The sequence below is a fragment of the Chryseobacterium salipaludis genome (genome assembly GCF_022968825.1).
Lineage (GTDB): Bacteria > Bacteroidota > Bacteroidia > Flavobacteriales > Weeksellaceae > Kaistella > Kaistella salipaludis.
This window is the reverse complement of sequence record NZ_JALHKS010000001.1, coordinates 57,672-115,342: the sequence shown is the minus strand read 5'-3', so window position 1 is coordinate 115,342 and position 57,671 is coordinate 57,672. Positions and strand designations below refer to the sequence as shown.

Below are 57,671 nucleotides of genomic sequence, written 5' to 3'. Positions count from 1 at the left end.
GTTTTTGGCCACAGTCCAAACGTTCTTTCTTCTTCCGAAATAACCTTTAGCCTGTTTCATTACTTTTTTTCTGCGAGCTCTGGAAGCTACGGCATTTACTGATCTTGGCATAATTTAAATTGTTTTTTTGAAAAGGGCGTCCGCCGTTGAGCGAAACTTATGAGCACCGTTTCAGGGTTAAATTGTTGAATTACAAGAATTCTTATAAACCGGTTAGATTTATAAAAACTACTTGATGGCTAATTGGCGCAGAACGCTTTTCTCATCCACAGTAGCAACGTAGGAAGTTTGCGTCAGATTTCTCTTTTGCTTGGTTTCTTTCTTCGTCAGAATGTGGCTTTTGTAAGCATTCTTTCTTTTAATCTTTCCGGTTCCGGTCAGTTTAAAACGCTTCTTAGCACCTGATTTCGTTTTTAATTTTGGCATTTTTGCTGCTTTTAGATCTGTTATCAAATTCCTCCAACCGCGCCGCAATTCCTTAGGGGAAATACGCGGCATGATTTTCAGAGGGCAAAAGTACGATATTTCACTGAATTAAAAAAGTATTTGTACCGGTGTTGGCAGGACGTTTTGGGCGTGTCGCGCGCTCGTTCAGCGCCACCCGGCTTGCGCCGGCCGCCGCTTCACTCGCTTCCGCCGGGCTCTGCACTCATACTCCTCGCTTGCGCGCTCCACGGCGTTCCGCGCGCTCGCTGTGGGGTAACCGTTACGATCCCTCACGCAAAAAACTCCCCGTCAAATTACAAAACAGTTCAAAAGCTGAAAGGAGAATGACATGAAAAAAAGAGAACTTACAACTAAGTCCTCTTTATATATTTCAGAAAATTCTCAAATTCTCATATTTTCAAATTCTCAAATTATTTCGCCGGTTTCTTCGGACTCATCATCATAATCATCCGTTTCCCTTCCAGCTTCGGCAGCTGATCTACCTTGCCCACGTGTTCCAGCTCCTGCGCCAGTTTCAGTAGTAGAATTTCGCCCTGGTCTTTAAACACAATGGAACGCCCTTTAAAGAAAACATAGGTTTTTAGTTTGGAACCTTCTTCCAGGAACTTCTCAGCGTGCTTCTTTTTAAATTCGTAATCATGCTCATCCGTCTGAGGTCCGAAACGAATTTCCTTCACCACCACTTTAACCTGCTTGGCTTTCAGTTCCTTTTGCTTTTTCTTTTGCTCGTAGAGGAATTTTTTATAATCCAGAATACGCGTGATATAGGGCTCTGCCTTATCAGAAATTACCACAAGGTCCAGATCCTGGCTTCTTGCAATTTCCAGCGCTTTCTCCAGCGGATATACTCCGGGTTCCACATTGTCGCCTACCAGCCGTACTTCTTTTGCACGAATTTTTTGGTTAATCTGGTGTAGATCTTCCTGTTGTACGCGTCGCTGCGGACCTCTGCCTCTGTAATGAAATTTTTGTGCTATGGTTTTATATTTTAAAGGTTATTATCAATTAAATGGCTGCTTCTTCCTGAAACAACCGTACAAAGTCGGCAACAGGCATCGCGCCCAGGTCGCCTTCTCCGCGTCGTCGTACGGAAACCGTACCCTGCGCTTCTTCATTTTCACCGACGATCAGCATAAACGGAAACTTCTGTAATTCAGCATCCCGGATCTTTTTTCCGGTTTTCTCATTTCGGTCATCGATTCGGCCGCAAATATCGTGATTTTCCAACAATTGTGAAACTTTTTTTGCATAGTCCACATATTTTTCACTGATCGGCAAAATAATAAACTGCTCCGGTGCCAGCCATAATGGGAAGTCACCCGCCGTATTTTCCAACAGAATCGCGATGAATCTTTCCATGGAACCAAACGGTGCGCGGTGGATCATCACCGGGCGGTGCTTCTCATTATCATTTCCGGTGTACCAAAGATCAAAACGCTCCGGCAAATTGTAGTCCACCTGAATGGTGCCCAGCTGCCAGCTGCGTCCCAAAGCGTCCTTCACCATGAAATCAAGTTTCGGACCATAAAAGGCGGCTTCGCCATATTCCACAATGGTTTTCAAACCTTTTTTCTCCGCTGCCTGAATAATGGCGTTTTCTGCTTTTTGCCAGTTTTCATCAGTACCGATGTATTTTTCCTTATTCTCCGGATCACGAAGGGACACCTGTGTTACGAAGTCTTCAAATCCTAAAGACTTGAATACATATAAAGTTAAATCAATTACATTTTCAAACTCTTCCAGCAACTGATCCGGTGTACAGAAAATATGGGCATCATCCTGTGTAAATCCGCGAACTCGGGTCAGACCGTGCAATTCACCAGACTGTTCATAGCGATAAACCGTGCCAAATTCAGCAAAACGCTTGGGTAGGTCGCGATAAGACCATTGGCCTACTTTATAAATTTCGCAATGGTGCGGGCAGTTCATCGGTTTCAGCATGAACTCTTCGCCGTCGTTTGGTGTTTTGATGGGCTGAAAACTGTCGGCACCGTATTTATCCCAATGACCGGAGGTTACATATAGCTCCTTGGCACCGATGTGCGGACTCATAACAAACTCGTAGCCTGATTTCTTTTGCGCTTCCGAGAGGAAATTTTCCAGCTTTTTGCGTAGCGCGGTACCTTTAGGCAGCCACAGCGGAAGACCGGCACCCACTTTTTCGGAGAAGGCAAAAATGCCGAGTTCTTTGCCGAGCTTTCTGTGGTCGCGACGTTTCGCTTCCTCCAGTTTCTCCAGGTATTCGGTCAGATCTTTCTGTTTTGGGAAGGAGATTCCATACACTCGGGTGAGCTGTTTGTTTTTCTCATCACCGCGCCAGTAAGCGCCCGCTGCGTTCAGCACCTTTACGGCCTTCACAATACCGGTCGCCGGAATGTGCCCGCCGCGGCAAAGATCACTGAAGTTATCGTGGGTGCAGAAAGTGATTTCGCCATCATTCAGATTAGAGATCAATTCTGTTTTATAAGGATTATCGGCATATTCTTGTAAAGCGTCTGCTTTGGAAACATGCGTAAGTTCAAAAGTGCTGTTTTTCTTGGCGTGCTCCAGCATTCTCTTTTCTATTTTCTCAAAATCTTTTTCAGACAGAGATTCATCGCCGAAATCTACGTCATAGTAGAAACCCTGTTCGATGGCGGGCCCGATGGTTAATTTTGCGTTAGGATAGAAATCCATGATCGCCTGTGCCAACAGGTGAGCAGAAGAATGCCAGAATGCTTTTTTGCCTAAATCATCATTCCAGGTCAGCAGCTGCAGGGTAGCGTCTTCCGTTATCGGCGTGGTCACTTCTGTCTGCGTACCGTTCACGACCGCTGATATTGTGTTACGCGCCAAACCTTCGCTGATGGAACGCGCTACGTCCAATGGCGTAACCGCGTTTTCAAATTCCCTGATGCTTCCGTCCGGAAGAGTGATTTTAATCATGGTAAACTTTTGAGTATATCTGCAAAAATACGAAATTTCTTACATTTTTAGCAGCACCTCTCACACGTGAATCAAACTGGAGTTTTAAGTAACTGCAATAAAAAAATCCCCGAAGGGATTTTGTATGTTTACCGTTGTGGGTTGTTCTTTTCCGTATTATCTGTTTTGCCATCCGGATTAAGTTCAGACGTTTTTTTGATTTCTTTTTTTAATTTTTCTTCGGAAGGCTGGGCGGAACTGGAGGCCGGAATGTTCGGCAGGTCCTGATGTTCTTTTCGTGGCTGCGCACTTTGGCCGGTGGTGTTTTGCTTTTCAGTCATGACTTTGTTTTTATAATTTCGAAGGATCGACCAAACCGGTCTTATCTTCAATTTCATAATTCAAAGCCTTTGCCAAAACAAAAATGTGATCCAGGTTTTCCAGGAGCTGCTTTCGTCCTTCGGAACGCAGCCTTTGCTGGTTGACCGTTTTATACGCATTGTCCTTCGCGGCTTTGGTAATTTTCTGAAAATCTTTTTGTTTAAAACGGTTATAAAAGGCATCGTCCAGAGACTGTATTTCCACACTGGGAATGATGCGGATCTGCGCCTCCGGAATTTCACGTAGAATCAACTTGCGGTTCGCTGAATCCACCTCGATTTTCATTTTATTTAAATCGTAGGAAACCTGCGCATTGGTCTTGGTGAAAGTGATGATCTGTTTGGAGGTCGAGGGCAGGAGCGAACTGCCGAGCAACTGCGACGTTACCGTGGTTTTCTGCATACTCGAAAAATCCTGCTCCATCACCACCAGTTTGTTCATCTTGCGGATTTGATTGGTAATGATATAGTAATCATTCTGCACCTGCTCATCTTCTTTCACGGTGAGCCCGCGCCACACGAAGTATATCACCAGCATGACCAAAATGCCGGCAACGAATCCGAGAATTGTTTTTTTGTGTGCCAATTTTTATTTAAGAATATCCGTCAGCGAACTGCGGTCTTTTTTAAGAATATCAAGCAAGTCACGTTCCAGATAGCCAGTCGCCGGATGTTCCACAATGCGGCCTACTTCTTTTCCGTAACGGCTCACAATAATCGTGGGTACCCGCTGGATGTTATATTTGCTTTCCTCGCCGCCCGGTGCCTCATATTTTCGGTTCACGGCAATCATTTGCAGTTTCGCCTCGGGATAGTTGAGCGCTTCCAGGATTTTCATCAGACGGGGCACTTCGCGATGGCTGTCGCCACACCAGGTTCCGAGTACCAGGGTAATATTATAGGCGTTTAATTTTTCTTTCTTTAAGTCTGTAATTGTTTTCTGATCCAGCTGGTAGCTGTCGTGTTCAGAATTATACCATTGGCTGTACGGTTCCTTCAGCAGCTGATCTTTGCTTTGGGTACCGAGCAGCATTTTGCCACCGGCGGTTTCAACTTCGCGGTTGATGACGGTTTTCTGGCCTTGGCAAGATTGTGCTGTGAAAAGAGCAATGGCGAAAGCAAAGAGTGTTTTCTTATATTGTATCATCTGTGTACATAAATTTGATAAAGCTTCAGACAAATATATAAATATAGAATCCAAAGCGACGATCTACAACATTAAAATTTAATTTAAGACAGAAAAAAAAGCACTGGCCTGAACCAATGCTTTAATAAAAATTATTTTGAAATTTCCCGGCCGATGACCAGTTTCTGAATTTCAGAAGTTCCTTCACCGATGGTGCAAAGTTTTGAATCACGATAAAATTTCTCTACCGGGAAGTCTTTCGTGTAGCCATATCCGCCAAAGATCTGTACGGCATCATTAGAGATTCGTACGCAGGCCTCGGAAGCATATAATTTTGCCATAGCTCCTTCTTTGGTCATTACTTTCTTCGCGTTCTTCAGGGTAGAAGCACGCTGGATCAAAAGTTCCGCTGCATCAATTTCCGTGGCCATGTCTGCCAGCATAAAATTAACAGCTTGGAATTTGTTGATCGCCTGACCGAACTGCTTGCGCTCCAGTGAATATTTAAGCGCAGCTTTGTAGGCACCCTTAGCAATTCCTAAACTGAGCGCGGCAATAGAAATACGGCCGCCATCCAGAATTTTCATTGCCTGTTTAAAGCCGCTTCCTACTTCACCCAACCGGTTAGCGTCCGGAACGCGAACCTGATCAAAAATAAGTTCCGCCGTTTCAGACGCGCGCATCCCAAGTTTATTTTCTTTTTTACCGGAAGTAAAGCCTTCCATTCCTTTTTCAAGTACAAAAGCGGTCGAGTTATTTTTGGCTCCTTTTTCACCCGTGCGCGTCATCACCACGGCAATATCACCGGAAATGGCGTGGGTTATAAAATTTTTGGCACCGCTGATGATCCAGTCGTCACCGTCTTTTACGGCAGTGGTACTCATGCCGCCGGAGTCGGAACCGGTATTATGCTCGGTAAGGCCCCAGGCGCCGATTATTTTCCCCGAAGCGAGTTGCGGCAACCAGCGGTGACGCTGCTCTTCATTGCCAAATTCATAAATATGATTGGTACACAAAGAATTATGTGCCGCTACGGAAAGTCCGATCGACGGATCCACTTGCGAAATTTCGTCCAGGATTTTAACGTATTCATGATATCCTAACCCTGAACCGCCATATTCTTCCGGAATAACGATGCCCATAAAACCCATTTCGCCTAGTTGGTGAAACAGTTCTACAGGAAAAGTCTGGCTTTCATCCCATTCCATAATATGCGGTCTGATATTCTTTTCAGCAAAATCGCGTGCCGTGGCGGCGATCATTTCCAGGTTCTCGGTAGTTTCGATATTCATATATAATATTTGATTTCAAAGATACTTAATTTGAGCAGAAATGGAAAAATGGATTGCATTAAAAGAAGAAAAATGTAACATCAAATAATCTTGAAATTAAAATTCAGATGCAACATGCTCACGAAGGAAATTGTACATTTGATTTATATTTATATGCTGATGAAAAAACTTTTATTTACTGTTGTGTTCGTGCCGTTTATGCTTTTCGGACAGGCACCGCAAGGATATTATAATGGTACCGAAAATCTTTCGGGGTATCGCCTGAAAACCAAATTGCATGAAATAATTTCTGCCAATACAGTTACCTGGCATTATGGTGATCTGCCGGGTTTTTATACGGAAACAGATGTGGACCATTTCTATGATTACGGGCCGGAGAATGACTCGGTTTTATTGGATATTTATTCTAATAACCCCGCGGGTACCACTGCTTATCATTACACCGCCGGCAATCTGATTAGCTCTGCGTCTGCTGAAGGGCAGGGCTATAATCGCGAACACATGATGCCACAAAGCACCTTCAACAGCAATTACCCGATGTATTCGGACCTGTTTTTTGTGATCCCGGCAGATGCGCGGATTAATCAACTGCGAAGTAATTATCCTTATGGCTTGGGTGGCAGTAAAAACTTTTATTTGTTTACCAACAGTTCACGTATTTCCAATAATGCGACACCGGGCTCGGCCTATACAGGCCGCGTGTATGAACCACATCCGGAATTTCGCGGAGATATTTCGCGCGCTATGCTGTATTTTGCTGTCCGTTACCAGCCGAAGCTGGGTACCTTCAAATTTTATAACGGAAGTTCGCCGGCCAATGACACCAATCCGCTCGACGGCACGGATGAAAAAGCATATGAAGACTGGTTTCTTAATCTGATGCTGCAGTGGCATCAGCAGGATCCGGTGTCGCCTTTTGAAATAGAGCGAAATAATAAGGTTTACGCTTTGCAAAACAACCGCAATCCGTTCATCGATCACCCGGAATGGGTTTCTGCAATCTGGACTCAGACCACGTCTGCCGCACCTGAAGTTCCGACCATGTTGCAGGCGGAAGAAACGGGTGCGCATTTTGTGAAACTCACCTGGTCGTCAAGCGGTTCAGCGCCGCTTGGTTATTCTATTTATAATAACGGAACATTTATCGGAAAGACATCGGACAATTATTATTATGCTGACCGGCTAAAACCGTCAACCTCCTATACTTTCACAGTGAAAGCATATAATGAGCAATACGCAGAATCCGCTACGTCCACACCGGTGACCGTTGCTACCGAAGCCACAGATGTATTTGCAAAAGATTTACAAATTACGAAATATATTGAAGGAACGGGAGAGAACAAAGCCCTCGAGATCACGAACCGCACCGGGCATCCCGTGAATCTGGAATCTTATCGACTGAGCATTCAGATGTATAATGATCCTAATTATTATTTTCCGGCGCCCTATGAACTCGAAGGTACCATTCAGCATAACGAATCTATTATCATTCTGAATCCGAAAGCAACGCTGTCTTGTAATAACAGCACGGATCCGAAATTCAGATCGGCGGCGCCACAGTTGTCTTTTAGCGGGCATCAGTATCTGGAATTGCGTTATCAGAACCAGACGGTCGATGCGGTGGGCATCAAAAACGTGAGCAATTTTGAAACGCTGGCTGATATATCCTTATACCGCAAGCCGCAGCTCCTGCAACCCTCGACAAGTTTTGACCTTGCAGAATGGCAGGCATATCCGGTAGATTTCTGTGACGGTCTAGGGACGCTTTCCACTTCCGGCGCGCTCGTTCAGAACTCTAGATTACAGGTTTATCCTAATCCGGCAAATGAGGTTATCACCTTATTAAACTATGACAAAACAAAAGAAACGTATCTATACGATCTTTCCGGAAAATTGTTGAAAGTCGCTTCAAAAACTACAGATTGCATTAAAGTGAAGGAGTTACCTGCCGGTGTTTATATCATTAAAAACGGCAGTGCTCAGCGTAAATTTATTAAGAAATAATATTATTTTAAATAAAGTCTCATCTTTTGTTCAGCTTCCGGTTTTGCATTAACCATCTTTAAAATCTTTTTATCATTAGGATACGAGAGCCGGAAGTAGATGATTTTATCAGCATAATATTTAAAATAGGGATGCTGCTTGAGCCAGTTTTCCGGCGCTTCGGTTAGCGTGTACTTTTCAACTTTATCGGTGTGAAGCGGTGCAATGTCAAGTAATTTCTGCATCAGTGCCTTATCGATATTATAGGTTTCCATCATCTGGCTTTTGGTCACGAAGCCGCCCAGTTTTTTACGGAAACCAAGTAAACTTGCTGCCGCACGTTCATTGAAGCCGAAGTCAATCAACTGCTGGAAAGTGATCTGGTTGAGATCTATTTTGCTGTAATCTTCCGGGTTCATCTGAGTAGCGGCGGCTTTGGGAACCGAAGTTTCAGTGCTGATAATAAGATAGGGTTTAAGCTGCTGAAATTTTTCTTCGGAAATTACAAAACACCGGCCGACGTCTTCAACAGATTTAAAACGGCCTTTTAGGTTTCGGTCTCTGTAATTGATGATAACCTGTGCCTGCTTTTCGGTGAAGCCCAGATTGATCCAGTCCTGAACTGTTGTTGCATTCGGATCAAAAGGCTGGAGTGCAGCAGCAGATTTTGGAACCACTTTTACCGCTGTTTTTTCAGGATTTCCCTCAGGTAAGAGCAAGTAGGGAGCCATTTGGCGGTATTGCGCATCACTGATGATAAAGCACTGTTTAAATTTCTCTTTGCTAACGAAACTTCCGCCGAGAAGCCTTTTATATTTCAGAATACTTTCTGCCTGTCTTTCGGAAAATCCCATTTGTACAAAATCATCTGCGCTGTAATTGTCAGGATTAAATTTTCCTTTTATGGAAAGCTGTTTGGAAAAACTTTTTTTCGAATACGTTCTGTTTTGGTAAGATGGATAGGAATTTCGGTAGGTATTTTCACTTTCGGATCCTGATTCAGGTAACAAAAGATACGGCTCCAGTTCACTGAATTTTTCTGCCGAGATTGCATAGCATTTTGCCAGCTGTGCCTTTGACGTGAACGCGCCACCCACCACATTTTTATACTTTAAAATCGTGGCGGTCTGCCTCTCGGTGAAACCGAGTTCCTGCCAGTTCTCTGCGGAGAGTGCATTAGGATCAAAAGACTTGGTGATTTTAACCGCGCCCGGGTTTTCAGAGGTTACGAATTCTGCTGTCGTTGCGGGCGGTTCTATTGTTTTATTGTCATTGGCCCGGAAATAGTACAAGCCGGAAATCATGAATACGCCCGAGGTGGTCAGACCTAATAAATAATGCTTTGCCGTGGAAAAAGGAATTTTAGATCTCATAACGGTAAAATTTGCCTAAAGCTACCGTTATTTCTACATATTCCAAGGGGTTAAAACACTGTAAAACAAAGGGTTAAAATACCCTAAAATGACGTGATTATACTTGTTCCGGACTGTCGACCAGTGAATCCTTTAGTTTCTGCAGTTCCAGTTTCACAAATTCCAGCCGGTCAATCATGGAAACGGTTTCGGAAATCCGGTTGTTGGTAGCCAACGCAACCCGCGCACCGTCGAGTGTATAGCCTTTTTCTTTTACGAGGTGATAAATAATACGCAGGTTTTTGATGTCTTCTGGCGTGAAATAGCGGTTTCCTTTTTTGTTTTTCTTCGGTTTTAAAATCGGAAATTCCTGCTCCCAATAGCGCAAAAGGGAAGCATTTACGTCGAAAGCGCGGGCTACTTCGCCAATGGAGTAATATAACTTATCAGGTAAATTCAGTTTCATTGTTACAAATTTACATTAATACGCAATTTCAATCTTCAGCTTTTTATTTTTAAGTTTCTGGTTCTTTAAATTATGCAGAAGAGATGAAACTTTTTGTCGTCTGACAGCGACATAGGAAGTAGTGTCTTTCACTTCAATCAGGCCGATGTCATCCTTTTCGAGTTGACCCTTTTTTATAAAGAAGCCCACGATATCAACTTTATTTACTTTATCTTTTTTACCTGCACTGAGGTAAATGGTTTCAAAATTTGTTTTGCCCGGCAGTGGTTTGCGGCTTATTTCGTGTTCGGGAATTTTCGAACTGATAAAAGGAAAATTTTCATCTTCACCAATGATCAGATACACCGTCCCTTCGGCTTTCATCCGCGCCGTGCGTCCGTTGCGGTGTATGAACGCATCTTCCTTTGGCGGTAACTGATAATGTACGATGGCGGCCACTTCAGGAATATCGAGGCCACGGGCGGCCAGATCCGTAGTCAATAGAATATTTGAAGATCCGTTACGGAATTTAATTAAAGCCCGTTCGCGTTCGTCCTGTTCCATACCGCCGTGAAAAGTTTCGCGCGCAATTCCTTTGCTTTTCAGCAGCGCAGAAATACGATCGGTAGCTTCGCGGTGGTTGCAAAAAACGAGGCACTTTTCATTTCCGATTTCGCAGAGCAATTCAAACAAGGTATCGAGCTTTTCTTCGGAGATTGTGGAAACTCGTTTAAATGTCAGTTTAGGTGCGGATGTATCCGATTTCAGAAAGTCCAGTACAGTCTGATTATCTGTATTTATAAAATTCGGAAAATGCACAAGCCGGGTGGCAGACGTTAAAATGGTTTGAAAGGGTTGTTTTAAAGAACTGACGATAACGCGCATATCGTCTTCAAACCCGAGTTCCAGTGCTTTATCAAATTCATCCAGAACCAAAGTCTGAACCATGGCTGGGTTAAAGCTTTTTTCACGGATATGATAAGCAAGTCTTCCCGGCGTTGCAATAACAACTGCCGGATTTTGCGCAAGTTCGTTGATTTCTGATTTTTTATCGTGGCCGCCATAGCAAACAGACACTTTATACTCGGTGGTCATCTTTTTAAAAACCTGCTCAATCTGTAAAGCCAGTTCCCTCGCCGGTACAATGATTAGCGTTTGAACTTTATTTTCATTTTCCAGTTTCTCAAATACCGGCAAAAGAAAAGCGAGCGTTTTTCCGGAGCCCGTGGGAGAGAGCACCATTACATCGTTCCGGTTGCCAGCTGCTTTCACGGTGCTTTTCTGCATTTGATTCAACTCCTGAATCCCAAGTCTTTTTAAAATAACGTCTGTTTGCATGCGGCCAAAGTTACGAAAGTTAGAGATTGCCCATTCAGTGATATTGTGAAGTTTTATTTTATTCAAACTTATTTTTAAAACCGCTCTATTAAGATAATAATGCGTCAATAAAATGTTTCGCAGCTGGTAAAATTTCGTATCTTTGCACCGCTTTTTGTGAGCGAGTCTGGCGAAGTTAACACACTAACAATTAACTGCTTCTGTATATTTCGGTTTTCACATTCAGCCAGACAACGGGAAATACAGGATACAAATTTTTTTATTATGTCAGAAACGACAAACAAAGAAGAGCTTCTTCTGAACCAAAACGTAGCACCGGAACAATTCGACTGGGATTCTTTCGAATCAGGATTGGATGCAGAATCACGCCAGGAAAAAAATGACCTGGAAGAAATTTACAATGGTTCACTGAAGGACCTTCAGGACAATGATGTACTGGTTGGTAAAGTGGTAAGACTTACTGACAAAGAAGCCATCGTTGACATTAACTTTAAATCAGAAGGAGTAATCTCTCTGAATGAATTCCGTTACAACCAGGGACTTGCTGTGGGCGACGAAGTGGAAGTAATGGTGGACCGCAGAGAGGACAAATCCGGCCAGCTGCAACTTTCTCACAAGAAAGCGCGTACGCTGAAAGCCTGGGATAAAGTAAACGAACTGCATGAAACCGGAGAAATCGTAAACGGTTTTGTGAAGTCCCGTACCAAAGGCGGTATGATCGTAGACATCCACGGAATCGAGGCGTTCCTGCCAGGTTCTCAGATCGATGTGAAGCCTATTAAAGATTACGATCAGTATGTAGGTAAAACAATGGAGTTCAAAGTGGTTAAAATTAACCCTGAGTTCAAAAACGTTGTGGTATCTCACAAAGCCCTTATCGAAGCCGATATCGAAGGACAGAAAAAAGAAATCATCGCTCAGCTGGAAAAAGGCCAGGTGCTTGAAGGAACCGTGAAGAATATTACTTCTTACGGTGTATTTGTTGACCTTGGTGGTGTTGACGGACTTATCCACATTACAGACCTTTCCTGGAGCCGCGTAAATCATCCGTCTGAAATTCTTTCTGATGGTGAAACGGTGAAAGTGGTAATCCTTGATTTCGATGATGAGAAAACAAGAATCCAGTTAGGTATGAAGCAGTTGGAAGCACACCCTTGGGATGCACTTTCTGCTGATATGAAAGTCGGTGACCGTGTGAAAGGAAAAGTAGTTGTTCTGGCTGATTATGGTGCATTCGTAGAAGTAGCGCCAGGCGTTGAAGGACTGATCCACGTTTCCGAAATGAGCTGGTCTACACACCTGAGAAGTGCTGGTGATTTCGTGAAAGTGGGAGATGAGGTGGAAGCTGAAATCCTGACGCTGGATCGCGAAGACCGCAAAATCTCTCTGGGAATGAAACAATTGAGCCAGGATCCTTGGTCAAATATCGAGCAGAAATACCCGGTAGGTTCAGAGCACATCGGAACAGTGAGAAACTTCACAAACTTCGGTGTATTCGTAGAACTGGAAGAAGGAATCGATGGTCTGATCTATATTTCTGACCTTTCCTGGACTAAGAAAATCAAGCATCCATCTGAATTCTGTGCTGTTGGCGACAAGCTGAAAGTAGTAGTACTGGAACTGGATACAGCTGCAAGAAGACTTTCTTTAGGTCACAAGCAACTGCAGGAAAATCCTTGGGATAAATTTGAAACCAAATATGCAGAGGGAACAGTACACGAAGGTACTGCAACCGATGTATTCGACAAAGGTGCTCAAGTACAGTTTGAAGATGTAGAAGTGGAAGCATTCTGCCCATCCAGATTATTGGAAAAACAAGATGGTTCCAAAATCAAGAAAGGAGAGAAAGCTGAATTTAAAGTAATTGAATTCAACAAAGAATTCAAGAGAGTAGTAGTTTCTCACACCGGAATCTTCAAAGAAGACGAAAGAAAGAACGTAAGAGACAACGCTTCCAAATCAGTTTCCACTTCCGGAAATGAAGAAAAAGCAACCCTGGGAGACCTGGATGTTCTTGCGGAACTGAAAAAGAAAATGGAAGGTAAATAAACCTGAAGTTTTTCTGAATATTGAACGCCTTGCAAATGCAGGGCGTTTTTTTATGTGATTATCTTATATTATTTCCGGAAAATTTATAAATTCGGCGAAGCTTAATCAATTTATATGAAAAACAGAAAATTACCTCTTGCCTTCGCTGCTGCCTTCTTTTTATGGTCTGCTGCGGCGAATGCTCAGGATTACCAGCAACTGATTGCACAAAAACTCAGTGCTGCCGGCAGTATTGCGAAAAGCGATCTGCAGGATTTTACCATTAAAAACGAAGACAGATCTGCATCCATGAATGCCGATGTGATTAAATTCCAACAGCTGTATAATGGAATTCCCGTCTATAACGCCGTTGGAACTGCTTTAGTTAAAAATAACAGCATTCTCCATCTCACGGAAGACTTTACTAAAAGTTACACCCAGGCCAGCAGCAAAAATGCGGCGGCTGATCCTGCTGCTGTATTTTCCGGTGTTGCCGGTAATATGCAATTGAGCTCAAAAACTGCTTATCGTCTGACACCTGTCAACAGCCCTTCCAGAAATGAAGCGCATGCGGTGCAGTATCAACTGATGTACATGCCAACTGATAAAGGAAATCTACAGTTGTGCTATGAATTTATGTTTGAGGAAGCCGGCACCTCTAATTACTGGCAAATCCTGGCCGATGCATCAACCGGTGAAATTCTTCGGCAGGAAAACTTAACTGTATCCTGTTCTTTCCCGACAGATGCATTTATACACGATCACAGTCAGCACGCCGGACAAAGTCCTGCCACAGAAATTTTGCAGAGCAGTGCAATCCTGAAAGCAGCAGCTCCGGACAATGCGCAATACCGGGTTTTTCCATTGCCAATCGAAAGCCCTTCACACGGTGCGCGGCAATTGGTGAGTAATCCCTGGCTGGCAGATGCTTCCCCGGACGGCTGGCACCGAGTTAGCGGTGGGACGTATGCCGGTGTGTATACCACTACTCAGGGTAATAATGTTTTTGCCTATGAAGATACCGGCAGCAATAATGCACCCGGTCTTTTTGCAGAAGGAGGAGCTGAGCGCGTTTTTGATTTTCCTTTTGTCGTAAATGCAACCAACGATAATCAGAAGGCGGCCATCACCAATCTTTTTTATATCAACAACCGCATTCACGATATTTTCTATCGTCTGGGCTTCACTGAAACGGCACGCAACTTCCAGGCATTTAATTTTGGCAAAGGAGGTGCTCAAAACGATTATGTCCAGGCGGAAGCACAGGACGGCAGTCGTCGGAATAATGCAAGCTTTGCCACACCTTCCGATGGTGGCCGGCCACGCATGCAGATGTATCTGTGGGATCCTGCGGTCATCGAACGCGTGTTTTATAATACACCGCCGGAAGCTGTCGGCCGTGTCGTACCAAGTGTCGTTTCAACTACATTCGGACCAACACTTACAGCCACGGGCGTAACAGCCGATGTTAAACTTTCGCCGGTTGAAAATGCCTGTACATCATTGCCTGCCGGCTCGCTCACCGGATACATTGGTTTGGTAAAAAGAGGTGAATGTGACTTTACGACCAAGGTCAAAAACACACAGGTAGCCGGAGCGGTGGCTACCATTATTTACAGCTTGCCCGATTCCGCGCCTACAGGCGGAATGGCCGGCACGGACAATACCATTACCATTCCTTCAGTACTTATCGACAATGGGGAAGGAGTGTATATGAAGAATCTGATCGAAAGTGGTAAAAATGTAAACATCACTTTAAAATACGATGCGGATGCCCAGGCCATCCGCGATGCCAGTTTTGATAACGGAATTATTGTGCATGAGTACGGACACGGTATTTCTAACCGTCTCACGGGGAGCGGGTATGACTGCCTTTCTTCCGCATCTTCCAAAGAACAAATGGGCGAAGGTTGGTCCGATTTCTTCGCGCTCATGTTAACCAACCGTCCGGGCGATGATGCCTCTGTTGCACGTGGTATTGGTACGTATTCAACTTCAGAAGCGATTACCGGCAACGGAATTCGGCCTGCCAGATATTCGCCGGACCGAGGTATTAATAACTTCACTTATGGTAACACGAATGGCATGCAGTTCACTAACCAATTCGGGCAGCTGGTGCCGGATGTGCATTCCATCGGTTTCGTGTGGGCTACCATGCTTTGGGACCTGCACTGGAAATATGCGGAAAAATATGGCTACTCTTCCGACGTAACAGCCAATACGACCAATGGAAGTACACGCGTGCTGCAGCTGGTAACTGACGGACTCAAACTGCAAGCGTGCAGTCCAACCTTTATCGATGGACGAAACGCAATCCTGCAGGCAGAAATGGCCACGACCAATGGTGTAGATAAGTGTATGATCTGGGATGTTTTTGCTAAAAGAGGTTTGGGAGTGAATGCTTCCGCCGGTAGTAAGACGAACATCAACGATCAGGTAGAGGACTTTGATGTGCCGGCAGAATGTAAACTGGCAACTTCTGAAACGGGCACGGACAAAGTAGTATCATTGTACCCGAACCCTGCCAGGGATTATTTTCAGCTGCAAACAGCTAAAACCATCCAGGGCAAAATTAATGTCAGCATCTACGACATGAGTGGTAAGCTGGTTTCCACTCAGCGTGTAGAAGCCCGCGAGAATATCAGCGTTCAAAATCTTTCGAACGGTGTGTATATCGTGAAAGCAGAAGGCTTAGGCTTTGAATATTCCAGCAAGCTGATGATCAAGAAATAAATCCTTTAATGTACAATCAAAGCCGCTTCTTTAGGGAAGCGGTTTTTTGTTGCCTCACAAAAAAACATAAAAAACCTGCTGTCAAAAATAACAGCAGGTTAACTTTTCGTAAGACTGGCTTATTTGTAAGAAGCGTCTTTAATTCTTGCTTTCTTACCACGCAGTTTCTTGAAGTAGTTGATTCTCGCTCTGCGAACTTTACCTCTGCGGTCTACTTCAATTTTTTGCAACGCCGGAAGGTTCATCGGGAATACACGCTCCACACCCACATCGCCACTCATTTTACGGATGGTGAAAGTTTTGGTAGCACCGGTTCCACGAAGCTGGATTACCACACCCTTGAAGAACTGGGTTCTGGTTTTCTGGCCTTCTTTAATTTCTGTGTACACGGTGATGGTGTCACCGGCTTTGAATTCAGGGAATTCTTTTTTTGCGATGTACTTATCCTGTACATACTTCAATAAATCCATTTTTTTAAATAAAAAAAAGTGTTGTCAAGCTAAGCAACGTTCACGTCCTTCGTCAGAGGTTGATTAACAGGCTGCAAAAATAAGCTAAAATTTGCAATCCGGCAATAAATAAATAGCTTAATATGCGCTTAATCAGGCGGAATTATAAGTTCGGCAGCTCAGCTTATTTATAAAATAATCCTGCGAAATGCTTTACTCAATCACTCAAATACTCAATTACTTTATTTTCCCTTATTTACTTCTTAATTCCTCACGCAACCGCTTAATCATTTTCTTCCGGGCGTGTCGCTCGCTTGCTCACTCCGGCTGCGCCTCCGTTCCCGCGCTCCCGCCGGGCTGTCCACTGTATCTTTTGGCGCGCCGCTGGCGCAGCTCGCCAAAAGGATGCCGTTTCCATCCCTCACGCAGCAGGCCCCAGCACCAAGAATAGTCGCAGATAGATAATGTCACTACCGCTGTTAGAGCTCAAAGCGCTAACATCAAGCCGCCAGATTCACAAAAAATTCGTAATTTCAAGCCACAAAAACCACTCTGAGAAATGATAGATAAAAGAGTTTCCAATGCAACCGAAGCCATCAAAGGCATCACCGACGGCATGACCCTGATTGTCGGCGGTTTCGGGTTGTGCGGTATTCCCGAAAACAGTATTGCCGCTTTGGTTGACAGCAATGTCACCGACCTGACCTGTATTTCCAACAATGCCGGTGTCGATGATTTTGGTCTGGGCCTGCTGTTACAGAAGAAACAAATTAAGAAAATGATTGCCTCCTACGTCGGCGAAAATGCCGAGTTCGAGCGGCAGATGCTTTCCGGTGAGCTGGAGGTAGAACTTACACCGCAGGGAACCCTGGCAGAGAAATGCCGCGCGGCTCAACACGGAATCCCCGCGTTCTACACACCGGCAGGCTATGGGACCGAAGTTGCGGAAGGAAAAGAAAGCCGGGAGTTCAAAGGTAAAATGCATATTCTGGAACACGCTTTTCAGGCAGATTTCTCAATCGTGAAAGCCTGGAAGGGTGATCACGCCGGAAATCTTGTCTTTCGCGGAACTGCGCGCAACTTCAATGCGCCGATGGCAGGTGCCGGAAAAATCACCATTGCCGAAGTAGAGGAGCTGGTGGAACCAGCTGAACTGGACCCGAACGAAATTCATATACCGGGCATTATGGTACAGCGTATTTTCCAGGGAGAAAAATTTGAAAAAAGAATAGAGCAGCGCACCGTTCGTCCGCGCCCTGCTGAAAATAACCAGTAACCCATTCCGGTGGCTGCGGCAGCAGCCTTTAAAAATATACTTTTAGCTATGCTTACAAAACAACAAATCGCCCAGCGTATTTCGAAGGAAGTGAAAGATGGGTATTACGTTAACCTCGGAATCGGGATTCCAACACTCGTGGCCAATTTCGTTCCTGATGATATTTCAGTAGAATTTCAAAGTGAAAACGGTGTGCTCGGTATGGGCCCTTTTCCTTATGAAGGAGACGAAGATCCGGACCTGATTAATGCCGGAAAGCAAACCATTACGACTTTACCTGGCGCTTCCTTTTTTGATTCTGCTTTTAGTTTCGGGATGATTAGGAGCCAAAAGGTGGATCTCACCATTCTTGGCGCCATGGAGGTTTCTGAAAACGGTGACATCGCCAACTGGAAAATTCCGGGCAAAATGGTGAAAGGAATGGGCGGTGCCATGGATCTGGTCGCTTCGGCTGAGAATATTATCGTTGCAATGATGCATGTGAATAAAGCCGGAGAAAGTAAAATCCTGAAGCGTTGTACATTGCCGCTAACCGGTGTAGGCTGTGTGAAAAAAGTGGTTACAGAACTGGCCGTGCTGGAGGTGACGCCGAAAGGCTTTCGCTTGCTGGAGCGCGCTCCCGGTGTTACGGTGGAGGAGATCATCAAAGCCACAGAAGCGGAACTTATTATCTATGGAGATATTCCGGAAATGAAATTTTAACAAAGTAAAGTACGTGATGTCTTCTTACAAAATATCGAAAGAACCCTTCATTGTTCCGACGACAGACGGTAAACTTATTCAGGAAATCTGGGGAAATTCCAATGATAACGCTTCCGTTTCCATCGCGCATATGGTGGCACCACCACAATGGTCGGAACCGTTTCAAACACCGGAATTCGAGGAATACACCTACATCCTCCGTGGTCGGAAGCAGTTTGAAATCGAAGGGGAAACAATTTTATTGAAAGCCGGTGAAAGCATCCGGTTGCAACCGGGCGTTCGCGTGCGCTACAGCAATCCGTATGACGAGGAGTGTGAATATATTTCCGTGTGCCGCCCGGCCTTTTCACCGGAGCTGGTGAACAGGGAAGAAGCGTAAATCAGCCTACCATTCCCACGGCCGGAAAAGATATTTTCCATCGGTAAAATCTGCAACAATATGCTGCAGACCATTGCTTAAAATAATTTCTTCCGCTTGCAGTACCGAATTGTACCGGGCTGTTTGTTCAAAAACGGTGGGAGTTAATTTAATATGGGGCGCTTTGCATTCCACCAGGATTTTAGGCTGCGTTTTTTCGGTGACCAGCAGGTCGATTCGCTTGGTTGTGCCGTTGAGCTCAATCTTCTTTTCCAACAAAAGTGCGGAGAGATTTCTCTTTTTTGTAAAATGAAAATAATGCAGCCAGTGCTGCCGTACCCACTCCTCGGGCGTCAGCTGAAGCCAGGCGCGCCGCGCCGTGTCATGAATAAAAAACTTACCTTTGTCTGCCCTGATTTCCCAGTGATAGGTTTCATTAAAATTCAGTTGTGGCAGGTCCATTTGTATGAAAGAATTAAGTTCAGTCCTCAAAAATATTAAAAATAAAGAGCTTCAGCCGTTTTATTTTTTTCATGGCGAAGAACCCTATTTTATCGATGTAGCGGTAAAGGCTTTTGAAAATGAAGTACTGACTGAAGATGAAAAAGCGTTTAACCAGACGGTGGTGTACGGCAAGGATACGTCCTACGGCGACATTCTTTCGCTGGCGCGGCAATACCCGATGATGGGAGATCTGCAGGTAATTATTGTGAAGGAAGCGCAGGATCTGAACGGCACATCGGATGATTTTAAAGCATTAAAAATGTACGCTGAAAATCCGGTTCCTTCCACTTTGCTGGTCATCGCACATAAACACAAGAAAATCGACGCGCGCAAAGCCACCTTCCTTTCGGTATTGTCCAAAAAAAATGCGGTGTTCACCAGCACAAAGATGCGCGATTACGAGGTGGCTGTCTGGATTAGCAAAAGGATCACCTCCTTACAGCTTTCTGCGACACCGGCCATTGCACCGCTGCTGGCTCAGTATCTCGGCACAGATTTGTCTCGTATTGATAATGAACTGCAAAAATTAAAGCTCATCCTGAAGCCCGGCGAACAGCTGGACGAAAAGGTGGTGGAAACCCATATTGGCATCAGCAAGGATTTTAATGTTTTTGAACTTATTAATGCCTTAAGTACCAGGAATGCGGCCGCTGCTTTTAAAATTGCGCATTATATCGGAAAGTCCCCGAAGAATAATCCCTTCGTGATGATGATGACCAATATTTATAATTTCTTTTCGAACCTGATCATTTTTCATACGATGCCCGGCAGCTCAAAGGATGAATTAGCAGCAGCAATGAGCGTAAATCCTTATTTTGTAAAGGATTATGCTGCCGCCGCCCGGTTATTTAACCTTAAGCATTGTACCCGCGTAATTTCTGTTTTGAGAGAAATGGATTTAAAGTCCAAAGGCTTAGGTGCAGTCAATATGACCGAACCGGAACTGCTGAAAGAACTGGTATATAAAATTATAAATGTTCATCAGTATAAAGTAAAAACCTGATTTAATTTTGTTTTATAGAAGTACTAACTACTGGAATTCTACTGCGGCAGCATCAGCAGTATTGACAAAATTAATGGCTTTCATAGCCTTAAAGCCAAAATAAATCACGATTTTTGACAACTTAATTGCAATAACAGAATAAACGTAATGGAAGAAAATATTTTAGACTGTGTGATTGTGGGTTCGGGACCCTCTGGTTTTACTGCTGCGATCTATGCAGCGCGTGCAGACCTGAAACCGGAACTGTACACAGGGCTGGAGCCGGGCGGACAATTGACTACGACCACCGAAGTAGATAACTTTCCGGGGTATGCCGAGGGAGTGACTGGTCCGCAAATGATGATGGATATGCAGAAGCAGGCCGAGCGTTTTGATACAAAGATTCATTATGAACTCATCACCAAAGCGGAATTTGCAACGGAGCCGGGCGCCATTCACAAACTGTGGGCCGGCGAAAAAGAAATTCAGGCGCGTACTGTCATTATCTCCACAGGTGCCACTGCGAAATATCTCGGCCTAGAAGATGAGAAAAAATATATGGGCGGCGGGGTTTCTGCCTGTGCAACCTGCGACGGATTTTTCTATAAAGGGAAAGATGTAATCGTTGTTGGCGGTGGCGATACGGCTGCCGAAGAAGCCACTTATCTTGCAAAACTTTGCCGCAAAGTGACCATGCTGGTGCGCAAAGATCATTTCCGCGCCTCGAAAGCGATGATTCACCGTGTTAACAGCACACCGAATATCGAAGTCAAATATCACCATGAGCTAATCGGCATCGAGGGAGAAAATTTCCTGGTGGAAAGAGGCATAGTTATTAATAACCAGACGCAGGAAGTTTCCAAAATCGACGTGGAAGGAATTTTCATTGCAATTGGACATAAGCCAAATACGGAAGTATTTGCCGGTCAGATTAACCTGGATGAAAACGGCTACATCAATACCTTGCCGGACAGCAGCAAGACCAACCTGCCAGGTGTCTTTGCAGCAGGGGATGTTCAGGACAGCCATTACCGACAGGCGATCACCGCAGCAGGCAGTGGTTGTATGGCGGCAATGGATGCTGAGAAATACTTGGGCGAATTGCAGGGATAAAACTTATTTTATATACGATAAACTCCTGTTTTGCAGGAGTTTTTTTATTTTTAAGAAATGAAAACAGCATTTTTAATATTTCTCGGCGGCGGGATTGGCAGTGTGTTTCGGTATTATATTTCGTCGCTCACGCACAAATTGTTGCCGGTGGGTAATTTTCCGCTAGGTACTTTTGTCGTGAATATCGTAGGTTGTTTTCTGATCGGTGCACTGACTACTGTTTATCTGCGTACCGACAATTCATTAAAGTTTCTTTTCATCACCGGCTTTTGCGGAGGGTTTACGACCTTTTCAACATTCTCTGCCGAGAATGTCACTTTATATCAGGAAGGGAATTATATCACCTTATTTATTTATATAATCTTAAGCATTCTGGCGGGAATTGCAGCGGTGAGCGCAGGTTTGTACGGTGTGCGTGCATAATTTTAGCTTTGAGAATGAACAGCTTAGTATAAATCGGCGAAATTCATTTGCAGCGTAGAAAAAACCTTTCTATATTTGCACCACTGAAAACAAGAAATTGTTTTTAGGAGAGATGGCAGAGTGGTCGATTGCGGTAGTCTTGAAAACTATTGACTGTAACAGGTCCGGGGGTTCGAATCCCTCTCTCTCCGCTGATAAAGCCACAACGAAAATGTTGTGGTTTTTTTGTGGTTTGTAGTCATTCACACAATGTATCTAAATTTGAAAAGCCCTGAAAATTATAAGCCATAAGTAAATGGTGTGTTTTTTTTGATTCGTAATCATTGACAGATTGAATTCACGTGCATTCAAAAAGTCCTGAAAACTTTGGTCCTGCATCATGTCGGAAGTCCGGCAGGCAATGCATCCTCTTTCTCCGCTCAAGTACTGTAAATCGGCTTTTCCTTAAGTTTTCATTTTAAGATATTAATCAATAAGGTGCTAACTGTATTATTGCTTAATTTTTTCTTTTGTTATAGCACGATCGACATTTCTTTAAAAGTAGTTTGTCCTACTGGTATTAGCTGAATGAATTTCGCTTAAGCGGTATTTGAGAAGAATCAAACGTATGTGTTTTTATTCAAGCTGTAATAATTTATGCACATAAAAATACGCTGGCTCACTCTTTATAAACTAGTTAAATTTCAAAATAAAAATCAAATAAATTTTTTTTCTTTTTATCTGGTGTCTTTACGTGTTTTTACAAATAAAAGAAAGGGTGGTAATAATCATTTTAGCATTAAATTATAATTAAAGTTACTAATAGGATAACCAAATCACTTTATGGATGTTAATAAATTGTTAAATGCAGCGCGATTTCGTATTTAATATTGTGCTCGGCATATCATTTGTTGCAATATTTCTCAGTTACTTATTCTTATGCTAGCAAAGAGAATTAGTACTTAATTAAATACCAACCAAAAACAATTTATTACTATGAACCACAACAGATCGAACGATTCTCGTTCAGGAAATTCAAGATCTCAATCGCATCACAATGACTACGACAGAAGCGGAAGTCATCAAAATGAATATAGCAACGAGTACGGCAACCAGAGCCGCGGCTATAATGATAACTATGATAACGATTATGATAATTACGGTTCCCGTGGAGAGTACGGTTCGCAAAGCGGACAGGGGTCTTACGGGAATTCTTCGTCACATATGAACCGTGATTACCACAACGGAGGCTCTTCAAACAGCGGCCGTGGCAGTTATGACGATAACTATGATAATTACGGAAACCGTGGCCGCGGAAGCTACGGCAGCGGTTCCATGCATGGTGGCTCCAGCAACCAAAACAGCTACGGTTCCGAAAACTACGGAAGCTATGATGATAACTACGGTGACCACTCCGGCAGTTCCCGAATGGGTAGATCAGCCAGCCGTTCCGGTTATTTTTCCGGAAGAGGTTCCGGTGATCTGAGAAGTCAGGGCGGCCGGTATAATGATGAAAGTAATTACGGCAACCAGGAGCACCCCGGACAGTACGGAGGTTCTGACGAGTACAATAGAAGAGGCAATTACGGAAGTTCCAACAATTATGGCAGCTCCCGCGGATATGGAAGTTCTGATGATTACGGAAACAGTGGTCGTTACGGGAACTCCGGCCGCTATGAAAATTCCGGCCGATATGGAAGTTCTGGAAATTATGGATCAGAGCATGATTCCGATAACTACGGTTCCATGAATTCAGGAGGCCGCTCTTCCGGTAGAGGAGGGTACGGCGGACATTCCGACTCGTACTCATCCGGCCGCGGAAGTTCCTATGATGATTACTCGTCCGGCAGCGACCGCTATTCTTCCGGCCGTTCCTCTCAGGGAAATTACGGTACGCATGACAGCAGCTATGGCTCAGAAGCATATGGTTCCCAAAGAACCAATAACGACCGTACCCACGGCTCCGGCCAGGGATATGGTGGCTCCATGGGCGATCACAGGAGTTCATCACGCATGGGGAATTCATCTTCGCACAACAGTGGAAGATCATCCCGGACAGGTTTCGGTGGCAGAAGCAGGAATGACTAATGTCCGTTAACCATTACAATGAAAGGAGGCGGAAGTCTCCTTTTTAGTCTAATTTTTAAATTATAAAATCATGCAGGAAACCACAAAAGATAAAGCCGGAAACACGGCTGCTGAGCACAGCTCAAAAAGAGGTGCAAAAAACGCCAAACAGGACAGCAAATCCGGTAATTCCAATAATCCCCAACAGGAGAACAACGCTCAGGAGAACACGAATACAGATTCACAAAAAAATGACCAAATCCGTTCTAAAAAACCCCTGAAGAAATTCTTCATCGATGCGTTGAAAGATATGTATTACGCTGAAAATGCGATTTCCGAAGCGCTGCCCAAAATGCGGGAAGCAGCCACCACCGAAGAATTGCAGGACGCTTTCGAAGAACATGAATGGGTCACTAAGAAGCAAATTTCCAGATTGGAGAAAGTATTTAAATGCATAGGTGAACAGGCGGAGAAAAAAGAATGCAAAGCTATTAAAGGCCTCCTTGAAGAAGGTCAGGAAATCATGAAATCAACACCGGAAGGGTCGATGACCCGGGACGCAGCACTCATTATCGCAGCACAGAAGGTCGAACATTATGAAATTGCAACGTATGGCAGCCTGGTGCAGCTGGCCCTGACACTGGATGAGCAAAAAGCAGCCGGACTTCTGGAAGACAGTTTGCACGAAGAGGAAGATACCGACCATCATTTAACAGATATTGCGGAATCTTACATCAATTTCGAGGCAGAAGAAGAAAGCAACTAATTTTCTTTTTCTCATATGAAATTTAATCTTATCTGGAAGACTGCTGTTTAAAGGCAGTCTTTTATTGTGAATTACAGCAACTTTTTAATCAGACAATTCGAATTATCCGTAAATATTTAACATTAAAGCCCGATGGTGCGAAATTATTATCGCTTTTACGGCATTATGCAATACGTGGTACACTGTTTGATACAGCATTTCAAGTTGCAAACTGCCTGTGGATCGTACTTTTGCCGGCGTCTGTAATATTCTATACACTGTTATTTTCGATTAAAGGGCGATGTAAGTAGTCAGGATTTTTAATAAATAAATCCCGATACCATATACATGGAAAAAAGTCACATTAGCAAAAAAAAATAAATATGAAAACATCAACATTAAAAAAGCAGAACAATCATGAGTATGACATGATTGTGTTTTGCCATCTCCGTTGGGACTTTGTGTATCAGCGGCCGCAGCATCTGATCAGCCGCATGTCCGAGGAATATCGCGTACTGGTCGTGGAAGAGCCTGTGGGAGCCGGTGAGAACGGTAAAGGAAATTTTGAGGTTACGGAAATCAATCCGCAGCTGCATATTCTTCGTCCGCAGATCAACCATTTGGATGAACTCGGGCCTTACCTTAAAAAACATTTAAAAACCAGAAGTTATTTCATGGGCTGGTTCTATTCTGCTGCCTTTGTGACGGTGCTGGATTCGCTTGATTTCGAAACCGTTGTGTATGACTGCATGGATGAACTTTCCTTGTTCAAAGGCGCTTCGCCAACGCTCATCGCGCAGGAGGAAAGACTGCTTTCCGCCGCTGATGTCGTGTACACAGGCGGTAAATCTTTATATGAATCCAAAAAACAAAAACATCATAACGTATTTTGTTTCCCAAGTTCAGTGGATGTGAAACACTTTGCCAGCCCGAAAACTACCGCCCGACCTGCAGATATTGCGGATTTACCGGGAAAAATTGTTGGTTACTATGGCGTTATCGATGAAAGAATCGATCTGGACTTACTTGCAGAAACGGCGAAACTTGCGCCTGATACTTCCTTTGTCATGATCGGTCCTATCTGTAAAATTGAAGAAGCCGACCTGCCGCGTGCAAAAAACATTCATTATTTAGGAATGAAATCCTACGAAGAACTGCCGGTGTACCTTCAGCACTTTGACATCGCCATGATGCCTTTCGCCCTGAACGATGCAACAAAATATATAAGTCCGACCAAGACTTTGGAATACATGGCGGCCGGTAAACCAATTATTTCTACTAAAATTAAAGATGTGGTACGTGATTACAGATCTTGTATTTCCCTGGTCGATAATGCAGAAGCCTTTGCTGCAGCCGTGCAGGCACCACAACAAAACTTTGAAAAGCAATACGAAGATATTTTAGAAAAAACTTCGTGGGATACCACTGCGGAAAAAATGCGTTTAATTATTAAAAAGATGATTGCATGAAGAAAGCAGATATCCTGATTATTGGTGCCGGTATTTCCGGTGCGACGCTGGCGGAGCGATATGCTTCTATCGGTAAAAAAGTAGTAATCTTAGAAAAGCGTGATCACATTGCGGGCAACTGCTATGATTATTATGATGAAAATGGGATTCTTACCTCGAAATACGGCGCACACCTGTTCCATACCAATGATAAAGAAGTGTGGGAATACGTAAATCGTTTCGGTGAATGGTATCCTTGGGAACACCGTGTTATTGCGCGTGTTGATGATAAAACAGTTCCGATTCCGGTAAATATTACCACCGTAAATACACTCTTTGATGAAAATATACAGAACGAAGAGGAAATGCAGCAGTGGCTCGCGGAAAACCGTATTCCTTTCGATCCGGCGACCAATGGCGAGGAAGCCGTTCTCAACAGAGTAGGACCGGTGCTGTATGAAAAGATGTTTAAACATTATACCAAAAAACAATGGGACAAATACCCGGCGGAACTGCATGCTTCTGTATTGGAAAGGATTCCCGTGCGACAGAATTATGACGACCGTTATTTCTCGGATGAATTCCAGGCGCTGCCAAAAGGCGGGTACACCAAAATCTTTGAAAAGATGCTGGATCATCCCAATATCACAGTGATGCTGAACACCGACTATTTCGATGTTAAAGATCAGTTCGAAGGGTACGAAAAACTTTTTTATACAGGGCCGATCGACCGCTTTTTTGAGTTTGAACAAAAACTGAATGAGAAACTGGAATACCGCTCAATTAATTTTGTGACCGAGCAGGTAGATCAGGAATATTATCAGGAAAATTCAGTGGTAAATTATCCGGGCAATGAAGTTGATTTCACCAGAATTGTGGAGTATAAACATTTCGGTAATCAAAAGTCGGACAAAACCAGCATCGTGAAGGAATTTACCGTGGACCACGGCGATCCGTATTATCCGGTTCCGAACGAGAAGAATCAGAAAATTTACGAACAGTACAAAGCGGAAGCGGATAAACTGGAAGACGTGTATTTTGTGGGCCGTTTGGCAAACTACAAATATTTTAATATGGACCAGGCATTTGCGAATGCGCTGCAATTATTTAAAGAACTGGAAGTTGCAAAATTACAACCATCATGAGAAAACAACCTTTCTTCCGGAGTTATTTCATGGGAGGATTTGAATGTGCAGATCACATAAACCGGCACGGGAACCGCGTTAATCTTTTAAACGAAACGCAACATGATATCCGTGCAGAAAAGGACTACCGCCTGATGGCGGATCTGGGGATTTTCACCGTTCGCGAAGGCATCTGCTGGAGCGCGGTGGAAACCGCTCCCGGCGTTTTTGATTTTTCAGAAGTTTTAAACAGAATGCGCGCTGCTGAGAAAACAGGCATGCAGGTTATGTGGGACCTGATTCATTTCGGATATCCGGACGGTTTGTTTCCGACACATCCGCAATTTGAAACAAGGTTTATGCAGCTCTGCCGCGCCTTTGCTGAATATTATAAAGAACACAGTCGTCAGCCGTTGTACGTGGTGCCGTGTAATGAAATCAGCTTTCTCTCCTGGCTTTCAGGGGACGATCGCGGAACGGTGCCTTTTACACATCATAACGGCTGGGACATTAAATATCATTTATGCAAAGCGGTGATCCGCGGCATTGAAGTACTAAAAGAAACAGATCCGGAGTGTACCATTGTGATGGTAGAACCGCTGATTCACATTCATCCAACGGAAACCTGCCTGCCCGATGATCTTCAGCGCAGAAATCAGTATCAGTTTGAAGCTATGGATATCATCGGCGGACGCATGTGTCCGGAATTAGGAGGGAAGGAAGCATATCTGGAAGTTCTTGGTTTTAATTATTACTGGAACTGCCAGTGGCGTGGCGAGGCCGACAGTTTATGCTGGCCCGATGTGGAAAATTGCCGTACACCTTTTCACGAAATTTTGTACCAGGCCTACCAACGCTATGAGAAGCCGGTCTTTCTTTCCGAAACCGGACATTTCGGAGAAGGACGTGTGCAATGGCTCGAAGAAATTACCGAGCAATGCCTGATTGCGCAGGATCGCGGTGTAGACTTCCACGGTATCTGCATCTATCCGGTGACCGACCGGCCGGATTGGGATGACCTGAGTGTCTACAGCCGTTGCGGACTGTATGACCTTGATGAAAATAAAAACAGGATTCCCGAAGTTTCTTATTTGGAATCACTGCGGCAACAGCAGTTAAAAGTAGAAGAAACGCTCGTCATCTGACGGAAACACCACACTAAAAAAATATAAATTATGGAAAACTGTAACAAAAAAAAGATAGGCATTACCTTTAGCTGTTTTGATTTGCTGCATGCCGGACACATCCGGATGCTGGCAGAAGCAAAGGCACAATGCGATTACCTGATCGTTGGCCTGCAAACAGATCCGACCATTGACCGGCCGGAAAAAAATAAACCGACCCAAACGGTGGTAGAACGCTACATTCAGCTGGAAGCTTGCAAGTATGTGGATGAAATTGTACCTTATACTACTGAGCAGGATCTGGAAGATATCTTAAAATTATATCAGATTGATGTGCGCATCATTGGCGATGAATACAAAGATGATAATTTCACCGGCCGCGAATTCTGTGAGGAAAAAAATATTGCCCTGCATTATAACGAGCGCAACCATCGCTTCTCCAGTTCCGGACTGCGGCGCACCGTGTACGAGATGGAACACGAAAAACTGAAAAATGCTACAGAAGAAAAAGGAATGATGCGAAAGCTCGCTAAAAATTAAATAACGTGTCTTGCCATTGGGCAGGACATTTTTTTTGATTAAAATATTGATTACCTGATTCTAATATGAAAAGTTTCTTCGTGAAAACAGTTTGTCGTTAACCTTTCTGGGTTTATTTCTCATAACCATTTTCGAACAGATTTATTTCGGATTGCAGGAGTATAATAAAGACTTAGACGAGTGGGGTGGGCAGGCGGTAATCTGGAAAGAATATCTTTCTTCAGGTCATTTCTATGAGGCTACCTTTGAAAACTGGGAGAGCGAATTCCTGCAGATGGCTTTATTGGTCTGGCTGACTATTTTCCTGCGGCAAAAAGGCTCCTCTGAATCCAAGAAAATTGATGAAGACATTGATGTGGACCGTGAACCTTCGCCGGGGAAGAGTGATGCGCCTTGGGCCGTGCGGCGTGGCGGGATGTGGCCGAAAATGTATAACCAATCACCGACTATAACTTTATTTATACTGTTTATCCTTTCCTTTATTCTGCACGTTTACGGAAGTTTAAAAGACACCAATACTGAAAACAAACTCCGCGGACAGCCACTGGAAACGTGGCAGGAATATCTGACGGACTCGCGGCTCTGGTTTGAATCTTTGCAGAACTGGCAGAGTGAATTTCTGTCGGTGTTTGCAATTATAGTGTTTATCCATATTCCTCAGGCAAAAAGGTTCCTCGCAGTCCAAGCCGGTAGATGCACCGGATTCCCAAACCGGCGATTAGCAAAATGGCACGATAAACGCTTATAGCTTATCTTTAAAAATAATAAATGAACGAGGAAATACTGGGCCTGATTGCCGGTGCGCTCACGTCGGTAGCCATGCTGCCGCAGCTGATTAAAGTCTTAAAAGAAAAAGATGTGCAGGATATTTCACTACTGATGATTCTGGTATTGATTACCGGATTGTCATTATGGGTCTGGTATGGTTTCCTGCAGGATGAATTGCCCATTATCTTATCAAATGCCTTTGCAGTGCTCGTCAATCTAGCACTTTTGGTATCTTATTTCAGATTTAAAGAAAAATAACCGGCTGCAGTTCCGGTTATTTTGTTTTTATACGTCTACTTTAGGGCTGGCCGGTCAAACACCTTTGCATCATTTTTAATCCAGCTGATACTTTATTTAAACTCAAGAAATCCTTTTAATTTATCATTAAACTAAGAGCCTAATATTATTTTATCTTGAGAAGTCCAAGCTAATCCGACCTAAACAAAAAGGTTCTTACTTTACTTTAGCTTTTTTAATGTCATCTATTTCACGCTTCAGGCTCAGGAACATATCTTTCACTGTCATCATATCCAGTGTTTCGGTTTCAAACTCAGAAGTATTGATTCCGCAGGCAAATTCCCAGATTTCCAAGATATCAGATAACCGGATTTCATATGGCGGATACAACGGATTATCTGAACTTACGCGCAAATGCCGGGAAGCTTTCTGCTGCAATCTTTTATAGACAATGCCTTCATTTTGGGTAATGAATACGTATGTTTTTCCTTGTTTTAATTCGGTGAGTTCTTCCACATACTTACCCACAATAAAAGTCCCTTCGGAAAATGGCGGCATAGAATCTCCGCTGGCCGGAAAAGCACGAAACTTTCCGTTTCTCAGAAAGGGGAGCGACAGGGTTTGTAATCCCTCAATGTATCCGGGGTCGCTGTATCCCTGCAGATATCCCATCTTGGCCTTGGCCGGAATAATTTCAATTTTATTTTCTCCTTTTTCATCCACTGCGATGGGGAGCACCACCCGGTTGTCCGGCAGCTGCATCATTTTTTCGTGTGAATATTTTCTTAAATCCACGCTGACCAGTAAATCAATACTGACACGATAGTGTTTGGAAATGCGCAACAGGATTTCAATCGGCGGTTCGCTGGAGCCGTCTTCATACTTGGCATAGCGCCCGCGGGTGATGAGCAGTTCATCGGCAATCTTCTGCTGAGAGGCCTTCTGCAGGGCCCTCAGGTAGCGCATATTTTCGGAGAGAACAGACATTGGTATAAATTATAGCAACAAACATACGAAAAATTGATACAAATCCTATTAGCTTTGTCCACATGGAACGTGCAATTGTACATATGGATTTGGACACCTTTTTTGTTTCCTGTGAACGCAGGGAACATTCGGAGCTGGCCGGCATTCCGGTAATCATTGGTGGCGGCGATCGTGGGGTGGTGGCTTCCTGTTCTTATGAAGCACGCCGGTTTGGGGTGCGCTCCGCAATGCCGGTCAAGATGGCGCTGAGGCTTTGTCCCGAAGCCCGGGTAGTGCGCGGAGATTACGAGCGGTATTCCAAATATTCACAGGAAGTGACCGAAGTGATCCGCGAGAAAGTGCCCGTACTGGAAAAAGCCAGTATTGATGAATTTTATCTGGATCTTTCCGGGATGGATCGCTTCTTCGGTTGTTACCAATGGACACAGGAAATTGCAGAGGCAGTTACGCACCATACCGGCCTGCCCATCAGTTTCGCTTTGTCCACCAATAAAACCGTGTCCAAAATCGGAACCGGTGAAGCCAAGCCAAAAGGCCGGCTGGAGATTCCTTCGCTGGAAGTGCAGCCTTTCCTGAACCCTTTGTCTGTGCGAAAAATTCCGATGGTGGGCGATGTTACTTTTCAGTTGCTGTCGCGGGTAGGCATCCGTACGATTGAAACACTGTCGGCTATGCCGGTGCTGATCCTGCAGCAGATGCTGGGAAAAAACGGCGAAGAACTCTGGAGAAAAGCCAACGGTATCGATTTATCGCCGGTGGTGCCTTACTCGGAACGGAAGTCTATTTCCACCGAGCACACTTTTACCAATGATACGATTGATGTTTTTGAGGTGAAAAGAATTCTTTCCGGCATGGCAGAAACATTGGCGTATCAGCTGCGGCGGGAAAAATGGCTGACTTCCACGGTAGCTGTGAAAATACGTTATGCCAATTTCGATACTGAAACCAAACAGGCAAAAACAGCCTACACCTCACTGGACCACACTTTATCCAAAACTGCGCTGGACCTTTTCGACAAGATTTATAAAAGAAGAATGCGCCTGCGGTTGGTAGGTCTTCGCTTTACCAATCTGGTGCACGGAACCTATCAGATGAATCTGTTTGAAGATACCGAAGAGCTCATTAACCTCTATCAGGCAATGGACCGCATCAAAAACCGATTTGGCAAACACGTGGTCGGCCGTGCCGGTGGTTACGAATTTCTGTCTGGCGATAAGCGAACCAAAAAAGCCTGGAGTAAAATTGATGAAATTATTAAATGAAAAAAATATTTTGATATGAAAAATGTACCCAATCTAAGCACCATGTACCGCCCCTGGCAAAATCAAATCAAATCACAACTGGCTCTGGAGCCGCTGGGTGAGCATGGCAATAATTCGTTTGCTGTACACCTTGAGGTCCCGGCAACAGATTTCCAGCTCGTCGGCGGTCAGCATTCCCAGGGTCATGCCTACCAGCGTATTCCGCAGCGCGGTGTCTTTCTGAAGGCTGTTTTCCACGAAGCGGTGTTTTTTCTCGGTGGAAAGTGCGAGGAATTCCTGCTCGTGGCGGGTTGCATACGCCAGGAAAAAAGTCAGGTACAGGTCATGCTGAAGTTTAAGCACCGGGCGTAACACCTGGTCCTGAAAGTTTTCAGTTTCGGAAGCGGCTTCCGGAAGCGGAAGTACCGACCTCAGGTCTTTTCTGTTCATTTTTATTTTTAATAAAGATAAGGTGACGTACATCGAAGTGTGCACAAATATAAGAGATGAGGAAAATATAACCGGATTTTTTATTATAATTAAAAGAAACAAAACTCCGTACAGCTAAAAGTTCAAAAACGTACTCAGAATGAAACCATTACTATTTCTTACATTTGATTTATGAAAATTCTACATACCGCTGACTGGCATTTGGGAAAACGCCTTGACCGTTTTCACCGTCTGGAGGAGCAGATACAGGTTATGGCGGAAATTACAGAAATCGCCGACCGTGAGCAGGTAGATATGGTGCTGATTGCGGGCGACCTGTTTGATAACTTTAATCCCGGCACGGAAGCCACGGATTTATTTTATAAAACCCTGAAGCAACTCTCAGCCAACGGAAAGCGCCCGGTTATTGCCATTGCCGGAAATCATGATTCACCTTCATTTATTAATGCGCCCAATCCGCTGGCGCGGGAGTGTGGCATTATCCTCATCGGTTCGCCGGCGGCTGTGGTGCAGCCTTTTGAGCTGGAACATTTCAGAATCAGCCGGACGGATGAAGGTTTTCTGGAACTGGAATTACATCACATAGAATTTCCTATACGGCTGCTTCATACCGCTTATGCGAATGAAACACGGCTGAAAGAATTTCTGGGAGAAGATAAAGAAACAGAACTGAACCGCGTGTTGGCCGAACGCTGGAAACACCTGGCGGAAACCTATTGTAACACAGATGGCATCAATCTGCTGATGACGCATTTATATATGAATAAAAAAGGGGAAACCCTGCTGGAAGAACCCGATGGGGAAAAACCAATCCGCATAGGTAATGCCGATATGATTTACAGCGAAAGCATTCCCGGACAAATACAATATACGGCGCTGGGCCATTTGCACGGACATAAAAACATCGGTTCGGCAGAACGGCCGGTCGTGTACGCTTCCTCTCCCTTATGTTACAGTTTCAGTGAGGCCGGACAGACAAAATATGTTTGCCTGATTACCGCAAAGCCAGCACAGCAGGCAGCCTACGAAAGAGTCGCTTTAACCACAGGGAAATCACTGCATCGCAAAACCTTTACTTCCACAGAAAAAGCGCTGGAGTGGCTCGGTCAAAATCCTGAATGTCTGGTGGAACTTACTTTGGAAAGCGACAATTTCCTGCCGGCGGCAGACCGTAAGCGGCTGTATGAAACCCATTCCGGGATTGTGCACCTGATCCCCAAAGTTCGGCACAGTGCCACCGCAGAAACTTCTGCAGTAAATATAGACCTGAATCAGGAGCTGCTGCCTCTTTTCAAAGACTTTTTCAAACACAAAAACGGCGGCCAGGAACCCAATGAGGAACTGGTGCAGCTGTTCAACGAAATTATAAATCCCTGACGAGCACATGATTCCGCTTCAGTTAACCATAGAAGGGCTGTATTCCTATCAGCACAGGCAAACCATTGATTTTACCCAACTTACCGCCGCCGGACTGTTCGGCATTTTTGGCGGCGTAGGTTCCGGGAAATCCTCCATTCTGGAAGCTATTTCGTATGTATTATACGGCGAGACCGAGCGTATGAACGGCCGCGAAAACCGCACTTATAATATGATGAATCTTAAATCATCGCGGTCTTACATCGAACTGGATTTTCTGAATTTTGAAGATAATAAGTTCCGGGCTACGCGCGAATTCCGGCGGAACTCCAAAAATTTCGAAGACGTGCGTACGCCGTCAGTGATGTTATACCAATGGAAAAATGACGGCTGGGAACCATTGGAGAGCAGCAGGGTTGATGACATTATCGGTTTGTCTTATGCCAACTTCAAGCGTACGACGATTATTCCGCAGGGTCAGTTTAAAGAGTTTCTGGAACTGGGCGGAAAAGACCGCACCACGATGATGATGGAAATCTTCGATCTGCAGCGGTTCGATTTACAGCAGAAAACAGCCTCATTGCAGTCTGCCAACCGAACTGTGCTCGATCAGCTTGCCGGTGAACTGAAAGGCTTTGAAGAAGTAAATGCAGAGCAAATTGCTACTTTAAAAACAGAATTAGAGACATTTCAGCAGGTTCTTGCTGAAGCTGAAAAAAAACATCAGACGGCGCAACAGGAATTTCAGCAGTATCAGAATATAAAAGCTGACTTTGAAACTTTAATCCAGAAAAGAAATCGCTGGAATACTTTACAGCAAAAGCAACCGTATTTTAAACAACTTGAAGAAGCAACCGAAGTTTATGATGGTTTACAGCGAACTTTTTCATCCTTACTTCAGCAGCGCGATAAAACGTCGGTTGCCTGCAAATCCAAAGAAAAAGAACGCGCCGACAAGGAAACGAAAGCAACTCATTTAACAGCACAGCTTCACCAGGTACAGGAACATATCAAGACTTTGAAACCTGAATATGACCAGCTGGAACTGATGAAGATGAAAAGCGCTGATTTAGCTTTGCTGCTTCAGATAAAAGAAAAAACAGCCGCCACTGCTACACTGAAAGAAAGGACAGCGAAGGGTCAAAAACACATCAAAGATTTAGAGGCTGAGAAAGACAGGAAAAAGACGGAATTGGATTCAGTCCGGGCAGCAATCGCCCAGCTGCAGGAAGAACAGCTGGATCCTACCGTGCTGCTGGCTGCACAGAATTGGTTTTCCACTCAGAAAAACCTGGAAGAAACCCACCAGCAAATCCAAAAAAGCCAGGCAGAAGGCGAGCGGGAATTGCAGGTAATCATAGAAGAATTTAAAAAATTGAACTTTAATTCCGAGGAAGCTGAAGTTTACTTTCAGGAAGAACATGCACGGATTGATCAGCTGAAAAAACGGCTTATCGACAGGAAAAACGAACTACTGGTACAGCAGAAACTGGCACACTTTGCTGATGTCTTGCACGACGGTGCAGCGTGTCCGCTGTGTGGCTCTCAGGACCATCCCGAAATATTAGAGGCGAAACATGTTGATGCTGATTTGCTCGCTCTGCATACAGAGCTTTCGGGTCTTGATCAACAAGTGATTAATCTGCAGGAGTTGCGCAGACAGACAGACCGCCTGCTTGAAAAGCAGAAACTGATTCAGCAGCAGCTCAACGCTGAAAAAAGCAAAGCTGCAACGACTGAAAAGCAGATACAGCAGCATCTCGAAAATTTTAACTGGCCTCAGTTCCGCGCGGATGATATGAAGGGTTTTGAACAGAAGCGAAAAGAGGTGCTCGCACTAAATGAAATCATTAAAGAAAAAACCAACCAACTCGGGGAAACCCAGAAGGAGTTCGATGCGCTTTGCAGTAAAATGGAGCGGTATGCAAAATCCCTGGCTGATTTTCGTGTGGAAGAACATGCAGCAATTACTGCCGGCGAAATGCTGAAAAAGCAGTTGCAGCAGTTGGACTGGAACGCTTTCGAAAAAGTAGCGGTGGAAGAAATTACTGCGCAGCGCACGGCTTGTGACGAACATCTCAAATCGGTTTCGGAGAAATATGAAAAGCTGATGGCGCAAGAACAATCACTGGTTCCACTGGCGGCTACCGCAGCGGCAGAACTGGCAGATGCGAAGCGGCGTGTGCAGGAATTGCGTGATGAATCAAAGGAAACACATCTGGCGATTGAGGCAGCTTTGGTGCTGGAAAAATGTTCCTTGCCGGAAATTGAGCAGGTGCTCAAACAGGAAATGGACGTGACCGAAAACCGCAAGCAGATTCAGCAGTTCCGGATTGAAACAGAAGCCCTGCAGCATACCGTCCGTGACCTGGAAATAAAACTGAATGGAGTCGAATTTCATCCCGAAAAATTGCAACAGCTGGAAATGGATTTAAAGGATTGCCAGACAGAACTGGAGCATGCGCGGACGCGCTGTGTGCGTCATACTGCTGAAATTGACCTGCTGGAAAAGCAGTACAACCAAAAGATTGAGCTGCTCAAAGAGTTTGAAAAGATACAGCAGCGCGATGCAAATCTTCGCACGCTTAGCAATTTATTCAAGGGTTCTGGCTTTGTGCAGTATGCCGCCAGCATTTATCTGCGGCAGTTATGCGATATGGCAAATGTTCGTTTTCACCGGATGACGCGTAACCAGCTCAGCCTGGAACTGAATGACACGAATGATTTCGTGGTGGTGGATTATTTAAATGAAGGCAAAAGACGCAGTGTGAAAACCTTATCCGGCGGACAGGCATTTCAGGTATCGTTGAGCCTGGCGCTGGCACTCGCTGAAAGTGTATCGGCACAGGCAAAAGCAAAACAGAATTTCTTTTTTATCGATGAAGGTTTCGGAACCCAAGACGCTGAATCGGTGCACATTGTTTTTGAAACCCTTTCCAATCTTCAAAAGGAAAACCGGATTGTCGGCATTATTTCTCACGTGGAAGAACTGAAAGAAAAGATGCCAGTCGCCCTACACATTACAAAAGATACCGAAACGGGCAGCAGAATACAGCCGATGTAATTACTTAAAAGCAAATTGCTGCAGTTGCAGAAAGTCGGTCTGCTTATATATTCTGTTAATTTCGCCGTGTTCTAAAATCGCGATGTAGTCGCAGGTACGAAAAAGAGTTTCAATAATATGGGAGCTGATGATGATAGTTTTTTGTTGAGTTTTTAATTGTTCAATGATGGAATATAATAAATGCACAGCTTCATAATCCAATCCGTTGAACGGTTCATCCAAAATCATGAGCGGTTTATCCAGCAGCAAAGTGCCCATTAATGCCAGTTTTTTCTTCATCCCGGTCGAATATTGGTGGGCATATTTTTTCAATGGCAGCTGAAAGGTTTCCTGCAATTCTGAAATCTGGTTCTGGTCATTATTAAAATATCCGAGATATTCCTCACCGGTAATAAACGGATAGAAGTAACTCTCTGTTTCAAGATAGGCTATATCTTTTCGTTTTAATTTAAGGTCGTTAAAAGTGATACTCCCGTTAAAAAGATGATTGCCATACAGCGTTTCAAACAACGTAGTTTTACCGGCGCCGTTTCTGCCCAGCAGTCCTATAACTTGTCCAGCTTTAATCTGCAGATTTATTTTATTTAAAACTGCATTATCTTTAAAATGTACGGACAGTGATTCAATTTCCAACATAACCGGCAATATTTACTTTTGCTTTCTTACTATTATTTTTAATTACAAACAGAGCAGGAATAATTGTAATGCTTAGGAAAAGATGTTCGATGGCAACAGCGATAGAATGTTGATTTGTCTTTTTTGAGTGATGATATAATTTATATTTCCTGCTGATGGTTAATAGCAAATACATATTCATTACCAATATATAAAACAACAATGTTTCAAAACTTGCGGTGTGATTAATAATGAAAACTATATAGGCCGGCACGAGCAAGAGATTGTAAAGGAAAACATTGTGTTTGAGCTTTTCAATGAAGGTATATTTTTTAAAATATAACTGCAGCATTTCTTTCGGTTCATTTGGCTCAAAGATATACGAAACATACTCCAGTACGAAAAGTCCTGTAAAAATAAAAATTGCTTTGTGAAAGCCTGAGGCTATTACAATTCCATAAACAATAAAGAATAAAATAGTAGTGCGCCGCAGGAAACTTTTCCACTCAAACAATGGGTCCGGAATAATAGTCCAGCTGATTGGTAGAGAGAAAGTTTGCCTGGCTTTAATAAAAGGAAAAATTAATATTGGAATTAAGCATAATAACGTTTGAGAATGTAATTGATAATGTATATTAATCACTAGTGGCAATAAATACAGAATGGATGTTTCAAAAATAATAACCATCCACCAAATTGTCGGTAATACTTTTTTTAGAAACTTAATGTCTTTTCGGCTAAAATGAAAAGCGGTAACCAAAAAAAGCGACAGCATCGCCATCCATTCCTGTTGGGGCAGTTCGATGAAAATGAATAGAGCCAGCACAAATACAACCGGTACGCTGGCTCTTGGATTAAAATTCAATACCCGAAAAACCTGATTAACGCGAAAGATAAAATGATGCAGTAACTTGCTCATAAGAAATTTATTAATTGAACGGAATTGCTGTCAACAAAAATTACTTCACTTTTACGGCTTCGTACATACTTTCATTACCCAGGCGATCCACGGATTTCACGGCCACTGCGTTCAGCTTTTTACCGTTTTTGCTGGTTACGGTGTTTTCAATCAGTTGTTCCTGTGGCAAAATTTCAGTTTCCCAGCTGTCGCCGTATCGCTTGTAAAGCAGCCAGTTAAAAACTTTGGTTGGTTCTTTGGAACTCCAGCTGATTTTCACTGTACTGCCGTTGTTTTCTGCGTACAGCAAAGGCTTAGGTGCAGCGGTGGTTTTAATCCAGGTGGTCGCCGGCACCAGGGCTGGCGTGCGATAGGCGTTTTTAACCGCATTATACATCGCTGGACTGTTAGTAAAACCGGCAACACTGTAATGAATAACACCGCTGTTGTTTTTCAGCAGTGCGCGTGTGGTATTAATTTGTTTGATTATTTCCGCCGGACGGTCGGACACGCCATTTAAACCGACGGTATTCAGTCCGGGCCAAAGGTGACGGTTGACTTTATTTTCGCCGGCCCACCACTGCAGCAGGGCAGGGAAACTTTGCGGACCTTCGCTTTTCCAGTAAAGTTGTGGTGAAAAGTAATCGAGCCAGCCTTCATTCAGCCAAAGTCTAGCATCAGCATACAGTTCATCAAACTGAGAAGAGCCTTTGATGCCCGTAGGATAGCCCGGTTTCCAGATTCCAAACGGACTGATTCCAAAGCGCACTTCTTTGTTTACCTGCTTTATTTCATCGTGGATTCGCTTGATGAATTTATTTACGTTCGCACGGCGCCAGTCCGCCCTTGAAAGGTTTCCTCCTGTCTTTTTGTAAGCGTTCCAGGTTCGGTCGTCGGGAAAATCTTTTCCGCCATTGTACTCACGATACGGATAAAAATAATCATCAATATGAATAGCGTCCACATCATATCTTTTTACAATATCGCGGATGACTTCCGCGGCGTGGTTTTGTGTAACTTCATCCGAGGGGTCCATCCAGTACATTCCATTGCGCAGGCGGGAAATCTGCTGTGGCATCTTTTTAACGATGCTGGCATTGGTCACCGGGCCGCCGGTCGTGTGGTGCGCACGGTACGGATTCAGCCACGCATGCAATTCCATGCCGCGTTTGTGCGCTTCCGTAATCCAGAAGGCCAGCGGGTCATAAAACGGCGCCGGTGCTTTGCCGAGCGTTCCGGTGAGATAATAAGACCAGGGTTCGAGTGAACTGTTGTACATGGCATCTCCGGCTGGACGGGCCTGGAAAATAACTGCATTAAAATTCGCTTCTTTCAGCATATCCAAAATCCGGATGGCTTCGTCTTTCTGCTGTTGTGTGCTCAGGTTATTCTTAGAAGGCCAGTTAATATTGGCCACCGTTGCGATCCACGCAGCGCGGAATTCACGGTCCACTTCAGGAAGCGTTACTTTAAAGACTTCTTCTTTGGGATCCGCAGGTGCCGGCTTGTTAGGCTGGGTGGTAACGGGTTTTGCCGCAGGTTTTTTTACTGGCTTTTTGGTGGCACAGGAATTAAACACCAACGCCAGCAGGAATAGAGCGATTTTAAAAAAGCGAATGTTCATAAAGGCAAAAATAAGTTAATTTGCATAAAGTCACATCGACTCCGCTCAATGACCAGTGCTTTGGTTTGCGACTTCTCTTTGATCAACCCTCACTATGTAAAGGAGCGTTCGGTTGGATGAACAGTAAACCAGACGACGGAGTTGCTTTTTAGAGGCAAGGCTCTCTCCTAATCTACCAGAAAAAACATGTGGCTGAAGTGCAGCAACCGGTGGCTAAGCGGAGCCGAAGCCACAAAAAAAAGCCCCTTTCGGAGCTTTTAAATTTATGCAATAGAAAGTTACCCTTTCGCTACACGTTCAGCGCGTTTTCTTTCTTCTTCAGAAAGTACTTTCTTACGCATACGGATGAAGTTCGGTGTCACCTCAATCGCTTCATCACCCTGAATGTATTCCATGCATTCTTCCAGTGAGAACAATACCTTCGGTGCGATGCTGCCATCCTTGTCCTTACCGGCGGCACGCATGTTATTCAGCTGCTTGGCTTCCACGATGTTCACTACCAGGTCACCAGGCTTATTCTGCTCACCCACAATCATTCCTGCATAAATTTCCTCGCCCGGATCGACAAAGAATTTGCCGCGGTCCTGCAGTTTTGCAATAGAATATTCCGTGGCCGGCCCTTGTGATTTGCTGATGAGTACACCCACCGCGCGTCCCGGGATAGCTCCTTTGAAAGGTTTGTAATCGGTAAAACGGTGCGCCATAATCGCTTCTCCGGCCGTAGCAGTCAGCATCTGAGAACGCAAACCGATCAGTCCGCGGGATGGAATTTCAAATTCCATGTGCTGCATTTCGCCTTTGGTTTCCATTACATGCAGGTCGCCTTTGCGCTGAGTCGCCAGGTCAATCACGCGGGAAGCATATTCTTCCGGCACGTCTACCACCATAGATTCATAAGGTTCACACTGAACACCGTCAATTTCGCGCAGGATCACCTGTGGCTGACCGATGGTCATTTCGTATCCTTCACGACGCATGGTTTCAATCAGAACGGATAAGTGCAGAATCCCGCGACCGAACACCAGGAAGGTGTTGGCGTCATCCGTTGGCTGCACGCGTAGTGCCAGGTTTTTCTCCAGTTCTTTTTCCAGTCTTTCCTTCAGGTGGTTGCTGGTTACATATTTCCCGTCTTTTCCGAAGAAAGGGGAATTGTTGATGCTAAACGTCATGTTCAGGGTAGGTTCATCAATCGCGGTGCGTGGCAACGGTTCAGGCTTTTCCATATCGACAAACGTGTCACCAATCTGGAACGCATCAAAACCAACTACGGCACAAATATCACCAGCCAGCACTTCCTGAACTTTCTTTTTGCCAAGTCCTTCGAAGACGTACAGTTCCTTTACTTTACCTTTCACAATTTTGCCGCCGTCCTGTGCCAGGCCAATCCATTGTCCTTCGCGCAGGAAACCACGGGTAATCTTCCCGATTGCGATCCGACCCAGGAAAGATGAGAAATCCAGGGAGGTAATCTGCATCTGCAGGCTTCCTTCTTTGGTTTCCGGAGCCGGTACATACTGCAGGATCCCATCCAGAAGCGGACTGATATCTTCGGCTGGCGTGAGGCTGGTATTAAACCATCCCTGTTTGGAAGAACCGTAGAAAGTAGGGAAGTCGAGTTGTTCTTCGGTGGCATCCAGGTTGAAGAAAAGATCAAATACTTTATCGTGAACTTCTTCCGGACGGCAGTTGGGTTTGTCAACTTTGTTAATGACTACAATTGGTCTCAGGCCTAATTGCAGTGCTTTTTGCAGAACAAAACGCGTCTGTGGCATCGGTCCTTCGAACGCATCCACGAGCAGAATAACACCGTCTGCCATTTTCAATACACGTTCAACTTCACCACCGAAGTCGGCGTGACCAGGCGTATCAATTACGTTAATCTTCGTGTCTTTGTATGTAACCGAAATGTTTTTAGACAAAATGGTGATGCCGCGTTCGCGCTCCAGGTCATTATTGTCCATAATAAGATCACCATTGTCCTGATTCTGGCGCAGAACGCTGGTTGCGTGAATAATTTTATCAACCAGGGTCGTTTTGCCGTGGTCAACGTGCGCAATGATTGCGATATTTCTGATGTTTTGCATATTCGTTTTTAGACGGTGCAAAAATACACTTTTTTAATGATAAATTTCTGCACCTTTAAAAATTTAATAATTAAAAATATTAATGATTAAAGAAAACGGAAAGCGGGTATGATTTTAAATAATTTAAAGCGGCCCTTGCTGATATAGAAAGGAAAAAGTTCCGGCACAAATACCGGAACTTCAAAAAAAATAATGGAAAACTTAGGTGCATTAAAACGCTGCACCGGCGGCATCTTCCAGCTCCTGGAGCTGTGCTTTTTCCAGCACCTTGCGGTGACGGTGGCGCGCCAGACTCAGGCGCAGACCACGATAAAAGTTATATCTTTTAATTTCAAAATCATAGGCTAATACATAGAGCAAAACACCGACACCGGCAATACTCACCAGTCCAAGCAATTTCTTCCCTGCTGCCAGAATAGCATTTAGCTGAATTGCCTTCATGTTTTGCATCATCTGCGAGAAACCGAGCGTTGTGCCGTCCAGATAGACGGCAGCATCACCGATCGCCTGAACCTGGAAACGATATTGCAGCCAGCCAAACAATGCGGAAAATACGCCTACGGAAAAGAAAGTTCTCCAGACCAGCACCAAACCGATGGAAGCCATCATCGAGTTCATTTCCAGATTGTCCAGCGTGTAATACCAGACGGCAATAAACAGTGCGCCCATTCCAAACCCTTTCAGGAACATCGGCACGTACCACATATTGTAGCTGAACTGGAAACCCATGGACATATACATAATAACAGTGTATCCAAGCATAGCAGCGAATCCCAGGAAAATAAACATCTTCAGTCCGCGGCCCTGTTTAAACCAGTACGCCATGTAAAAACCACTGGCCAGGATTCCGGGAATCATCATCAGATTCAGGCTGTTGGAGGTAACCACATCATACTGCAGGATCCCCACCGTAAAGATATTCTGTACCGCGCCGGTCGCCAGAAACATGCCGGTCATCAATAACATAAACAGTCCATGCCACACATTCGGGCGACGGAAAATCTTAAATGACAAATACGGTCGTTTCAAAGTATATTGTCTCACAACCATGATGACCATCGAAGCAAAACTGATGAGACTTGCCCAGATAATTCTCGCTGAATGAAACCAGTCTTGTTGTTTTCCGAAAGCAAAAACGTAGGCTCCCGCCATAAATACAATAGTAAATAAGATAATGCTAATCCAGTCAATATAATACAGCGGCATTTTAAAGCCAAAATATTTATCGTGCATGAATACCCAAGCTGCCAGTGACAGCACCAAACAAACTGCGGCTGACAAAAGGTGCGCATGCTCCCAATTGTATTGATAAGCGATCACTGCCAGAAAATAGCCGGCTGCCTGTGATGCAATAATAGAGAACGGATAAAAAACGCTGTAAAATCTTCCGCGGTTGCCGTCGGGACTCACCATAAACATGATGGGAATAATGAATTCCAGCATCACAATCATTTTCAGAAACCCGATAATGAGTGAATTAACGACAATAACGAGCGGCTGATGTGTTGTTCCGTTCATGTAAGATAATCCGGCGAGCAATAAAAAAATAACTGTGACCTTGTCCCGGATTTTAAACCTGAATTTCATGCGGAGGATTAAAGGCATAGCCGCACCCATCCCGATAATTCCGGCATAATTAGCCCAGACAAAATATTCGCTAAGTGCGCCGGTACTTCCGATCATGTACGTGATATTTCCACTGTACACGCCGTTCACCGGAATGATCACACTCATGAAAATGATAATCAGCAGCAGCTGTACCAGCTTGGGTACCCAACTGCTGAACAATCCCTGATTATACATAATTCTTTCTTTTTATAATTAACATTGCAGCTGTTTATTGAGGTTCCACAGCGACCGTCATGTTCATGCCGGCACGAAGTTTTGCCACGTCTTCCGCTTTATTGACTTTCGTAAATTCAATTCGCACCGGAATACGCTGCTGTACTTTCACGAAGTTACCGGTAGAGTTATCGGTGGGCACATTGGAATATTGCGCGCCGGTCGCTGCCGAAATAGCGGTTACGACACCCTCAAATTTCTGTCCGCCCAATGCATCGGCCTTCATTATCATTTTTTTGCCGATACCGATCTCTGGCATTTGGCTTTCCAGAAAGTTGGCAGTTACCCATTTTTCACCGTTTAAAACCAGGGTTCCTACCTGCTGTCCGGGCTGTAATAACTGACCTTCCGATATCAGGCGACGTCCCATGATTCCGTCGTTAGGTGCAGTAATCACCGTATACGATAAGTTGATACGTGCCATATCCAGCGCGGCTTTCGCTCTTTTAATCTCCGCATCGTTGATGCCGATTCGGCTTTTAACTTCCGAAGTGGAAAGTTGGGCTGTATTTCGCTGGTTGAGCAGGGTCTGGTAAGACGCTTTCTGCGCATCATACTCGGTTTTTACCTGGTCGTACTGTTGTCGTGTCACGGCTTCTGCTTTCAGCAGATTCTGGTAGCGCTGCAGGTTTTGTTCTGCATTCCACAGGCGGGCTTTCTGACCGGCAATATTACTTTCCAGTACCGAAATATTATTAGATACCGTATTTACGGAGGAGTTAGTGGCATTTTTCTGCGCAAGCGTATTTTGGTACGCGGCCTCTGCCTGCGCTAGTTGTGTCAGGATTTCGCGGTCGTCCAGTACAACCAGTGTATCGCCTTTTTTAACTTCCTGATGTTCTTTGAACTTAATTTCTTTAATGTAGCCGCCTACGCGGGAATTCACCGGATTGATAAATTCCTGCACCTGCGCCGCTTCTGTATAATCCTGTTTTCCCACATGGAAATATTCTTTCATCAGCCAGTAAAAACCAAATATTACAATAGCAAACACAAAAATATTGGCAATGACATTCTTGGTTTTATTTGATTTTTTCTTTTTCTGAGGTGCATCTTTTTTTGGATGCGCTACCTTGGTAGGAGCCTGTGGCTGCTGGCTTTCTGCAGCTGGCGTTGTTTGGTTGTTATTATTTTCCATTATATTTTATTTTTTTTATTAAAGAGTTCCTGTTGTTTTTAGCAGATTGTAATATTGGTACATTGCCTCGATCTCAGCATTGGCATAATCGAGTTCCGCCTGAATTTTCTGGTTTTGTGCATCGGTCATTTCGGCCTGCACGGCGAGCTGATTCAGATATTTGGCTTCAATGATTTTATAGTTTTCATTAGCCAGTTCTTTTGCTTCTTCTACCAGAATCAGGTTTTGCTGTGCATTTTGATAACGGGTGTATGCTGCATTCACTTCCATATCGATTCCCTGTGCGGCCAGTCGATAAGTTTCTTCGGTCTGTTCTTTCTGCAAGGTGCCCAGTTGAATCTTTTCCTTGGTTTTAAAAAGATTGTCAATATTATAATTTACGGAAACGCCCACCTGAAAGCCGCCGGAGTACATATCCAGGACAGGCTGCGTGCTGGTCATCGGACGATTCAGGCTGTAGCCGCCAAAGGCTCCGATTGTCGGCATTTGTTCGGTCTTGATAATTTCAATGTTTTTCTCCGCGACTGCAACTGACGTACGCAACGACTTTTCCCGGGGATTGCTGCTGTGCGCCAACTGCTGATAATAAGCCAAGTCACGCAATTCCAGTGCAGCATGAACAGGTTCCACAGGAATAATCTGAATGTCATCCGCGAATCCCAACGCCTGATTCAGGTTATAATTTAAAATTTTGCGGTTGTTCGCCAAGACGATGAGGCCCTGATCAATGTTTTTAATGGCCAGTTCACTTCGGATCACCTCATTACGGGTAATCATTCCCTGCTCATAAAACTTCATCGTATTGCGGAGCCTTTCCTGCGCGAGTTTTTTGTTATTTAAATAAACTTCGTTTTGGTTCATGGTTTTGTAGATATCCAGATAATTGGATAAAACCAGAAATTTCACATCCTGCTGATCCTTTTCGTAATCCAATTGCGCGAGTTGCTGTTGCAGTTCCGTAATTTCTATCGATTTGTTAACCGCACCACCTTTAAATATAAGTTGACTTGCCTGAACGGCATACGTACTTCCGTAGTGCGGCAGCGCCACTGACATGGAATTAGAAAAGTCTTTATCTATAATTAAAGAGTTGCCCAGATAAAACTGGCTGGTCGAAGCAGTCAGGGTAGGAAGTTTTTGTAATTTGGCTACTTCCGTATTTTGCCGCGAAACCTCCATCTTCTTCTGGCTCACGGCCAGCTGTGGGTGGTTCTCCAAGGCGTAGGAAATCACTTCACTGGCCGTTAGTTCGCGTTCTTGTGCCCAGCTTGCCATTGGCAAACTTAACGCACCGGCAAGGAAAAGGGTTTTCACACTTGTTTTCATTTCACATTATTTTTATGCAAAATTAGAACAGAATGCAACCGGAAGCCATGCCCGGATTTCTCTAAAAAATGTTCAAATGTAGGATTAGCCTTAAGGCAGTCTGTATTGCTTCGGACTCACGCCACTGTGTTTTTTAAAAAAATGAGAGAAGGCATAAGCGTCGGAAAAGCGGAGTTGTCCTGCAATTTCACTAATCGTTAGTTTTGTTTTTTCCAGTAGGATTTTTGCCTCATTCATCAGAAATTCTGCCATGATTTCCTGTGCAGATTTACCGGTAACAGTTTTAACCACCGCACTTAAATGCCGCACAGTCATGTGCTGACGGTCCGCGTAAAAACTTAATTTTCTTTCGGTTTTAAAATGCGCTGCGACATCCTGCACAAAGCGGAAGGTAATTTCCTCCTGTCGGTTGAGGCGGTAATTTCCGGCCTGCTCCTGCCGAAGCATGGAACCAGCAAATGTGTAAATAAACCCTGAAAACAGATGGTCACTTATTTCCTCGAAAAACGGTATTTCTTTCGGAAGTTGGTCCAGGACTGCCAATTGATTGCAGATTAATTGAACTTCATTAGCGGGGAAAACCGTCGTGTCTTTTAAATAAGAGCGGAAATGCTGAAAGACTTTCAGCTTATTCAGTTTAATGCCCAGTTTCTGCAAGTAAGTCGGCTTATAAACCACCATATATCCCCGAAAGTTATCGCTGATTTGCAATACATGGTGTACTGATCTGGATTCGCCGAGTAAAACGGAGTTCTGCCGCAGGTGCACACGGCTGATTTGTATCTGCACTTCTGCGGTTCCTTCCTGAACGAAAAGCATATAAGGATCCTCTCGGCGGTACAGTTTTCCTGCAGCAGAAGCAGCAACATCGTGATCTATTTTTATAATCCGGTAAGCAGAAGGTAAGTCCATGTGGTTTATTGATGTGTAAATGTAGTAAAATATTCAGATGAATACTTTGACTTTATAATTAAGAATGCCTTAGCTAAAATGGAATTTTACTTAGATTCTTTCTGAATTAGCACGTACAGCATAGAAAGCTGCCCAACGGAACTATTCTTGCAGTTCCTTGAGCATTCATTTTAAAAATAAAATATATAATATGGACACTAAAAGATTATCTTCTGCTATGGAAGAGGCCCTGAGCCGCCAGATGAATGTTGAATTATACCAGTCGCATACGTATTTATCCTATGGAATCTGGGCGGCCGACCAAGGATATGACGGCATAGCAAATTTCCTTTTTCGTCATTCCCAGGAGGAGCGCGATCATGCTATTAAATTTATGCAATATGTACTGAACCGCGGGGGTAAGCCAAAAGTGATGGCGCTTGCGGAGGCACCCGACGATCCCAATAGTCTGACAGAATGCTTTAATCAGGTTTTCAAACATGAGGTGCAGAATACCGAAAAGATTTATGCACTGGTAGATCAGTCTATGGAGGAAAAAGACTGGGCTACCTGGAACTTCCTGCAATGGTTTGTGAAAGAACAAATCGAGGAAGAAACCCTGGCGATGGATCTCATCGACCGACTTAAAATTGCCGGCGGCGACCGCGCTTCCGACGAGTCGCTTCTGCTTTTGGACAGAGAACTTGCCAAAGAACCGGATGAAGCTGATCTGGCGCGTGATGCGGATTCAGAAAACCCATAATCTTCGATTCAGAATTTCAATAAACCTGTGTTTTAGCGACGCAGGCTTTTTTATTCCTTTAATCGGTTGAAATCTTTATCTTTGCGGCCGGATATTTACTGCGGAAACTGCGCTGAAGATATCCTTTAAACAAGAGATTTTTATACTTATGAAATGTGGAATTGTCGGCTTACCCAATGTAGGCAAATCAACTTTATTTAATTGCCTGAGCAATGCCAAGGCACAATCCGCTAACTATCCGTTTTGCACCATCGAGCCTAATCTGGGAACGGTATCCGTGCCGGATCAGCGTTTGTTTGAACTGGAAAAATTAGTAAAGCCTGAAAGAGTGTTGCCGGCGGTGGTAGAAATCGTGGACATTGCGGGCCTGGTAAAAGGAGCAAGCAAGGGCGAAGGTCTTGGCAATCAATTCCTGGCTAACATCCGCGAGTGTGAGGCAATCATTCATGTGCTACGCTGTTTTGAGAATGGAAATATTGTCCACGTGGAAGGTTCTGTGGACCCGATTCGCGACAAGGAAATTATAGATATTGAACTGCAGTTGAAAGATCTGGAAACGATTTCCAAAGCAGTAGATAAAGCGAAAAAGTTTATCAAGTCCGGTAAGAAAGAGGATGTGCTCACGTATGAAATGCTTCAGCAGTTGCAGAAGTTCGTGGAAGACGGTAAAAATGCACGCGAGTTTCCGGCCGATGATTTTGCCAGAAGCGTAATAGATGATATTCAATTGCTGACCAAAAAACCGGTCCTGTACGTTTGTAATGTGGATGAAAATTCCATCAAAAACGGCAATGAATGGATTGCTAAAATCCAGGAAATGGCAGAACGGGAAAACGCAGAAGTAGTAGTACTTGCAGCGCAGATTGAAGCTGATATCAATGAACTGGAAACTTTCGAGGAAAGAGAAATGTTTCTGGAAGAGCTTGGACTCGACGAGCCGGGTGTAAACCGCCTGATTCGCAAGGCGTATGATCTTTTAAAATTACAGACGTATTTCACGGCAGGTGTGAAAGAGGTACGCGCCTGGACCATTGGCCAGGGCTGGACGGCGCCACAGGCAGCCGGCGTTATTCACACGGATTTCGAGAAAGGTTTCATTCGTGCGGAAGTAATTAAGTACAGCGATTTTGTACAATACGGTTCCGAAGCGAAAGTAAAGGAAGCCGGTAAACTCTCAGTGGAAGGTAAAGAATACATTGTTCAGGACGGTGATGTAATGCATTTCCGTTTTAATGTGTAAACTGAACTTTTAAATATATGAAGCGGGCATGAGTCCGCTTTTTTTTGTGTCTTGATGTATGGTAAGAAATACAGTATTGACAAGGAAATTTGAAATTTACTTCGTACATTGCAGTTAAAACTTAATAATATGAAAGCAAATTTACTATTAGCTGTATTTTGTTTCGGTGCGGCAAACGTCAGTGCACAAAGTATTATTTTCAAAGAAGACTTTAATCAGCAGGAAACCGTTGATCTTTGGGATAATATAGACCGCGACGGCGATGGTGAAAAGTGGGAGTTTTATAATGCGGAAGAAGACGGTATGCCTGCCTTCAGCGGTGGTTTTGCCACCTCTTGGTCTTGGTTTTTAGAGGCGTTTACGCCTGACAATACACTTACCAGTCCGGTTATAGATCTGCCGGCAACCTCGGAAAATCTTACGCTTTATTTTAAAGTCGGTGCTTTTGACGAAGAGTTATTTGAAGAGCATTACGCGGTGTATGTGATTCCGGCAGGTTCAAATTTTACCGGTACCGAAACGCCTGTTTTTGAAGAAACGCTCGATGCCGGCTATACCCAGGAAGCCAAAAACGTAATGGTAGATATTACTGCGTTTGCGGGACAAGCTGTCCAGATTGTTTTCCGACATTACAACTGCACTGATATCGCTTTCATCGGCTTGGATGATGTAATTGTGCGGCTCACACCGCTAATGGGAACTGCTGATCAAAAAATGCAAAGTCCGGCGGTGTTCCCTAATCCTGTCAGCAATCAATTTACTGTGAAAGCACCGTATAAAATTGATAAAGTGCGGCTGTTTGACTTAAATGGCAGAAAAATGTACGAAGGAAGCGGCGCCGACCATACTATCCCCGGTTTTGCGCCCGGAATGTATATTTTGAATGTGTACAGCGAAGCAGAGGTGTACTCGCAAAAATTAATTAAAAAATAAAAACGTAAATCTTAAATATATGTCCAAGAAAATTGCAGTGCTGGTAGGAAGCCTGCGTAAAGATTCCTACAACAGAAAAGTAGCCAAAGAAATGATGCGGCTTGCACCGGAAAGTTTACAACTGGAAATGGTCGAAATCGGACATTTGCCTTTTTACAATGAAGATCTGGAAGAAGATGCACCTTCGGAATGGAAAGAATTTCGTGAGCAGATTAAGTCTATGGATGGCTTGCTGTTCCTCTCGCCGGAGTATAACAGAACCATGTCCGGTGTGATGAAAAATGCTTTAGACGTTGGGTCCCGCCCCTGGGGAAAAAGTGCGTGGGACGGTAAACCGGCTGGTGTGGTGACGGTATCGCCGAGTGCCTTGGGTGGTTTTGGCGCAAATCATAACATTCGTGCAGCCGCGGTAACTCTGAACATGCCGGTGATGGCGCAACCGGAAGCATATATCGGCAGTGCAAATGAACTGTTCGAAGAAGATGGCCAGACGCTGGTTGACGATACTGCTCAGTTTATCTCAACTTTTTTGAGTGCCTTTGAAAAGTGGGTAAACCGTTTCTAAGTATTAACAATACTTTATTCTTTTTTCGCCGTCTGAATTTCAGGCGGTTTTTTTTTGCGAAAAATTGAACTGGCAGATTATTTAGTTTCCGTATTAACTGTTAAAAATCAGGCATTTCTGTCCGCTCAAATAGTTCTTAAAATTTGAAAAAACCGTTAAAATTCACTATTTTTGTGGGTTACTGAAAAAGACAGTATTTTACAACATATGAAGCAAAACAGCACGGTACAATATTCCGAAGATAACATCCGTACACTGGACTGGCAGGAGCATATCCGCATTCGTCCGGGGATGTACATCGGAAAACTGGGCGATGGCTCGTCAGCGGATGACGGGATTTATATTCTTTTAAAAGAAATTATCGATAACTCAATTGACGAGTTTGTGATGAAAGCCGGTAAGCGCATCGAAATTAAAATCGATGAGGGCCGCGCTACCATTCGCGATTACGGTCGCGGAATTCCGCTGGGGAAAGTGGTGGATGCCGTATCCAAAATGAATACCGGTGGTAAATATGACTCCAAGGCTTTTAAAAAGTCCGTAGGTTTGAACGGGGTCGGAACCAAGGCCGTGAATGCCCTGTCGGATTATTTCCGCGTGAAATCCGTACGCGACGGACGTACCAAAGTAGCGGAGTTTTCCAAAGGACTCATTACTAAAAATCAGCGCGAAGCAGATACCACAGAAAGAAACGGAACCGAAATTACTTTCGAGCCGGACAATAGCATTTTTACGCACTTCAAGTTCCGAAAAGAATATATTGAGAAGATGCTGAAAAACTATTGCTACCTGAATCCGGGTTTGAAAATAGTTTTTAACGGCGAAACTTACTTTTCCGAAAACGGCCTGCGTAATCTGCTGCAGGAAGAGATTGAAGGGGACATTCTCTATCCGATTATTCATTTGCAGGATGAGGATATTGAAGTGGCCATCACCCATTCGGACAAATCTCAGTCTGAAACCTATTTCTCCTTTGTCAACGGTCAAAACACCACGCAGGGCGGTACGCACCTGAATGCCTTCCGCGAAGCGTATGTGAAAACCATCCGTGAGTTTTATAATAAAAACTTTGATGCGTCTGATGTTCGCAAATCGATCATAGCGGCGATTTCTATCAAGGTCATCGAACCGGTTTTTGAATCACAGACCAAAACCAAGCTGGGCTCCAACGAAATGGAACCGGGTAAAGAGACGGTGCGGACTTTCGTGACCAACTTCCTGAAAAACAAACTGGATAACTTCCTTCATAAAAATCAGGAAATTGCCGAAGCGATTAACCGTAAAATTATTATTTCCGAAAGAGAGCGCAAGGAACTGTCGGGCATCCAGAAACTGGCACGTGAACGCGCGAAGAAAGTTTCGCTTCACAACAAAAAGCTTCGTGATTGCCGCCAGCATTATAATGACCAGAAGGCAGCACGCAAAGGAGAAACGATGATCTTCATTACGGAAGGGGATTCAGCTTCCGGGAGTATTACCAAATCACGTGATGTGGAAACGCAGGCCGTTTTTTCGCTCAAGGGAAAACCTTTGAATTGCTACGGACTTACCAAGCGGGTAGTATATGAAAATGAAGAGTTCAACCTCTTGCAGGCTGCGCTAAATATTGAAAATTCCCTGGAAGACCTGCGGTACAATCATGTGATTATTGCCACGGATGCCGACGTTGATGGTATGCACATTCGTCTGCTGATGATTACCTTCTTTCTGCAGTTCTTTCCTGACCTGATTAAGAACGGACATTTATATATTCTGCAGACGCCTTTGTTCCGCGTGAGAAACAAAAAGGAAACGCGCTATTGCTATTCCGAAGCGGAAAGAGTAAAAGCTTTAAAAGAACTTGGCAAGAACCCGGAGATTACCCGTTTTAAGGGATTAGGTGAAATTTCGCCCGATGAGTTTAAGCACTTTATCGGCAAAGATATCCGTCTGGAACCTGTCGTGGTAGGGAAGGACCAGACCACAGAGCAGTTGCTTGAATTTTATATGGGCAAAAATACACCGGACCGCCAGAATTTTATTCTGCAAAACCTGGTGGTGGAAGATCCTGATATTGAAAAGAAAGAAGCAGTTCCGGAACCGGTATCTTAGTTAATTCAAAACACAGATGAAACTTAATAATAAAAAGCGGACACCGTATTTTATCATGTACGGAATCGCAGTTTTGCTTTTTCTGATAGGCGGTGTTGGATTGTATCTGCTGGAAACCCGGCATTATAACTATATGTCGCATGACTACTTATTGGTGGGCATTCCGGCGGTGTTTGCTGTGATTTTCTTTCTTCGCGGCCGGCAGATTTTTGATTATGACAGTGAGGGTGAAGCCATTCATTTCCGCAACCGTTGTCTTACCGGCTTGCTTGGGAGAGCAAATGCCGATGAGTTTCCAAAGTACAAGCTCATTCGTTAAGATATGATGAACCTGCTGGTTATGAAGCGGCTGTATGTAACCGTAACCAATCGTAATAATAAGAACGTCATTCTGCGCTATGACATTTCCTACCTCAGCGCGAAGGAAAGAGCAGAACTGAAAAATTCACTCCAGCAGGTGGTGGATGGTAATCGTGCTGTTTTAGAGAGAATAAATTAAATGCAAGAAAATATACACAACAACCATGAAGAATCGCTGAAGAAAGTCAGCGGGCTTTATAAAGACTGGTTTCTGGATTATGCCTCCTACGTAATTCTGGACCGGGCCATTCCTTCGGTGTTTGACGGTTTCAAACCCGTGCAGCGACGGATTATGCACTCAATGCGCGAACTGGAAGACGGGCGCTATAACAAAGTCGCCAACCTGGTAGGAAATACGATGAAGTATCACCCGCACGGTGACGCTTCCATCACCGATGCCATGGTGCAAATCGGTCAGAAAGAACTGCTCATTGATACCCAGGGAAACTGGGGGAATATTTATACAGGCGATGCAGCGGCAGCTCCGCGATACATTGAAGCGCGGCTTACACCCTTTGCATTAGAGGTGGTCTTTAATCCAAAAACCACCCATTGGGCAAAATCATATGATGGCCGGAACAATGAGCCGGTGGATCTGCCGGTAAAATTTCCGCTGCTTTTAGCACAGGGTGTGGAAGGAATCGGTGTGGGGCTTTCCACGAAGATTATGCCGCACAACTTTAATGAACTGATTGATGCTTCGGTCCTGTACCTGAAAGGGCGCAAGTTTCAGCTGTATCCCGATTTCCTCACCGCAGGACTGCTGGATGTGTCCAATTACAACGACGGCGAACGCGGCGGGAAAATCAGAGCGCGGGCGCGCATCATCCAAAAAGATAAAAATACGCTATGTATCACGGAACTGCCGTACGGTAAAAATACCAGCGATCTCATTGATTCGATTATCAAGGCCAACGAAAAAGGAAAGATTAAAATCAAGAAAATTGAGGATAATACTTCGGATACCGTTGAGATAAATATTTATCTGACCAATGAAGTTTCGCCGGATAAGACAATTGATGCATTGTATGCGTTCACCGATTGTGAGATTTCTATTTCACCGAACGCCTGCGTTATTGTCGGTGATAAACCAATGTTCCTGACGGTGTCTGAAATTCTGCGCCGCAACACAGATCACACCGTTTCGTTGTTGCAGAAAGAGCTGGAAATAGAATTAAACGAACTGCAGGAAAACTGGCATTTCTCTTCTTTGGAGCGTATCTTCATCGAAAACCGGATCTACCACGATATTGAAGAAGTGAAATCATGGGAGGAGGTATTGAAAACCATTGCAGAAGGATTGAAACCGCACACCGGCCACTTGTTGCGTGCTGTGACCCAAGAAGATATTTTGAAACTGACCGAAATTCGTATTAAGCGTATTTCCCGTTTTGATCTGGATAAATTTAAAGCTAATATCCTGGCGCTGGAAGGTAAAATTGAAGAGGTAAAACATCATTTGGCACACCTGACCGCGTATGCCATTGATTATTATACCGGCATTAAAAAGAAATACGGCAAAGGCAAGGAAAGACGTACGGAACTGCGCGTGTTTGATACTATCGACGCGGCAAAAGTAGCGGTTGCAAATGAAAAGTTCTATGTGAATCGGGAGGAAGGTTTCATTGGTACTTCCCTGAAAAAAGACGAATATCTGTTTGACTGTTCCGATATTGACGACATTATTACCTTCCAGAAAGATGGTACCATGCGTGTGGTTAAGGTGGAAGCCAAAACATTTATCGGAAAGAATATTGAGCATGTCGCCGTCTGGAAAAAGAATGACAAGCGTACGGTGTACAATATGATTTATCGTGAAGGTAAAGACGGCCCTACGTATATGAAGCGCTTCTCGGTAACGGCTGTCACCCGAAACACAGAGTATAAACTGGCTTCAGACAAGAAAGGCTCGGAAATGCTCTATTTCTCGGCCAATCCTAATGGTGAAGCAGAAAAGGTAGCGGTACTCCTGAAACCCAATGCACGTGTCAGAAAAAACAGAATAGATGTCGATTTTTCCGAACTAGGAATTAAAGGCCGTGATGTTCGCGGAAATCTCGTGACGAAGTTCATGGTGAAAAAGGTGGACCTGAAGGAAGAAGGTCTTTCTACCTTAGCGCCACGTAAGATTTGGTTTGATGATACCGTGCGTCGCCTCAATGCAGACGGCCGCGGGGAATTGCTCGGCACTTTTAAGGGTGATGATAAAATACTGCTGATTAATGCGCAGGGTGAAGCCCGGCTGACGAATTTTGATCTTGGGAACCGGTTCGATAGCGATTATCTGGTGCTTGAAAAGTGGCGCCCGGCCCAACCGATTACCTGTATTTATTATGACGGTGAAAAGCAGATTTATTTTATCAAGCGTTTCCTGCTCGATAATAAAACCGATGTGCAGCAGTTCATGCCCTCGGATCACCCGAAATCATTCGTGGAAAGAATTATTGTGGCAAACAATGCCACGGCCGAAATCATTTTCCCGAAGGATAAAAAAGGCGAGCGCGAGCCGGAAATGATTTCGATTGATGATTTTATCTCCGTCAAAGGAATTAAAGCCATCGGAAATCAGTTTATAAAAGAAAAAGTGAAAAATATTATTATTCACGTGCCGGAACCCGAGGAAGACCATGAAGGTTTTGACACGGTAGAAACAACCGACGGTCACATCAGCTTTATTGATGAAGATGTGAAAGAGGGCGATTTTCCGGAAGAAGGAACCATCGGCGATCTTTTCACCGAGGAGTAAGAAGTACATACAATTAATGCCTGTCCGCAAGAACAGGCATTTTTATTTTTTAGAATGGATAGCCAAAAGCAAAATTCAGCGTTGGCTTCAGCGGTTGCCATTTGCTGATCACCCAGCGGTCGCCTATGGGTTTATTCGGGTCATAAACCTTGTAGGCTGCATCCAGCCGCAACGTGATATACGCTACATTAATCCGTACGCCAACACCGGTTCCTACGCCCATCTGTTTGATGAATTTGTTAAACTTAAAGGCATCGCCGAAACCATTATCGCGCAGGCTCCAGATATTACCGGCATCTACAAATGCTGCACCTTCGAACATATCATTGAACGGCATGCGGTATTCCACGTTGGTCGTCAGTTTTACGTTGTCCATAATATAAGAACGTACCTTTTCATCGAGTTGTGAGTCTGCCGGACCCAAACCGCCAAAGACGCGCCAGGCACGGATGTCATTGGAACCACCATTAAAATAAGACCGGATAAAAGGCATGGTCGTTGAGTTCCCATACGGAATACCGACCCCAATGAACTGACGCAACGCCAGTGTGTGTTTCTCGTTAAAAAAAGTAAAATACTTTCTCACATCAACATCGAATTTAACGAACTGCGAGTAGGGAATATTAAAGATTTTCTTCGTCGGTTCTGCGATAACACCGTCCTGCTTTTGGCTGTCAGTCAACAGTCCAAAGACGTTTCCGGCAACCTCAACTTTACCGTTGAAATAAAAAGGATTTGGCCGGTCTTTTTTACCAATTTCATTATAAATATAATTATAGATGAATGAGGATATAAGCACATTCTGCGTCTGCCGGTCTTTATTAATTAATGACTGCCGGAAGGTGTTGAAAAGATTCAGCTGATCTGCATCCAGACTATTTTGAAAGGTTCCGTCGTTCACGATGAGTGAAGAAAACTCGTCAGACGTAATTAACCCATTTTTAAAATCCTGATACAATGCTGGTGAATACAGCTCAAAGGTTGCATCGCGCACCTCCTGATCGCGTGGAAAAAAGTCATAATAACGATCTTTATTTCTGGTTAAACTCAACTGCGTATTAAATAAAGACAAACGGTGAGAAACGATATCGTTAGCGTTCGCAAAATAGTTCAGGCTTCCGTTAAAACCGATTCTGCCCAGTCCGATATTATTCTGAACGCTGGCTCCCAAGTTCACCGACGAAGTAGGAGAGTATCGCTTGGGAATCAGTCGCCAGGTTTTAAAAGGCAGCATCAGACGCGGAACATTTAAAGAGGTCTGCGCAGAAATCTCATACGCCAGGCTGCGCTTATCGGTATTTTTAGAATTAACAACCGAACCAAAAATTCCTGAAACACTTGTGGTTAGGTTTTCTGCACCGCCAAAAACATTTCTGGTCGTGAAATCTACCGACGGCGAAATACCAAAATTTAAGATTTGCGAATAGTTAATATCGGTAGCGACTTTTAAATCAAATTTCGGAAGTGGTGCCAGGAAATAGCTGACATCGAGGATACTGTCATTGGTTTTCCGCAGGATTTCATCATATTTAATAACGCTGAAATTGTTCATCGAACTGATATTCCGCTTGGTGAGATCCAGATTTTTCT

The 57,671-nt window shown here is 44.2% G+C and carries 52 protein-coding genes and 1 tRNA gene (2 of these 53 cut by a window edge); 29 read left to right on the top strand and 24 right to left on the bottom strand.

Annotated features, from left to right (window positions below; translation table 11 throughout):
• From rplT to MVI27_RS00475, 8 genes are all read right to left on the bottom strand, one after another.
• Positions 1 to 111: the 5' end (the start) of a 50S ribosomal protein L20 gene (gene rplT / locus MVI27_RS00510; protein WP_246958683.1), read on the bottom strand. Its footprint begins 234 nt before the window's first position; 111 of the gene's 345 nt are visible here — the first part of the coding sequence; the start codon lies at positions 109 to 111; its stop codon lies off the left edge, out of view.
• Between the two features lie 117 nt (positions 112 to 228).
• The gene (gene rpmI, locus MVI27_RS00505) at positions 229 to 426 is read right to left on the bottom strand and encodes a 50S ribosomal protein L35 (RefSeq protein ID WP_031503941.1); all 198 of its coding nucleotides are present in this window, start codon (positions 424 to 426) and stop codon (positions 229 to 231) included.
• A gap of 431 nt (positions 427 to 857) precedes the next feature.
• The gene (gene infC, locus MVI27_RS00500; RefSeq protein ID WP_266213248.1) at positions 858 to 1,424 is read right to left on the bottom strand and encodes a translation initiation factor IF-3; all 567 of its coding nucleotides are present in this window, start codon (positions 1,422 to 1,424) and stop codon (positions 858 to 860) included.
• A gap of 28 nt (positions 1,425 to 1,452) precedes the next feature.
• Positions 1,453 to 3,372, bottom strand: coding sequence for a threonine--tRNA ligase (gene thrS / locus MVI27_RS00495; protein ID WP_246958682.1), 1,920 nt, complete (start codon positions 3,370 to 3,372; stop codon positions 1,453 to 1,455).
• 128 nt (positions 3,373 to 3,500) lie between these two features.
• Positions 3,501 to 3,692, bottom strand: coding sequence for a hypothetical protein (locus MVI27_RS00490; RefSeq protein ID WP_246958681.1), 192 nt, complete (start codon positions 3,690 to 3,692; stop codon positions 3,501 to 3,503).
• 10 nt (positions 3,693 to 3,702) lie between these two features.
• A complete protein-coding gene (locus tag MVI27_RS00485) occupies positions 3,703 to 4,269 on the bottom strand; it encodes a DUF4230 domain-containing protein (RefSeq protein ID WP_416346215.1) in 567 nt (188 codons plus the stop codon).
• Between the two features lie 51 nt (positions 4,270 to 4,320).
• On the bottom strand, positions 4,321 to 4,878 hold the full coding sequence (locus MVI27_RS00480; protein WP_246958679.1) for a TlpA family protein disulfide reductase: 558 nt from the start codon (positions 4,876 to 4,878) through the stop codon (positions 4,321 to 4,323).
• 131 nt (positions 4,879 to 5,009) lie between these two features.
• A complete protein-coding gene (locus MVI27_RS00475; RefSeq protein ID WP_246958678.1) occupies positions 5,010 to 6,149 on the bottom strand; it encodes an acyl-CoA dehydrogenase family protein in 1,140 nt (379 codons plus the stop codon).
• A gap of 114 nt (positions 6,150 to 6,263) precedes the next feature.
• Between MVI27_RS00475 and MVI27_RS00470 the strand changes: the two genes are divergently transcribed.
• A complete protein-coding gene (locus MVI27_RS00470; protein ID WP_246958677.1) occupies positions 6,264 to 8,153 on the top strand; it encodes an endonuclease in 1,890 nt (629 codons plus the stop codon).
• A gap of 2 nt (positions 8,154 to 8,155) precedes the next feature.
• Here the strand turns inward: MVI27_RS00470 and MVI27_RS00465 are convergent, their stop codons facing one another.
• From MVI27_RS00465 to MVI27_RS00455, 3 genes are all read right to left on the bottom strand, one after another.
• Positions 8,156 to 9,505 (bottom strand): ComEA family DNA-binding protein, encoded by a 1,350-nt coding sequence (locus tag MVI27_RS00465; protein ID WP_246958676.1) that lies wholly within the window; start codon positions 9,503 to 9,505, stop codon positions 8,156 to 8,158.
• A 97-nt stretch (positions 9,506 to 9,602) separates the two neighbouring features.
• Positions 9,603 to 9,950: a MerR family transcriptional regulator gene (locus tag MVI27_RS00460; protein WP_246958675.1), complete on the bottom strand. Its 348-nt coding sequence runs from the start codon at positions 9,948 to 9,950 to the stop codon at positions 9,603 to 9,605.
• A gap of 15 nt (positions 9,951 to 9,965) precedes the next feature.
• Positions 9,966 to 11,267 carry a DEAD/DEAH box helicase gene (locus MVI27_RS00455; RefSeq protein WP_246958674.1) on the bottom strand — a complete coding sequence of 434 codons (1,302 nt, stop codon included), beginning with the start codon at positions 11,265 to 11,267 and terminating at the stop codon, positions 9,966 to 9,968.
• A 264-nt stretch (positions 11,268 to 11,531) separates the two neighbouring features.
• Between MVI27_RS00455 and rpsA the strand changes: the two genes are divergently transcribed.
• Together rpsA and MVI27_RS00445 are read left to right on the top strand one after the other, a co-directional pair.
• Positions 11,532 to 13,316, top strand: coding sequence for a 30S ribosomal protein S1 (rpsA, locus tag MVI27_RS00450; protein ID WP_246958673.1), 1,785 nt, complete (start codon positions 11,532 to 11,534; stop codon positions 13,314 to 13,316).
• A gap of 114 nt (positions 13,317 to 13,430) precedes the next feature.
• Positions 13,431 to 16,028: a T9SS-dependent M36 family metallopeptidase gene (locus MVI27_RS00445; RefSeq protein WP_246958672.1), complete on the top strand. Its 2,598-nt coding sequence runs from the start codon at positions 13,431 to 13,433 to the stop codon at positions 16,026 to 16,028.
• A 119-nt stretch (positions 16,029 to 16,147) separates the two neighbouring features.
• Here MVI27_RS00445 and rplS read toward each other — a convergent pair whose 3' ends face one another.
• Positions 16,148 to 16,498: a 50S ribosomal protein L19 gene (rplS, locus tag MVI27_RS00440; protein ID WP_246958671.1), complete on the bottom strand. Its 351-nt coding sequence runs from the start codon at positions 16,496 to 16,498 to the stop codon at positions 16,148 to 16,150.
• Positions 16,499 to 17,036: 538 nt separating this feature from the next.
• Here rplS and MVI27_RS00435 point away from each other — a divergent pair.
• Genes MVI27_RS00435 through MVI27_RS00425 form a run of 3 tightly spaced genes read left to right on the top strand, consistent with a single transcriptional unit; the run spans position 17,037 to position 18,834 of the window.
• Positions 17,037 to 17,753 (top strand): CoA transferase subunit A, encoded by a 717-nt coding sequence (locus MVI27_RS00435; RefSeq protein WP_246958670.1) that lies wholly within the window; start codon positions 17,037 to 17,039, stop codon positions 17,751 to 17,753.
• Between the two features lie 48 nt (positions 17,754 to 17,801).
• A complete protein-coding gene (locus MVI27_RS00430) occupies positions 17,802 to 18,455 on the top strand; it encodes a CoA transferase subunit B (protein ID WP_246958669.1) in 654 nt (217 codons plus the stop codon).
• 16 nt (positions 18,456 to 18,471) lie between these two features.
• Positions 18,472 to 18,834, top strand: a complete 363-nt coding sequence (locus MVI27_RS00425) for a cupin domain-containing protein (protein ID WP_246958668.1) — start codon at positions 18,472 to 18,474, stop codon at positions 18,832 to 18,834.
• Between the two features lie 6 nt (positions 18,835 to 18,840).
• On the opposite strand, the gene MVI27_RS00420 is transcribed toward MVI27_RS00425, so the two are convergent.
• Positions 18,841 to 19,275: a type I restriction enzyme HsdR N-terminal domain-containing protein gene (locus MVI27_RS00420; protein WP_246958667.1), complete on the bottom strand. Its 435-nt coding sequence runs from the start codon at positions 19,273 to 19,275 to the stop codon at positions 18,841 to 18,843.
• Positions 19,276 to 19,279: 4 nt separating this feature from the next.
• Between MVI27_RS00420 and holA the strand changes: the two genes are divergently transcribed.
• The 12 genes from holA (at position 19,280) to MVI27_RS00360 (ending at position 29,888) form a co-directional block, all read left to right on the top strand.
• Positions 19,280 to 20,320, top strand: a complete 1,041-nt coding sequence (holA, locus tag MVI27_RS00415) for a DNA polymerase III subunit delta (RefSeq protein WP_246958666.1) — start codon at positions 19,280 to 19,282, stop codon at positions 20,318 to 20,320.
• Positions 20,321 to 20,467: 147 nt separating this feature from the next.
• Positions 20,468 to 21,412, top strand: coding sequence for a thioredoxin-disulfide reductase (trxB, locus tag MVI27_RS00410; RefSeq protein WP_246958665.1), 945 nt, complete (start codon positions 20,468 to 20,470; stop codon positions 21,410 to 21,412).
• Positions 21,413 to 21,469: 57 nt separating this feature from the next.
• The gene (crcB, locus tag MVI27_RS00405) at positions 21,470 to 21,835 is read left to right on the top strand and encodes a fluoride efflux transporter CrcB (RefSeq protein ID WP_246958664.1); all 366 of its coding nucleotides are present in this window, start codon (positions 21,470 to 21,472) and stop codon (positions 21,833 to 21,835) included.
• A gap of 106 nt (positions 21,836 to 21,941) precedes the next feature.
• Positions 21,942 to 22,026 (top strand) — tRNA-Ser (locus MVI27_RS00400).
• Positions 22,027 to 22,810: 784 nt separating this feature from the next.
• Entirely contained in the window at positions 22,811 to 23,902 is a 1,092-nt protein-coding gene (locus MVI27_RS00395; RefSeq protein ID WP_246958663.1) for a hypothetical protein, read from the top strand.
• 70 nt (positions 23,903 to 23,972) lie between these two features.
• Entirely contained in the window at positions 23,973 to 24,647 is a 675-nt protein-coding gene (locus MVI27_RS00390; protein ID WP_246958662.1) for a YciE/YciF ferroxidase family protein, read from the top strand.
• Positions 24,648 to 25,009: 362 nt separating this feature from the next.
• The gene (locus MVI27_RS00385; protein WP_246958661.1) at positions 25,010 to 26,095 is read left to right on the top strand and encodes a glycosyltransferase; all 1,086 of its coding nucleotides are present in this window, start codon (positions 25,010 to 25,012) and stop codon (positions 26,093 to 26,095) included.
• Positions 26,092 to 27,219: a UDP-galactopyranose mutase gene (glf, locus tag MVI27_RS00380; protein ID WP_246958660.1), complete on the top strand. Its 1,128-nt coding sequence runs from the start codon at positions 26,092 to 26,094 to the stop codon at positions 27,217 to 27,219. The genes MVI27_RS00385 and glf overlap by 4 nt, the downstream gene beginning before the upstream one ends.
• Positions 27,216 to 28,343: an alpha-amylase family protein gene (locus MVI27_RS00375; RefSeq protein ID WP_246958659.1), complete on the top strand. Its 1,128-nt coding sequence runs from the start codon at positions 27,216 to 27,218 to the stop codon at positions 28,341 to 28,343. Before glf ends, MVI27_RS00375 begins: the two co-directional genes overlap by 4 nt.
• Positions 28,344 to 28,373: 30 nt before the next feature.
• Complete coding sequence (locus MVI27_RS00370) at positions 28,374 to 28,862, top strand: adenylyltransferase/cytidyltransferase family protein (RefSeq protein ID WP_246958658.1); 489 nt, start codon at positions 28,374 to 28,376, stop codon at positions 28,860 to 28,862.
• Between the two features lie 91 nt (positions 28,863 to 28,953).
• On the top strand, positions 28,954 to 29,610 hold the full coding sequence (locus MVI27_RS00365) for a DUF6766 family protein (RefSeq protein ID WP_246958657.1): 657 nt from the start codon (positions 28,954 to 28,956) through the stop codon (positions 29,608 to 29,610).
• Between the two features lie 20 nt (positions 29,611 to 29,630).
• Positions 29,631 to 29,888 (top strand): SemiSWEET transporter, encoded by a 258-nt coding sequence (locus tag MVI27_RS00360; RefSeq protein ID WP_246958656.1) that lies wholly within the window; start codon positions 29,631 to 29,633, stop codon positions 29,886 to 29,888.
• Positions 29,889 to 30,083: 195 nt separating this feature from the next.
• On the opposite strand, the gene MVI27_RS00355 is transcribed toward MVI27_RS00360, so the two are convergent.
• Entirely contained in the window at positions 30,084 to 30,854 is a 771-nt protein-coding gene (locus tag MVI27_RS00355) for an XRE family transcriptional regulator (protein ID WP_246958655.1), read from the bottom strand.
• Positions 30,855 to 30,916: 62 nt separating this feature from the next.
• On the opposite strand from MVI27_RS00355, the gene dinB reads away from it, so the two are divergent.
• Positions 30,917 to 32,116, top strand: a complete 1,200-nt coding sequence (dinB, locus tag MVI27_RS00350; protein ID WP_246958654.1) for a DNA polymerase IV — start codon at positions 30,917 to 30,919, stop codon at positions 32,114 to 32,116.
• A gap of 72 nt (positions 32,117 to 32,188) precedes the next feature.
• On the opposite strand, the gene MVI27_RS00345 is transcribed toward dinB, so the two are convergent.
• The gene (locus MVI27_RS00345; protein ID WP_246958653.1) at positions 32,189 to 32,545 is read right to left on the bottom strand and encodes a glyoxalase; all 357 of its coding nucleotides are present in this window, start codon (positions 32,543 to 32,545) and stop codon (positions 32,189 to 32,191) included.
• A 171-nt stretch (positions 32,546 to 32,716) separates the two neighbouring features.
• On the opposite strand from MVI27_RS00345, the gene MVI27_RS00340 reads away from it, so the two are divergent.
• A complete protein-coding gene (locus MVI27_RS00340) occupies positions 32,717 to 33,922 on the top strand; it encodes a metallophosphoesterase family protein (RefSeq protein WP_246958652.1) in 1,206 nt (401 codons plus the stop codon).
• A 7-nt stretch (positions 33,923 to 33,929) separates the two neighbouring features.
• Positions 33,930 to 36,965, top strand: a complete 3,036-nt coding sequence (locus MVI27_RS00335) for an AAA family ATPase (protein WP_246958651.1) — start codon at positions 33,930 to 33,932, stop codon at positions 36,963 to 36,965.
• Here MVI27_RS00335 and MVI27_RS00330 read toward each other — a convergent pair whose 3' ends face one another.
• The 8 genes from MVI27_RS00330 to MVI27_RS00295 form a co-directional block, all read right to left on the bottom strand.
• Positions 36,966 to 37,601 (bottom strand): ABC transporter ATP-binding protein, encoded by a 636-nt coding sequence (locus tag MVI27_RS00330; RefSeq protein WP_246958650.1) that lies wholly within the window; start codon positions 37,599 to 37,601, stop codon positions 36,966 to 36,968.
• On the bottom strand, positions 37,588 to 38,499 hold the full coding sequence (locus tag MVI27_RS00325; RefSeq protein ID WP_246958649.1) for a hypothetical protein: 912 nt from the start codon (positions 38,497 to 38,499) through the stop codon (positions 37,588 to 37,590). Before MVI27_RS00325 ends, MVI27_RS00330 begins: the two co-directional genes overlap by 14 nt.
• 40 nt (positions 38,500 to 38,539) lie before the next feature.
• Positions 38,540 to 40,102, bottom strand: a complete 1,563-nt coding sequence (locus MVI27_RS00320) for a glycoside hydrolase family 10-like protein (protein ID WP_246958648.1) — start codon at positions 40,100 to 40,102, stop codon at positions 38,540 to 38,542.
• 278 nt (positions 40,103 to 40,380) lie between these two features.
• A complete protein-coding gene (gene typA, locus MVI27_RS00315; protein ID WP_246958647.1) occupies positions 40,381 to 42,186 on the bottom strand; it encodes a translational GTPase TypA in 1,806 nt (601 codons plus the stop codon).
• 210 nt (positions 42,187 to 42,396) lie between these two features.
• On the bottom strand, positions 42,397 to 43,989 hold the full coding sequence (locus tag MVI27_RS00310; protein ID WP_246958646.1) for an MFS transporter: 1,593 nt from the start codon (positions 43,987 to 43,989) through the stop codon (positions 42,397 to 42,399).
• A gap of 34 nt (positions 43,990 to 44,023) precedes the next feature.
• Entirely contained in the window at positions 44,024 to 45,166 is a 1,143-nt protein-coding gene (locus tag MVI27_RS00305) for an HlyD family secretion protein (RefSeq protein WP_246958645.1), read from the bottom strand.
• A gap of 18 nt (positions 45,167 to 45,184) precedes the next feature.
• Complete coding sequence (locus MVI27_RS00300) at positions 45,185 to 46,492, bottom strand: TolC family protein (protein ID WP_246958644.1); 1,308 nt, start codon at positions 46,490 to 46,492, stop codon at positions 45,185 to 45,187.
• A 90-nt stretch (positions 46,493 to 46,582) separates the two neighbouring features.
• On the bottom strand, positions 46,583 to 47,404 hold the full coding sequence (locus MVI27_RS00295; protein WP_246958643.1) for a helix-turn-helix domain-containing protein: 822 nt from the start codon (positions 47,402 to 47,404) through the stop codon (positions 46,583 to 46,585).
• Positions 47,405 to 47,594: 190 nt separating this feature from the next.
• Here MVI27_RS00295 and MVI27_RS00290 point away from each other — a divergent pair, with 190 nt between their 5' ends.
• The 8 genes from MVI27_RS00290 (at position 47,595) to MVI27_RS00255 (ending at position 56,081) form a co-directional block, all read left to right on the top strand.
• Positions 47,595 to 48,146, top strand: coding sequence for a ferritin (locus tag MVI27_RS00290; RefSeq protein ID WP_246958642.1), 552 nt, complete (start codon positions 47,595 to 47,597; stop codon positions 48,144 to 48,146).
• 148 nt (positions 48,147 to 48,294) lie between these two features.
• Positions 48,295 to 49,386 (top strand): redox-regulated ATPase YchF, encoded by a 1,092-nt coding sequence (ychF, locus tag MVI27_RS00285; RefSeq protein WP_246958641.1) that lies wholly within the window; start codon positions 48,295 to 48,297, stop codon positions 49,384 to 49,386.
• Positions 49,387 to 49,515: 129 nt separating this feature from the next.
• On the top strand, positions 49,516 to 50,319 hold the full coding sequence (locus MVI27_RS00280) for a T9SS-dependent choice-of-anchor J family protein (RefSeq protein ID WP_246958640.1): 804 nt from the start codon (positions 49,516 to 49,518) through the stop codon (positions 50,317 to 50,319).
• 19 nt (positions 50,320 to 50,338) lie between these two features.
• Positions 50,339 to 50,884 (top strand): NADPH-dependent FMN reductase, encoded by a 546-nt coding sequence (locus MVI27_RS00275; protein ID WP_246958639.1) that lies wholly within the window; start codon positions 50,339 to 50,341, stop codon positions 50,882 to 50,884.
• 207 nt (positions 50,885 to 51,091) lie between these two features.
• Positions 51,092 to 52,975: a DNA topoisomerase IV subunit B gene (locus MVI27_RS00270; protein ID WP_246958638.1), complete on the top strand. Its 1,884-nt coding sequence runs from the start codon at positions 51,092 to 51,094 to the stop codon at positions 52,973 to 52,975.
• A gap of 16 nt (positions 52,976 to 52,991) precedes the next feature.
• A complete protein-coding gene (locus MVI27_RS00265; protein ID WP_246958637.1) occupies positions 52,992 to 53,294 on the top strand; it encodes a hypothetical protein in 303 nt (100 codons plus the stop codon).
• Positions 53,295 to 53,297: 3 nt separating this feature from the next.
• Entirely contained in the window at positions 53,298 to 53,474 is a 177-nt protein-coding gene (locus MVI27_RS00260; RefSeq protein WP_246958636.1) for a hypothetical protein, read from the top strand.
• A complete protein-coding gene (locus MVI27_RS00255; RefSeq protein ID WP_246958635.1) occupies positions 53,475 to 56,081 on the top strand; it encodes a DNA gyrase/topoisomerase IV subunit A in 2,607 nt (868 codons plus the stop codon).
• A 49-nt stretch (positions 56,082 to 56,130) separates the two neighbouring features.
• Here the strand turns inward: MVI27_RS00255 and tamL are convergent, their stop codons facing one another.
• Positions 56,131 to 57,671: the 3' portion of a translocation and assembly module lipoprotein TamL gene (gene tamL / locus MVI27_RS00250; protein ID WP_246958634.1), read on the bottom strand. The gene runs 1,027 nt beyond the window's last position; 1,541 of the gene's 2,568 nt are visible here — the last part of the coding sequence; the start codon falls outside the window, past its right edge — the gene reads right to left on this strand; the stop codon is at positions 56,131 to 56,133.

What these genes read in the sequence shown, in the direction of transcription:
- rpmI (WP_031503941.1), bottom strand. Translation starts at nt 426, where the DNA reads ATGCCAAAATTAAAAACGAAATCAGGTGCTAAGAAGCGTTTTAAACTG.
- thrS (WP_246958682.1), bottom strand. Translation starts at nt 3,372, where the DNA reads ATGATTAAAATCACTCTTCCGGACGGAAGCATCAGGGAATTTGAAAAC.
- MVI27_RS00490 (WP_246958681.1), bottom strand. Translation starts at nt 3,692, where the DNA reads ATGACTGAAAAGCAAAACACCACCGGCCAAAGTGCGCAGCCACGAAAA.
- MVI27_RS00485 (WP_416346215.1), bottom strand. Translation starts at nt 4,269, where the DNA reads ATGCTGGTGATATACTTCGTGTGGCGCGGGCTCACCGTGAAAGAAGAT.
- MVI27_RS00480 (WP_246958679.1), bottom strand. Translation starts at nt 4,878, where the DNA reads ATGATACAATATAAGAAAACACTCTTTGCTTTCGCCATTGCTCTTTTC.
- MVI27_RS00475 (WP_246958678.1), bottom strand. Translation starts at nt 6,149, where the DNA reads ATGAATATCGAAACTACCGAGAACCTGGAAATGATCGCCGCCACGGCA.
- MVI27_RS00470 (WP_246958677.1), top strand. Translation starts at nt 6,264, where the DNA reads ATGCTCACGAAGGAAATTGTACATTTGATTTATATTTATATGCTGATG.
- MVI27_RS00465 (WP_246958676.1), bottom strand. Translation starts at nt 9,505, where the DNA reads ATGAGATCTAAAATTCCTTTTTCCACGGCAAAGCATTATTTATTAGGT.
- MVI27_RS00460 (WP_246958675.1), bottom strand. Translation starts at nt 9,950, where the DNA reads ATGAAACTGAATTTACCTGATAAGTTATATTACTCCATTGGCGAAGTA.
- MVI27_RS00455 (WP_246958674.1), bottom strand. Translation starts at nt 11,267, where the DNA reads ATGCAAACAGACGTTATTTTAAAAAGACTTGGGATTCAGGAGTTGAAT.
- rpsA (WP_246958673.1), top strand. Translation starts at nt 11,532, where the DNA reads ATGTCAGAAACGACAAACAAAGAAGAGCTTCTTCTGAACCAAAACGTA.
- MVI27_RS00445 (WP_246958672.1), top strand. Translation starts at nt 13,431, where the DNA reads ATGAAAAACAGAAAATTACCTCTTGCCTTCGCTGCTGCCTTCTTTTTA.
- rplS (WP_246958671.1), bottom strand. Translation starts at nt 16,498, where the DNA reads ATGGATTTATTGAAGTATGTACAGGATAAGTACATCGCAAAAAAAGAA.
- MVI27_RS00435 (WP_246958670.1), top strand. Translation starts at nt 17,037, where the DNA reads ATGATAGATAAAAGAGTTTCCAATGCAACCGAAGCCATCAAAGGCATC.
- MVI27_RS00430 (WP_246958669.1), top strand. Translation starts at nt 17,802, where the DNA reads ATGCTTACAAAACAACAAATCGCCCAGCGTATTTCGAAGGAAGTGAAA.
- MVI27_RS00425 (WP_246958668.1), top strand. Translation starts at nt 18,472, where the DNA reads ATGTCTTCTTACAAAATATCGAAAGAACCCTTCATTGTTCCGACGACA.
- MVI27_RS00420 (WP_246958667.1), bottom strand. Translation starts at nt 19,275, where the DNA reads ATGGACCTGCCACAACTGAATTTTAATGAAACCTATCACTGGGAAATC.
- holA (WP_246958666.1), top strand. Translation starts at nt 19,280, where the DNA reads ATGAAAGAATTAAGTTCAGTCCTCAAAAATATTAAAAATAAAGAGCTT.
- trxB (WP_246958665.1), top strand. Translation starts at nt 20,468, where the DNA reads ATGGAAGAAAATATTTTAGACTGTGTGATTGTGGGTTCGGGACCCTCT.
- crcB (WP_246958664.1), top strand. Translation starts at nt 21,470, where the DNA reads ATGAAAACAGCATTTTTAATATTTCTCGGCGGCGGGATTGGCAGTGTG.
- MVI27_RS00395 (WP_246958663.1), top strand. Translation starts at nt 22,811, where the DNA reads ATGAACCACAACAGATCGAACGATTCTCGTTCAGGAAATTCAAGATCT.
- MVI27_RS00390 (WP_246958662.1), top strand. Translation starts at nt 23,973, where the DNA reads ATGCAGGAAACCACAAAAGATAAAGCCGGAAACACGGCTGCTGAGCAC.
- MVI27_RS00385 (WP_246958661.1), top strand. Translation starts at nt 25,010, where the DNA reads ATGAAAACATCAACATTAAAAAAGCAGAACAATCATGAGTATGACATG.
- glf (WP_246958660.1), top strand. Translation starts at nt 26,092, where the DNA reads ATGAAGAAAGCAGATATCCTGATTATTGGTGCCGGTATTTCCGGTGCG.
- MVI27_RS00375 (WP_246958659.1), top strand. Translation starts at nt 27,216, where the DNA reads ATGAGAAAACAACCTTTCTTCCGGAGTTATTTCATGGGAGGATTTGAA.
- MVI27_RS00370 (WP_246958658.1), top strand. Translation starts at nt 28,374, where the DNA reads ATGGAAAACTGTAACAAAAAAAAGATAGGCATTACCTTTAGCTGTTTT.
- MVI27_RS00360 (WP_246958656.1), top strand. Translation starts at nt 29,631, where the DNA reads ATGAACGAGGAAATACTGGGCCTGATTGCCGGTGCGCTCACGTCGGTA.
- MVI27_RS00355 (WP_246958655.1), bottom strand. Translation starts at nt 30,854, where the DNA reads ATGTCTGTTCTCTCCGAAAATATGCGCTACCTGAGGGCCCTGCAGAAG.
- dinB (WP_246958654.1), top strand. Translation starts at nt 30,917, where the DNA reads ATGGAACGTGCAATTGTACATATGGATTTGGACACCTTTTTTGTTTCC.
- MVI27_RS00345 (WP_246958653.1), bottom strand. Translation starts at nt 32,545, where the DNA reads ATGAACAGAAAAGACCTGAGGTCGGTACTTCCGCTTCCGGAAGCCGCT.
- MVI27_RS00340 (WP_246958652.1), top strand. Translation starts at nt 32,717, where the DNA reads ATGAAAATTCTACATACCGCTGACTGGCATTTGGGAAAACGCCTTGAC.
- MVI27_RS00335 (WP_246958651.1), top strand. Translation starts at nt 33,930, where the DNA reads ATGATTCCGCTTCAGTTAACCATAGAAGGGCTGTATTCCTATCAGCAC.
- MVI27_RS00330 (WP_246958650.1), bottom strand. Translation starts at nt 37,601, where the DNA reads ATGTTGGAAATTGAATCACTGTCCGTACATTTTAAAGATAATGCAGTT.
- MVI27_RS00325 (WP_246958649.1), bottom strand. Translation starts at nt 38,499, where the DNA reads ATGAGCAAGTTACTGCATCATTTTATCTTTCGCGTTAATCAGGTTTTT.
- MVI27_RS00320 (WP_246958648.1), bottom strand. Translation starts at nt 40,102, where the DNA reads ATGAACATTCGCTTTTTTAAAATCGCTCTATTCCTGCTGGCGTTGGTG.
- typA (WP_246958647.1), bottom strand. Translation starts at nt 42,186, where the DNA reads ATGCAAAACATCAGAAATATCGCAATCATTGCGCACGTTGACCACGGC.
- MVI27_RS00310 (WP_246958646.1), bottom strand. Translation starts at nt 43,989, where the DNA reads ATGTATAATCAGGGATTGTTCAGCAGTTGGGTACCCAAGCTGGTACAG.
- MVI27_RS00305 (WP_246958645.1), bottom strand. Translation starts at nt 45,166, where the DNA reads ATGGAAAATAATAACAACCAAACAACGCCAGCTGCAGAAAGCCAGCAG.
- MVI27_RS00300 (WP_246958644.1), bottom strand. Translation starts at nt 46,492, where the DNA reads ATGAAAACAAGTGTGAAAACCCTTTTCCTTGCCGGTGCGTTAAGTTTG.
- MVI27_RS00295 (WP_246958643.1), bottom strand. Translation starts at nt 47,404, where the DNA reads ATGGACTTACCTTCTGCTTACCGGATTATAAAAATAGATCACGATGTT.
- MVI27_RS00290 (WP_246958642.1), top strand. Translation starts at nt 47,595, where the DNA reads ATGGACACTAAAAGATTATCTTCTGCTATGGAAGAGGCCCTGAGCCGC.
- ychF (WP_246958641.1), top strand. Translation starts at nt 48,295, where the DNA reads ATGAAATGTGGAATTGTCGGCTTACCCAATGTAGGCAAATCAACTTTA.
- MVI27_RS00280 (WP_246958640.1), top strand. Translation starts at nt 49,516, where the DNA reads ATGAAAGCAAATTTACTATTAGCTGTATTTTGTTTCGGTGCGGCAAAC.
- MVI27_RS00275 (WP_246958639.1), top strand. Translation starts at nt 50,339, where the DNA reads ATGTCCAAGAAAATTGCAGTGCTGGTAGGAAGCCTGCGTAAAGATTCC.
- MVI27_RS00270 (WP_246958638.1), top strand. Translation starts at nt 51,092, where the DNA reads ATGAAGCAAAACAGCACGGTACAATATTCCGAAGATAACATCCGTACA.
- MVI27_RS00265 (WP_246958637.1), top strand. Translation starts at nt 52,992, where the DNA reads ATGAAACTTAATAATAAAAAGCGGACACCGTATTTTATCATGTACGGA.
- MVI27_RS00260 (WP_246958636.1), top strand. Translation starts at nt 53,298, where the DNA reads ATGATGAACCTGCTGGTTATGAAGCGGCTGTATGTAACCGTAACCAAT.
- MVI27_RS00255 (WP_246958635.1), top strand. Translation starts at nt 53,475, where the DNA reads ATGCAAGAAAATATACACAACAACCATGAAGAATCGCTGAAGAAAGTC.